The sequence below is a fragment of the Enterobacter sp. EC_64 genome (assembly GCF_019584165.1).
Classification (GTDB): domain Bacteria; phylum Pseudomonadota; class Gammaproteobacteria; order Enterobacterales; family Enterobacteriaceae; genus Enterobacter; species Enterobacter roggenkampii.
Genome location: NZ_VDAS01000017.1, coordinates 1 through 56952 on the forward strand (window position 1 = coordinate 1; position 56952 = coordinate 56952).

Sequence of the window (56952 nt, forward strand, 5' to 3'; positions counted from 1 at the left end):
GTTACGCACCACGCCTTCAGTAGCTGAACAGGAGGGACAGCTGATAGAAACAGAAGCCACTGGAGCACCTCAAAAACACCATCATACACTAAATCAGTAAGTTGGCACCATTACCTGTAAGGTTAAGCCTATTATTATTCAGGATATATTTTGACACGCTTATAAACTTGCATGGAGATATTATAAAAACTCATACTCCCCGGCTCGGAAATAGTAAGCACATCCCCGTGTTTATAAAAAAATTAATTAGGTTGCGTACCGTTTTATTAATTTAATGAGTTGACGTTGTTTAAGTGAGGAGAATATGTTTCTCAACTATTTTGCGCTGGGCGTATTGATTTTTGTATTTCTGGTTCTCTTTTACGGAATCATCGCCATCCATGATATTCCTTATAATATGGCCAAAAAGCGTAACCATCCGCATGCCGATGCCATTCATACGGCAGGCTGGATTAGCCTGTTTACACTCCATGCCATCTGGCCATTCCTGTGGATTTGGGCCACGCTGTACCGCGAAGATCGCGGCTGGGGCATGCAAAACCACATCACAAAGCCTGATGAAGTTCCGGGCATGGATGCGCTGGCCAAACGCGTGGCGGAACTCGAACAAAAGCTGGCTGCAGTACAGCCCACTGCTGATAAGAACACGCTGGAGCGCTAATCATGGATCTGTTGATTATTTTGACCTACGTGGCATTTGCCTGGGCCATTTTTAAAATATTCCGAATTCCGGTCAACCAGTGGACGCTTGCCACCGCAACATTAGGCGGCGTATTTATTGTTGCCGGACTTATTCTGTTAATGAACTATAACCATCCGTATACCTTTACGGCGCAAAAAGCGGTTATTTCTATTCCAATCACGCCGCAGGTGACCGGTGTGGTCAGTGAAGTCACGGATAAAAATAACCAGCTTATTAAAAAAGGCGAAGTGTTATTTAAACTGGATCCTGGCCGCTACCAGGCGCGCGTCGACAGACTTCAGGCCGACCTGGTGACCGCGACGCACAATATCGATAACCTGAAAGCGCAGCTGTCGGAAGCGGTTGCCAATACCACACGCGTCTCCGCTGAGCGCGATCGCCTCTATAAAGATTATCAGCGCTACCTGAAAGGCAGTCAGGCGAAGGTGAATCCTTTCTCTGAAAGCGATATTGATAACGCGCGGCAAAACTATCTGGCACAGGATGCCATGGTGAAAGGCTCCGTGGCTGAGCAGGTGCAGATTCAAAGCCAGTTAGACAGCATGGTGAACGGCGAGCAGTCGCAGATTGCTTCGTTACGTGCCCAGCTTGCCGAAGCCAAATATAACCTGGACCAGACCGTGGTGCGTGCGCCGAGCGATGGTTACATCACCCAGGTGCTGATCCGTCCGGGGACCTATGCCGCCGCGCTGCCTCTGCGTCCGGTAATGGTCTTCATTCCTGAACAGAAGCGTCAGATTGTGGCCCAGTTCCGCCAGAACTCGCTGCTGCGTCTGAAACCGGGCGATGAAGCGGAAGTGGTGTTTAACGCCCTGCCGGGCCAGGTATTCTCCGGGAAGCTCACCGCAATTCTGCCGGTGGTGCCGGGGGGAACCTATCAGGCGCAGGGTGCGCTCCAGTCTCTGACGGTCACGCCGGGCACGGATGGCGTGCAGGCCATCATCGAGCTGAGCCCTGACGCTGAAGTCGATGCCCTGCCGGACGGTATCTATGCCCAGGTGGCGGTCTATTCGGACCACTTCGCCCACGTCTCGGTCATGCGTAAAGTACTGCTGCGTATGACCAGCTGGATGCACTACCTCTACCTCGATCACTAATCCTTCCAGGGCAGGAATGCGACATGCAGACCTGCCCTTTTTTCATCGCTTGATCCATACTGACTTTTTTCCGGCATTAAGGATCAGGCAATGAAACTCATCGGCAGCTACACCAGTCCCTTCGTGCGAAAAATCTCGATTCTCCTGCTGGAGAAGGGGATTGAATTTGAATTCGTGAATGAACAGCCCTACAACGCGGAAAACGGCGTTGCGCAGTACAACCCGCTGGGAAAAGTCCCGGCGCTGGTTACGGACGAGGGCGAGTACTGGTTCGATTCCCCAATAATTGCCGAGTACATTGAGCTGCTGGGCGTTGCCCCGGCTATGCTGCCTGCTGACCCAAAAGCGGCGCTGGCGGTGAAGCAGGTCGAAGCCCTGGCCGACGGTATTATGGATGCGGCATTAACCTCCGTACGGGAACAGGCAAGGCCCGCTGCCCAGCAGTCGGAAACGGAACTGTTACGCCAGCGGGAAAAAATCAGCCGCAGCCTGGACAGGTGTGAACAGCTTATCCGGGAGGGAAAGATCGACACCGACAGCCTGAACCTGGGGACCATCGCCATCGCCTGCGCGATTGGTTATCTCAACTTCCGCCACGTCTCCCCGGGCTGGTGCGTCGACCGTCCGCTGCTGGTGAAGCTTGCAGACACGCTGTTTAGCCGCGAGAGCTTTGCCCGTACCGAACCACCAAAGGCTTGACGCGGGTTATAACACTTCGCCGTCGGAGGCGGTACAATCCCCCCACATGTTAACTCCCTCTCCCGTCGGGAGGGGGGAAGATATTTACTCGCCAGGCGCCTTCATGACTACTCATCATTCGCTCTACAGCCAGATCCCCGCTACCGACCGTCTTCTTCGCGAACCCCGCATTCATGCTGTTGCTGAGCGTTTCGGCCATACCGCGACGGTGGAAATGTTACGCCTGCTTCAGGACGAAGCCCGATGCGCGATTCAGGCAGAAAACGCCTTGCCCGCCTGGTGTAGCGCGTGGGAGCAGGAAGTTGAACAGCGGCTGGATGAGAAGGCGCAAAGCGCATTACGCCCGGTGATAAACCTGACCGGAACCGTGCTGCATACCAATCTGGGGCGCGCGCAGCAGGCGGAAGAGGCCGTTGCCGCGGTCGTGCAGGCCATGCAAGCGCCCGTAACGCTGGAGTACGATCTGGACGGCGCCGGACGCGGGCACCGCGACCGCGCGCTGGCGGAGCTGCTGTGCCAGCTGACCGGCGCGGAAGATGCCTGCATTGTGAATAATAACGCCGCAGCGGTGCTGCTGATGCTGGCGGCCACCGCCAGCGGCAAAGAGGTGGTGGTGTCCCGCGGCGAGCTGGTGGAGATTGGCGGGGCGTTTCGTATTCCTGACGTGATGCGCCAGGCGGGCTGTACGCTGCATGAGGTGGGTACCACTAACCGTACCCATGCGAAAGACTATCGCGCGGCGGTGAATGAAAATACCGCCCTGCTGATGAAGGTCCACACCAGCAATTACCATATTGAAGGCTTCACCAAAACGGTTGAAGAGGCGGAGCTGGCGGCGATTGGGCGCGAATTGAATATACCGGTGATTGCCGATCTCGGCAGCGGCTCGCTGGTGGATCTGAGCCTGTACGGGCTGCCAAAAGAGCCGATGCCGCAAGAGATGATTGCGGCGGGCGTTAGCCTGGTCAGCTTTTCCGGCGACAAACTGCTGGGCGGGCCGCAGGCCGGGATTATCGTCGGCAAGCGCGAGCTGATTGCGCAGCTGCAGCAGCATCCGCTCAAGCGCGCCCTGCGCGCCGATAAAATGACGCTTGCCGCGCTGGAGGCGACGCTGCGGCTCTATCTCCATCCGGAAAAACTGGCTGAGCGCCTGCCCACGCTGCGCCTGTTAAGCCGCGATGCCGCCTCGATTCGAGCCCAGGCCGAATTACTGCTGCCGCGCGTCGCTCCTCACTACCCCGATTTTGACGTTCGCATTGAGTCCTGCCAGTCGCAGATTGGCAGCGGTTCGCTGCCGGTGGACAGGCTGCCGAGTGAGGCGCTGACGTTTACGCCGCGTGACGGGCGCGGTAGCCATCTTGACGCCCTGTCGTCACGCTGGCGTGGCCTGCCGACGCCGGTTATCGGGCGGATTTACGACGGCCGAATGTGGCTGGATCTGCGCTGCCTTGAAGATGAAGAGCGATTTCTGGAGATGTTGTTGAAATGATTATTGCCACCGCCGGTCACGTTGACCACGGAAAAACCACGTTACTGCAGGCGATTACCGGCGTAAACGCCGACCGCCTGCCGGAAGAGAAAAAGCGCGGCATGACCATCGATCTGGGCTATGCCTACTGGCCCCAGCCTGATGGCCGCGTGCTGGGCTTTATTGATGTGCCGGGGCATGAAAAGTTTCTGTCTAACATGCTGGCGGGCGTGGGCGGCATCGATCATGCCCTGCTGGTGGTGGCCTGCGATGACGGCGTGATGGCGCAAACCCGCGAGCACCTGGCGATCCTGCAGCTAACCGGCAACCCGCAGCTGACCGTGGCGCTGACCAAAGCCGATCGCGTGGATGACGCGCGCGTCAGCGAGGTGCGCGAAACGGTCCAGGCGACCCTGCGGGAGTATGGTTTTGCCGACGCATCGCTTTTTGTCACCGTGGCGACAGAAGGGCATGGTATCGACGAACTTCGCCACCATTTGCAGCACCTTTCATCACGCGACCACGCCAGCCATCATCGTTTCCGTCTGGCGATCGACCGGGCGTTTACCGTAAAAGGTGCGGGGCTGGTCGTAACCGGCACCGCGCTGAGCGGTGAAGTCAGCGTGGGAGATACCCTCTGGCTGACGGGCGTGAATAAACCGATGCGCGTGCGCGGACTGCACGCACAAAACCAGCCCGCTGACCGCGCTCATGCCGGGCAGCGTATCGCGCTGAACATTGCCGGGGATGCGGAAAAAGAGCAGCTGAACCGCGGAGACTGGCTGCTGGCCGATGCTCCGCCGGAACCGTCTGAACGCGTGATTGTCTCCCTGCAGACACACATACCGTTGACCCAATGGCAGCCGCTGCATATTCACCACGCGGCCAGCCATATCACCGGGCGCGTGTCGCTGCTGGAAAACGAGCTTGCCGAGCTGGTATTCGATTCGCCGCTCTGGCTGGCAGACAACGATCGTCTGGTACTGCGTGACATTTCTGCAAGGGAAACGCTGGCGGGGGCGCGCGTGGTGGCGCTTAACCCACCTCGACGCGGCAAGCGTAAGCCGGAATATCTGCAGTGGCTGGCCGCGCTGGCGCAGGCCAGAGAGGATAACGCCGCGCTGCGGGTGCATCTCGATCGCGGGGCGGTGAGTCTGCGTGATTTTGCATGGGCACGCCAGCTGAGCGGGGAAGGCTTACGCCAGCTGACCCAGGAGCCGGGCTTTATACAGGCCGGAGACAGCCTGCTCAATGCCCCGGTTGCTGCGCAATGGCAGCGTAAGATACTGAACACGCTTGCGATTTACCACGAACAGCATCAGGACGAGCCAGGCCCGGGCCGTGAGCGTCTGCGACGCATGGCGCTGCCGATGGAAGACGATGCGCTGGTGCTGCTGCTGATCGAAAACATGCGCGAAAGCGGGGTGATTAAAAGCCACCACGGCTGGCTGCACCTGCCGGATCACAAGGCCGGGTTCACCGCAGATCAGGAGGCGATATGGCAAAAAGTAGCCCCGCTGTTTGGCGATGAGCCGTGGTGGGTTCGGGATCTGGCTCGCGAAACGAATACCGAAGAGCAGCTGATGCGGCAGGTGTTGCGCCATGCGGCGCAGCAGGGGCTAATCGTCGCGATCGTGAAAGATCGTTACTACCGTAACGATCGCATTGTGGCGTTTGCCAACCTGATCCGCGAGCTGGATCAGGCGCGCGGCTCGACCTGCGCAGCGGATTTCCGCGATCGGTTGAACGTGGGCCGTAAGCTGGCGATCCAGATCCTGGAGTATTTCAACCGCATCGGCTTTACCCGCCGCCGCGGTAACGATCATCTGTTGCGCGATTCGTTATTATTTCCTGAAACTCCGTGACCTCCGTCGTAAACACCGTTACCGGTTGGCGAGAAAATCGCCAGCCGGAACTACCCTTGTTGTACACCAACAGCAAGGAGACGGACATGACAAACAATCCTCCCTCATCGCGTATCCAGCCCGGCGAGTATGGTTTTCCCCTCAAGCTGAAGCCCCGTTATGACAACTTTATTGGCGGCGACTGGGTCGCGCCCGTCGACGGCGAATACTATTCCAACCTGACCCCGGTTACCGGCCAGCCGCTGTGCGAGATTGCCAGCTCCGGTAAGCGTGATATCGACCTGGCGCTGGATGCGGCCCACAAAGCGAAAGAGAAATGGGCTCACACCTCCGTGCAGGACCGGGCGGCGATCCTGTTCAAAATCGCCGACCGGATGGAGCAAAATCTGGAGCTGCTGGCGACGGCGGAAACCTGGGATAACGGCAAGCCGATCCGGGAAACGATGGCGGCTGACGTGCCGCTGGCTATCGACCACTTCCGCTATTTTGCCTCCTGTATTCGCGCGCAGGAGGGCGGGATCAGCGAAGTTGACAGCGACACCGTGGCGTATCACTTCCACGAACCGCTGGGGGTAGTAGGCCAAATTATTCCGTGGAACTTCCCGCTGCTGATGGCGAGCTGGAAAATGGCGCCCGCGCTGGCGGCCGGAAACTGTATTGTGCTCAAACCGGCGCGTCTGACACCGCTCTCGGTCCTGCTGCTGATGGAAATCGTTGGCGATCTGCTGCCGCCGGGCGTGATTAACGTGGTCAACGGTGCGGGCGGTGAGATAGGGGAATATCTGGCCACCTCAAAACGGATTGCCAAAGTGGCGTTTACCGGGTCGACGGAGGTGGGCCAGCAGATCATGCAGTACGCCACGCAAAACATCATTCCGGTGACCCTCGAGCTGGGCGGGAAATCCCCGAACATCTTCTTCGAGGACGTGATGGAGGAAGAGGATGCCTTCTTCGATAAAGCCCTGGAAGGGTTTGCGCTGTTTGCGTTTAACCAGGGCGAAGTCTGCACCTGCCCAAGCCGCGCGCTGGTGCAGGAATCCATCTACGAGCGCTTTATGGAGCGGGCCATTCGCCGCGTCGAGTCTATCCGCAGCGGTAACCCGCTCGATAATGTCACCCAGATGGGGGCGCAGGTCTCGCATGGACAGCTGGAAACGATCCTCAACTACATCGACATCGGCAAGAAGGAGGGGGCGGATATTCTCACCGGCGGACGCCGTAAGGTGCTCGGAGGGGATCTGCAGGACGGGTATTACCTTGAGCCGACGATCCTGTTCGGGCAGAACACCATGCGCGTTTTCCAGGAGGAAATCTTCGGACCGGTGCTGGCCGTGACCACCTTTAAAACGATGGAGGAGGCGCTGGCGATTGCCAACGACACGCCGTATGGCCTGGGGGCAGGCGTCTGGAGCCGCAACGGTAATCTGGCCTATAAAATGGGCCGCGGCATTCAGGCCGGGCGCGTCTGGACCAACTGCTATCACGCCTACCCGGCGCACGCGGCATTTGGCGGTTATAAGCAGTCGGGCATCGGGCGTGAAACCCACAAGATGATGCTGGAGCATTATCAGCAGACCAAATGTCTGCTGGTCAGCTATTCCGATAAGCCCCTGGGGCTATTCTAATCGCCCAGCTCAGGCCGTCCGTGGGCGGCCTGAGCGATTTGCTGGCGCAGGCAGTTCAGTACGCCATCCAGAACGTATTGCACGCGCCAGGGCTGGTATTCGCGTTTGCGGAAGATGGCGGTCAGGTCGAGCCACCACTCTTCCTGATGCGGGAAGCAGGGGACCAGCATGCCTTTCGTTAATTCTTTTTTCAGGCTCTCTTTTGGCGCAAAAACAATCCCAAGATTATTTCTTGCCAGCTCCAGGGCCGTCTGCGTATTGTCGCAAATATAATTACCGGTCACCCGGTAGTCATGCACGTCATCGCTGCCGTGCACGCGGAAACGCCAGATGTTGGCTTCATCGACCAGCATGGAGTCAATGAGAATACAGGAGTGATTAATTAAATCTTCAGGTCCGGTTAAGGGATGTTTATTTAAATATTCTACGGTTGCGAAGGCCGTAACGGAATATTGTGTCAACACGCTGGCAACCAGGCTTTCGTCTTTCGGCTGAGCATAGGTAATTAAAATGTCGCAGTCATCCGGAAAGGTAACGCCTTCTGAAAATTCATTCCGGTCCAGATTGTAGGTTTTCAGGGAGATGCGGATGTCGCCGATGTCTTCTATCTGATGGATCACGTGTCGCGCGAGGTAGGTCACGATACCTGTTGGGGCATAGATCGTCACTTTTCCGCGCTTTTCATGCTTATAATCAGCAATGAAATTAACAAGCTGGCTGTTCTTATCCAGCGTGGCATTCACGTAGGGGAGTAACGCTTCACCAAACTGGGTCAGGGCCAGCTGCCGCGTGGTGCGCTCAAAAACCTTGAGCCCAACCCGCGTTTCAAAATCAGACAGATATTTACTGACGTTGGCCTGCGCCATACCCAGCAGGGCGGCGGCATCACCAATGCTGTGGGTGGCTGCAATGACGGAGATAATTTTTAATTCGCGTGGTTTTAGCTGTAATGTACTCATTATGCACACCCATCTATATGATTTTATATATAATATTATATAAACCGCAGCGTTGCATTGGCAATTTTGTAACCATTATTATGCGCCTCGCTTGTTTGGCATATATATGGATTACATGGAATGACTATTAAATACAATTTACTGATCGCTGCCACGTTATTTGCATCAACGTCTGCCATGGCCGGTGAATTTTCACTTGGTGCGGGGGCTGTATTTAATGAGTCTCCTTACAAAGGCTATAACGAAAATACGACCGCAGTACCGTTGATTAGCTACGAAGGCGATCGTTTCTACGTTCGTCAGACCACGGGCGGATGGATCCTGTGGAAAGATGCAAAAAATGAATTGAGCCTGACCGCAACGTGGATGCCGCTGCATTTCGACCCTGACGATAACGACGATCATCAGATGAAGCAGCTGGATGAGCGTAAAGCGTCCGCCTTCCTCGGTGGGGCGTACTACCGCCACGAAAGCTGGGGGTCGCTGAAAGTGGCGGTCTCTGGTGATGCCACGGATGAAAGCGGCGGCGTGATCGGCGAAGTATCGTACTTCCGTCCGATCAAAATGGAGCGCCTGACCCTGACGCCTTCCGTAGGTGTGTTCTACACCGACGAAAGCTATAACGACTACTACTACGGCGTATCCGGCAGCGAGTCTCGCCGCTCCGGACTGGATCAATACACCGCCGGCGACAGCTGGACGCCATACGTTGGTCTGGCGGCTAAATATCAGTTAACCCAGAAGCTGTATCTCAACGCCAGCGCGGTCTACACCGTGTTGCCTGACGACGTGAAGAACAGCCCGATGATCGACCGCGACGACAGCTTCGCGCTGATGACCGGCCTGACCTGGCGTTTCTGATGCGGTAAAGCCGGGTGGCGGCGTTGCCTTACCCGGCCTACGATCGTGCCTGCATTTTGATCTGCAATATAACGTATTCCTTTTTCATTTCTCGATGCTTCTTCCTGTTCCGCCAAAACACGGCTGCACTGATGTTCCTTATGCGCTAATGTGATTCGACCCGATAGCAATAGTGTGTATCATGTGTATAATCATGGAAGGATTGGGATGTGAAAAGTGCGGATGTCATTACTGTTCTGATCAGCCATGGCTGGAAATGTGTCAGAACGAAAGGAAGCCATCATCAGTTTCGCCATCCCGAACAGAAAGGGCTGGTTACTGTCCCACATCCCAAGAAGGATATTAAACCGGGCACTCTCGCCCAGATCTGGCGACAGGCGGGTATTAAACACTGATATCAGGAGTAGTTATGTTTTATCCGGCTTACATTCATTCTGACTCCGACGGTAGCGCCAGCGGCTTTTTCCCTGACGTTCCAGGCTGTTTTTTTGCAGGTGATTCCCTGGACGACGCTTTTCAGGATGCGCGTGATGCGCTCACAGCACACTTCGAAGCGCTATTTGAAATGGATAATGCACTGCCTCTTCCGGGTAATGTGGAAGCGCATCTGGAAAGTCGTCCTGAGGATTTCACTGGCGGGCAATGGCTGTTGGTAGATATTAATATGAAACAGTTCGACGGTAGGGCCGAGCGTATCAACATCACGATGCCTCGACGTTTGCTGGTAAAAATTGATTCCTTTGTCAGCGAGCATCCTCAGTTCGGTAATCGAAGCGCATTTCTGGCTGAGGCAGCACGTCGCGTGCTGCCTGGGTAAAGATTAACTATAGAGAGCTGCGGTTGCTTTCAGAATATCGGCAAAGGAATAAATATCATCTACTGTCGCTATGGGGTGGCGCGTTTCGTTTTTTTCTATATCGAAAAGACCGATGTATTTTTGTGAGCGATTAAAATGCAATCGGCAAAGGGGTTTGCGGTTGTTATCGTCTACAAGGATTCCACAATAACTCTTTGTGTCTCTATGGGTAATGCGAGGAGCCTCAAGTACAGTCCGAGTAATTGCTTTTACAATATGAAAACCTTCTAACTCTTCTAAAGTTGTAACAATATCATTTTCATCTTTATGATCATCTTCTTCGAGAGGCTGTGTTTCGATTGGAGGTTCGATGGGGGTTGGAGCAATACCAGTAATAGCTGATTTAAGCCTCTCATTAACTTGATCATTTATGTACTGGCTTGCGGCCTTTTTCGTAAGATTTAGAAAAGATTCTCTTACTTTTTGGGTTAGCATCCCGTCATAAACTCTGGATGCAAAGAATTTAACGAAGTCGTCCTCAGGATTGTTAAGTTGTGAATGTAGTATTCTTTTAATCTGACTGACGTATTTCAATTCTCCAGCAGCATTAATAATTGACTCAAGATCAAATGATGATTTTGTCAATTTTTTTAATTCAGGGACAACATTTTCATCAATATCAAGTAGGTCGACTTCCAAAAATGGTTTCTCATCCATCTTATTAGGTGCATCAAGATCGGTATAAAATCTATATATTTGCCCGTTTGTTAAGATTGATATCCGTGCGTTTGTAACGTGAAAGTATCTAAAAAGCTGCGATGCATGGTTTATATTTAACGGCTCACCAATTTTTTTACATTCAATAAGTATCTGTACATCATTGTTTTTCATTATTGCATAGTCAATTTTCTCGCCCTTTTTAGTGCCTATATCACATACAAATTCGGGTGTGACTTCAGAGGGATCAAAAACATCGTAACCTAAAACATTATGAATAAAAGGCATCACAAACGCAGTTTTTGTTGCTTCTTCGGTATTGATTACTTCAATTTGTTGTCTGATTTTAGTAGATAATGCATTTAATCTTTCTGTAAATTCCATTGGATACCCTTATTTTTCTACTGTGTGTCTTGATGGAATAGCATTAAAATGCATGTCATTCAATGCTAGCCAGAATTAATTAGCAGCAAAAAAATATTTCCGAGGTTTAGATCACAGACTCGTTAAACTGAAAACAGATAAATAAGGCCGATGCTGTCGAGATTATTAAGTATATTATATATATCGTTATGTTTTATTTTTCTTGTTTATGCTTTATTTCCACCAGGTCCACATTGCCTCTTCTCCACGATTTGCCCAACTCCGGTAGGCCTTTTCAAACAAACGTGGCTAACACCCGCCGTCTGGAAACGGCGGTACTGTAAAAAGCATATCAACTCCGGCCGATCACTGCCCGTAGTAGGCATTCGCCCCGTGCTTGCGCAGATAATGCTTGTCGAGCAGCTCCTGCTGCATAACCGGTAGCTGCGGTGCGAGCTGGCGTGAGAACAGGCCCATATAGGCGCACTCTTCCAGCACCACGGCATTGTGAACCGCATCGGCCGCGTCTTTACCCCAGGCGAACGGGCCGTGGGAGTGGACCAGCACCGCCGGGATCTGCATCGGGCTGAGATCGCGCTCCTCGAAAGTTTTGATGATCACTTCACCCGTCTGGTATTCGTATTCCCCGGCAATTTCTGCCGAGGTCATCAGGCGCGTGCAGGGAATGGTTCCGTAGAAATAGTCCGCGTGCGTGGTACCCCAGGCCGGTAAATCCAGCCCCGCCTGGGACCAGATAGTGGCGTGGCGCGAATGGGTATGCACGATGCCGCCAATCTCCGGGTAACGACGATACAGCGCAAGATGGGTAGGCGTGTCTGAAGAGGGTTTTTTATTACCCTCGACGGCCTGACCCGTGGCGATATCCACCACCACCATATCCTCCGCCGTCATCACGTCGTATTCCACACCGGACGGTTTAATGATCATCATGCCGCTTTCGCGGTCAACCGCGCTGACGTTGCCCCAGGTAAAGGTCACCAGCTGGTGGGCGGGCAACGCCAGGTTTGCTGCCAGTACCTCGGCTTTAAGTTCGTCTAGCATGTCATGCCTCCTTCCTGCATACGGGCTTCAATCCAGCGGCGCGCCTGGATAATCTCCAGCACCGGCTCTTTTGCTTTTTCGGTCCACATTTCAATCAGAAATGCGCCGCGATAGTTCAGTTGATGCAGCGTGTTAAACACGCCAACGAAATCGACGCAGCCCTCGCCAAACGGCACGTCGCGGAACTGTCCGGGGCTTTGTGCGGTGACGGGTTGGGTATCTTTCAGGTGAATAGCCGCAATGCGGTCAATGCCCAGCGTCAGCTCGGCGGCGACGTCGTTACCCCATGCGCTCAGGTTGCCGACGTCCGGATAAACGCTGAACCACGGTGAGGCGAGCATGTCGTCCCACTTTTTCCATTTGCTGATGGAGTTCATAAACGCGGTGTCCATGATTTCCACCGCCAGCATCACCTGTGCGGCGGCGGCCTGCTCCACTGCCCACGCCAGCCCGTCGGCAAAGCGCTGCTGCGTCCCCTCGTCATGCGCTTCGTAATAGACGTCATACCCGGCAAGCTGGATGGTGCGAATGCCTAAGTCACGCGCCAGCCTGATGGCTTTGCTCATGATCTCACGGGCGCGTTCGCGTACGGTTTCATCGCGGCTGCCAAACGGGAAGCGACGGTGTGCAGACAAGCACATAGAGGGGATCGCCACGCCGGTTTCCAGCATCGCTTCCACCAGAGAGGCGCGCTGCGTGGTGCTCCAGTGGAGGCGTGATAATCGCTCGTCGGTTTCATCGACAGACATCTCGACAAAATCGAACCCGCAGCTTTTCGCCAGTACCAGCCGCTCGGGCCAGGAGAGATCTTTTGGCAGCGCTTTTTCGTAAATACCTAACGGATGCTGACGCATGGTTACGCTCCCCAGATGTCGCGAATGTGCGAATGGAATGCCTGTGCCACCTGCGGCGGATTGGCGGCGCCTGCCAGCGCGCGTCCGGCAATAAAGGCTTTGACGTTGATTTGCTTAAACAGCGGCAGGTCGGCGGGGGTGATACCGCCGGTAATAGAAAGCTGCAAACCGATATCGGAGAGCGCTTTCATTTTTGCGAGATCCTCCTCACCCCACTGCTGGCCGCTCGCCTGTGCGTCACGTCCGCGGTGATAAATGGCCTGCTTCACGCCGATGCGATGCCATGCGCGAGCATCGTCCAGCGTCCAGTGACCAAAGAGCTCCATCTGGATTTCTCCCCCGCGGCGCAGGGCCACCTCGTGGCCGCGTTCAACGGTGGCCAGCGGGGCGGCGCAGATGATGGTCATCCAGTTTGCACCCGCGCCAAATGCCTGCTCTGCCAGGGTTTCTCCGGCATCGGCCACTTTCCAGTCCGCAACGATGATTTTATCCGGGCACTGCTCGCGCAGGGCGCGCACGGCGTTTAGCCCTTCGGTCAGGCATAAAATGGTGCCCGCTTCGACGATATCAACGTGATCGGCAAGCAACGCGACATCACGCTGCGCGGCCTGAAGAGAGGTATGGTCGAGCGCCAGCTGCAGTAATGGTCGGCTCATAGGTTGTTCTCCTTAACTCGGGCGTGATAGCCCTGTAGTGCTGAAATCAGTAGCTGATAGCGCTGATACTTGCGCTGATAGGCCTCATGGGCGCGCATGTCAGGCTCAATGACACGAATGTCGTGTCGGAGGGCGCATTGCACCGCATGGAAATCGGGATACACGCCGGTGCCGACCAGGGCGGCCAGCGCCGCGCCGGAACAGCCGGTCTCTTCCAATTGCGGCAGTTCAATCGCCAGTCCGCTGACGTCCGCGAGCATTTGCATCCATACGTCCGAATGGGTTGGGCCACCCGTCACGCGCAGGGCATGCACGTGGGTAAAGCGCTCGAGCATGCGGTTGAGGTGGGTCATGTGGCAGAACACCACGCCCTCATAAACCGCCTGCAGCAGGTGCGCGCGTGTGTGTAGCGCCTGCATCCCGTAGAAACCGCTGGTCATCTCCAGCCCGGCGTTGCTGCCATAGAGGAACGGCAGGAAATACACATCGCTTTCGGCTTTCGGCAGGCTGGCGACGGCGTGGTTGATCTCGCTGAACGACATGTCGCCCCACTGCGCGGTGAGCCACTCAAGGTTGCCGGACGAGGTCGGGCTGGCTTCGTGAACGATGTACTGCTGCGGATGCACGTAGCGGCCATAAACGTAGGGGAAGGGTTCGTTGCTGCGAAGCGCACTGGCGATCCCGCTGGTGACGGCCCAGGTGCCCATCACGGCATTAAGCGTGTGCTCGTCCTGTAGTCCGGCGCAGAGCGCGGTGGAAACCACATCAAACAGTCCCCCCACGACGGGCGTGCCCGCCGCGAGACCGGTCAGGGCGGCTGCCTGAGCGGTGATTTCCCCGCAGATTTCTGCTGAACCGACAATCGGCGGTAGGGCGCCGTCAATCTCGCTGATCCCGAGCCAGCGCGTAAGCTGCGGGTCATACTGCCCGGTATTCATGTTGTAGAGATTGGACTCGGAGATGTTGCTCTCTTCACCGCCCTTCATGCCGGTCAGGCACCAGCGCAGATAGTCGTGCGCCATCATCACGCAGCCAATTTGCTGATACCGCTGCGGCTCGTTCTCTTTGACCCAGCGCAGAAGCGAGGCCGGATGCCCGGTCCACAGCGTCTGGCGCGTATGCGGGTAGAGTTTTTCGGGAATGCCGTCCTGCTGCCAGCGCTGCACAATCTCCAGTGCCCGGCGATCGGAGGAGAGGATGGCGTTGCCCAACGGTTGGTCTTGTTTATCGAGCAGAAACAGCCCCTTACCCTGCGCAGAAATGCCGACCCCTTTGATTTGGTTGCCGTCTACGCCTGCATTCTTGAGCAACGCGGCGATGGTGGCGTGGCAGTGCTGCCAGAGCTGATGCATATCCCGCTCGGCGTAGCCCGCTCGCGGGCTGAGCGTGGCAACGGAGCGGCGTTCGATACAAACTTCTTTGCCCTGGCGGGTGTATAAACCGGCTTTTAGATAAGTACCGCCACAATCGATACCCAGCCAGAAGGGCTCTTTTTCACTCATCTTCATCTCGCTTAATTGCCGGGTGGCGCTTCGCTTACCCGGCCTACTGTTCGGTTTTCTCCCTCTCCCCGTGGGAGAGGGCTGTGGTGAGGGCATCAGGCCGCACGCTTATGGGGATTTACCGTGGGATTGGGCTCTGCCCCGGCATCGCATTTCGCCGGCAACAGCAGGGCCAGCAGCGACGCCAGCGCGAGTGAAACGGCCAGGCAGTAGACGCCTGCATCTTTGCTGTACAGGGTGATCAGCACGCCAACGGCATACGGGCCGCAGAAGCCACCGAGGTTACCCAGGGCGTTGATCACGCCGCGCGCGCCACCTGCCATTTCGGCGCTAAACAGTCTTGCCGGTATCGTCCAGAACACCCCCGCGGCGGATTGCAGGAAGAAACCACAGCCCACCAGTGCGGCATAGGCCAGCCAGATGTTTGCTTTCAGGGCAACGGAGAGGAACATGCAGAGCGCGAAGCCAATCAACGGCAGGGAGACAAACAGCTTGCGCTTGCCGGTGCGGTCAGAAAGCGAGGAGAACAGGAACATGCCCGCAATGGCGCCGATGTAGGGCAGGATGGCGAGCATCCCCACCTGACCAATGCTGGTGTGCGTCAGCTCCTTCAGAATGGTCGGCAACCAGAGGGTGTAACCGTAAATCCCGGTCTGATAGAAGAAATTCAGGGCGATCAGCTGCCACATGGTTTTGTCAGACAGCACCGCGCTGAGCGAGGCATTTTTCACCTCTTTTCCGGCGATGGCCTGCTGTTCAGCCGCCAGCGTTTGTACCAGATAGTTTTTCTCGGCCGCTGAGATCCAGCGGGCTTCCTGCGGACGGTCGTACACGGTGAACGCCCACAGCACCAGCACAACGACGGACATCAGACCTTCAATGATGAACAGCCAGCGCCAGTCAAGTGCGGTAATAATCCAGCCCGACAGCGGGGCGGTGATTATCCCGGCGATGGGTACGAACATGATCACAATTGCGTTGGCGCGACCGCGTTCGGCATCCGGGAACCAGTTGCTGATCATGGTGAGCACAACGGGTAGCATCCCGCCTTCCGCCACGCCGAGTAAGAAGCGCAGCACCAGCAGCTGGTACTGATTCGTCACGAGACCCGTGAGCACCGAGATCACCGCCCAGGCGACCAGTGACCAGCCGATAAATTTCTTGCCGCTACCGTGCACCGCAATCTTGCCGCCGGGTACCTGCAGGAACAGATAGCCGATAAAAAATATGCCGCCCGCGAGGCCTGCCATGGTGGCGGTAATACCTAATTCTTCGTCCATACCTCCCGGCATTGCAAACGCGATATTCACGCGGTCCATATATGAAATAATACAGGCGATAAGAATAGGAGGAATGATTCTTAGCCAGCGCTGGCGCGGAATGTCCGCATGTAGAGCATGAGTAGAAATATTCATAGTTAATCTCTCAGTAGGTAACCGGAATAAACTTTTCTTATTGTTATTGTGTTGCTTTATTCATTGCGCTGATACCGTCGCGCAAAATGGCGATGCGATGGCTGACATCAGCATTAGCATTTATTTCCAGTAATTTAATACCGGAGAATTTCAACGTTGCGGCGCTCGCCGCAGTAAAGAGTGCTTTTGCACGTTCAGTGGACATCAAACTGTCGGCACAGAAGGAAGAAAATGGCGCGTGCAGATCCTGCCATTCACCGTACTCGCCGCTGGTGGTCGTACCCGAGAACATCAAGGCCCCCAGTTTCCCGGCATTAAGCGCGGCCTGAACGTGGTCAAGCGGAAGGGTGGTGTTACGGCCTTCGATGGCCGACCGCGCCCAGTTGATGCAGACGCTGATATCCGTGTCTTTCACCACCTCCAGCACCTGCTCTAAGGGCAGGAAGCCTTTACGGGGTGCGACGCCGGTCATGGCATCGCAGTGTTCCAGCACCAGGTCGCAGCCCCAGTCCCAGCTTGTTATTTCACGGACGGAGCGGGAAAACGCGTCGGTGGCTTGTTCGACCGAGGCATTGCCCGCCTGCGGGGCCGCCTGCATCTCAAGAGCAATCACTTTCCCCGGGAAGCGGGTATTCACGGCGTTAATTTTTTTGTGCAAATGTCGGTAAAAGTCCACGCACGCTTTACGCTGCGCGTCGTCAGCCGAGGCCAGGCCAAACGCGCCGTTGATGCCGCGGCGCCGCATGGTTTCCATAACTGCCGTGACCACGATTTGCCAGTCCCCCGGGGTATGGCGGAACAGCCATTCGTCACCAAGGGGGTGAAGATTTTCAAGGCAAGGCTGTTCCAGCCCGCGAATATTCGGCGTGTCGGAAAGTTCCCGCCAGAAGGTTTGTTCTTCTTGTTCCCCTTTCTGGTGAAACGAGGGTGCGCAGGGGTACGCACCAATAATAAAACCGGTGTTGGTCATTTCGCGTTCCTGTATTTATCAGAAAATTAATCTAATTCGCTGATTGCCACTTTCACCACAATCTTACGAATTGTGGTTTCCTTGTTTTTAATACAGGCAGGACGGTGCACATCCTGCGGAAAAAATATGGCATAGCTGCCGGGTATCATTTCGATAAACGACTCATTTTCACTGTTGTGATAAAAAATAATATCGCGCTGTTCCAGCAATGATTCGCTTATTTCGTTATTACCGGTATCAATCGCGATACCGATTTTCTCTTCACCCCAGGCCAGGAATTGGATATCCAGATAGCGGCGATGCACTTCCGGGCGATTCTCGTGCAGATCCTTTGTTGTCAGGTCGAGAACCTGGGCAAAAATGTTGCGACCTTCAATTTCTACTACGCCTGGCTCCAGGGTGGTGAAATCCTTCGTGCGCAGAAAATGAAGGGCTTTTTCAATCGCCCGCGGCAGGCGACACGGATTTGGCTGGGAAATATGTCCGAATATCATGGCCCACTCCTTACAGAGACTGGATTTTCGCCCACACGCTGTCGTCAACCGTGATGCCGTTGCGGCGGTTCTCTTCAAGCAAACGGGTAAATTCATGCCCTGGCAGACGGATGGCGACATTTTCATCCGCGCGTTCGGCGGTGGTGATGAAGTCCATAATGCGCTGCAGTTTGGCATCGCGGGTTGGGCCATCGATCAGGCGATCCACCTCAATGGCGATGAAGATCTGCGATACGCCGTACTCGTCGCTGTTGTCCTGGGTCACTTCCGCGACGGAAGATCCGTTTGAGAGCAGGGTGGCGATCATATCGAGCACGATGGATAAGCCGGACCCTTTCCAGTAGCCCATGGGCAGAATACGGCGGTTTTTCTCGATCACGCCCGGCTCTCTGGTGAGGTGACCTTCGTCGTCAAAGCCGCCATCTACCGGCAACGCGCGCCCGGCCAGGCGGTTCACCTCCAGCATGCCGTAGGAGAACATCGACATCGACATGTCGACCATGGTGATCGGGTTCGACGGAATGGCAACGATCAGCGGGTTTGTGCCGATGCAGCACTCTTTTGATCCCCACGCGGGCATCACGGCAATCGAGTTGGTCCAGCAAATGCCGATATAGCCCTTCTCCGCCGCCTGCCAGCCGTAGCTGCCGCCGCGCATCCAGTGGTTCGCGTTACGCAGTGCCACCAGACCAATGCCGTGATCGGACGCCAGCTCGGTGGCGCGATCCATCATCTTCTTCGCCGTCAGGTTGCCAATGGAGCGCTGCGCATCCCACTGTTCGATGGCGCCTAATGTCATCACCCGTTTGGGCTGGGCGTCAGGAATGATATCCCCTGCATCAAGCTGCTGAATAAAACGCGGGAAACGGTTTACACCATGAGAATAGACGCCGGATTCCGTGGTGCGGGCAAACATCTCGGCGCAGGCGTCTGCGGTTTCCGCTTTCACGCCGCGGTCGAGCAGAACCCGATTGAACGCCGCTTTCAACTCTTCGAAGGTCACTTTCATCCCTGTTCTCCTGTTCTTTTAAGGGCAAGTGTGAGTGCTTTTTTATCGCTAAATTCCACTATGCGAAATCTGATTTCAAATATAGCGATCAAATTTTGTCAGATCAACGACATTCATGTTTTTCAAAATCGATTAAAATCAATTGGTTGTGTTTTTTCTGTTGAGATCGTGAACTGACCCACACTTTGCGCTACCATCAGGGCGCGCTAAACAGGAGCCATGTAATGAGCATGAAAGAGAGCGAAATGACGCAAGAAAAAGAGAGGCCAGCAGGCAGCCAGAGCTTGTTTCGCGGCCTGATGCTGATTGAGATCCTCAGCAACTATCCGAACGGGTGTCCGCTTGCACATTTATCGGAACTGGCGGGGCTGAATAAGAGCACCGTGCACCGCTTGCTGCAGGGGCTACAGTCGTGCGGGTACGTGACCCCGGCACCCGCCGCGGGCAGCTATCGCCTGACAACCAAATTTATCGCCGTCGGGCAAAAGGCGCTGTCGTCGCTGAATATCATTCATGTGGCCGCTCCGCACCTCGAAGCGCTGAACATTGCGACCGGCGAGACGGTGAACTTCTCCAGCCGGGAAGACGACCACGCCATCCTGATTTATAAGCTCGAACCGACAACCGGTATGCTGCGCACGCGCGCCTATATCGGCCAGCATATGCCGCTGTACTGCTCTGCGATGGGCAAGATTTACATGGCGTTTGGCCATCAGGATTACGTGGCAAGCTACTGGGAAAGCCATCAGGAACAGATCCAACCTTTGACGCGCAACACCATCACTGAACTGAGCGCCATGTATGATGAACTGGCGGAAATTCGCGATCGCAGCATGGCGATGGACAAAGAAGAGAACGAGCTGGGCGTCTCCTGTATTGCCGTGCCGGTGTTTGATATTCACGGCCGCGTTCCGTATGCGATCTCTATCTCGCTATCGACGTCGCGCATGAAGCAGGTGGGCGAGAAGAACCTGCTCAAGCCGCTGCGCGAAACGGCAGAGGCTATCTCAAAAGAGCTGGGTTTTAACGTACGCGAGGCGTAACAGATGAACCGATTTATCATGGCGGATGCGGAAAAATGCATCGGGTGCCGCACCTGTGAAGTGGCCTGTGCGGTCGCGCATCAGGATGACTTCACCGCAGAGGCTTTTACCTCTCGCCTGTGGGTGGTGAAGGGGGACGCCTACACTACGGCGGTGGGTTGCCATCAGTGCGAGGACGCCCCCTGTGCCAATGTCTGCCCAACCCATGCCATCAGCCTTACGGCAGGCGCCTGGCTTGTTGAGCAGACGCGCTGTATTGGCTGCAAGAGCTGTATGGTTGCCTGTCCGTTTGGGGCGATGCAGGTACGGCTGGTGGGAAACAGGCCACAAGCGCTGAAATGTGATTTATGTGTGCAGCGCGAAGGCGGACCGGCCTGCGTGGAGGCCTGTCCAACCCACGCGCTGCGCTGCGTTGATCCTGCCAGTATTCGGGCTGAAAGGCTTACTGCATTTTATTGAAATTCCACGTAAACGTCAGACTGTAGCGCCAGTCTCTGTTGCGACTGTCTGTCGGAACATCCCCGACGGGTCTTGCCGCCTCAACCGTGATGCTATAGTGGCGGGTATCGCCTACCATCACGCCAGCCGCCACTGACCCGAGCCGCTGATGAGGCAAGCCGGAGGTGTTAAACCAGGTTTGCGCGGTATCGGCCAGGATGTAGGGCTGGATTGTGGCAAGCCATGTGCTCTCTTTTCGCATCTGGATATAGCGCAGTTCTACCTGCCCGCCATAGCCGTAATCACCGCTTGCTTCACTGTCCTGGTATCCACGGCCAAACCGCTGGGCACCGAAGCTAACGCGTTCGGGTTCTGGCAACGTGTTATTTGACCAGTCCCCCTCCCAGGACGTTGATAGCCGCCACTTGTCGGCAAACAGCCAGGCTGCGTCCAGATAGCTTTTCGTGAGCGTAAAATTAATATCGGGCCTGGGGGCCGAGACGATATCGGCTCCCATCGCATCAATACCCTGACGCACGTTGAGTCGGCCGCTGATGCTGGCGGTTGTGAACTGATGTGCACCGTTGATGCCCACTTCCAGCGCGGGATAACGCGCGTGCTGGTTGACGGAGTCCAGGCTATAGGTTTTGCCCAGCAGTCTGGCCTGCAGGGCATAATCATCCTGGCGGTCGGTGTAATCAAAACCGCTGGTCAGATTAATTTGTGATTTTTGCGTCAGCAGTAGGGGGTAGCCAAACGTCACGCCGCCGTTGTATTGCGTTGTTTTTTGCTTCGAATCGACGCTGATATTATTCGGCAAAGAGAGCAGGGGCGAAAAATCTCGCGGATCTTCACGGTAATAGCTGCCTTTTAGCTGCATGGTCAGCCCTTCATCGTTTAAAAACTGCTGCCAGTTCAGGCCGACATAATTTTTTCGCGTGTTGCTATCTAACGGTACAAGCGTGGCCACGCCAAGCTGATCGCCATAGCTTGTCATGTTGCTGAGCGTGCCGTTCAGCATCATTAAATCTTGCCCTTTACGGGTATCAATCGTCGACGCGATATTCCAGCTCCGCTCCTGGTTGCCGGTGATTTGCATCGCCGCCGCGCCATAGATATTGGTTGGCAGCTGCGCGTTAGCCGTAACCGGAACGTTCGGGGTGCGCGTCATCAGCTGGCTGTAGCGATCGAACGTATCCTGAGACAGCGGTTTTTCCGCCATGATTTTTTCGGACAAACGTTTAAGACGTTCGGCGATGTGCGGGTTATTACTGGTGATGTCGCTATGAGCGACATAGCCTTCAACCAGAACAATTTTAATATTGCCCTGCTGGAAATTATTATCGGGCAGCCAGGCATAAGAGAGTGGAAAACCGTCGGCCTTATAGCGTTCCGTAATATCGTTTACCAGCCCCGTAAGCGTTTTTAGCGGCACGGTTTTTCCAGCGTAAGGCCTGAAGGGCTGAAGTAATTCCTTCAAGGGATAACGCGTGCCGCCAATAAACTGAATGTGATGAATGGTAATAGGCGTTTCAGGCGTCAGCGTTGACTTCGGTTTTTCTATTTTGACGTTCGGCTGTGGCGCGGCCTCAGTCTGTTCGGGGGCAACGTTACGAGAAACTTGCGCCGGGTTATCGGGGTTAATAATAGAGGGCAGAGTATCGGCGCGGGCCATGCTCAGCACAACCAGCCCCGTCAGCGAAAAAAGGAAGTGGTGTTTCATCGCGCTATCCCTGTTCGTCATCCCCGGTTGGGGTAAATGTCGCTGAATAAAGCGCCCCTGAACCAGGGGCGCAGACAGGCAGTAAAAGGATTACTGTTTTGGCGTCAGTAGGCTCGAGGTTAACGTGTTGAGCCCGTTAATCGGGTTTGTCGTAGATGTGTTTTGGGTTGTGCCTGCATTGGCCGTTACACCCGCAGTCAGCGTATTGAGGGTGGTATTGACCGTTGTGCTCAGGCTATTGTTTGTGGCTGTCACATTGGCATCGGCCGTCAGAGATCCTGTGCCGCTGCCTCCGGTGGTTGATGTGGGTTTCACTAGCGTACCGCTATCCGTGACCGTCTGGCCGACATTTTGAACGACCTGACCGACACCGCTAAGCCCGCTATTGCTGCTGCTAATGTTGGTCCCCACGCCGCTGACGGTGCCACCCACCTGAGTCAGCAGACCGTTAACCGGTGTGCCGAGACCCGTTGTGGTGCCTACGGTTTGCGTCACGCCTTGTACTCCGCCCAGCGTCTTGTTAGCCAGGGTCGTGGTATCGGTTGTTACCTGAGTGACAGCAGGGCTGCTTACCGTGTTGGTGAGACCCGTGCCGGTGTTACTGACCAGTTGCCCGGTGCTGTTTACCACGCTGCCCGTCAGGCCGGTTACGCCGCTGACCGGGGTTCCGGAAGTGGAACTCGCCAGGCCCGTGCCTACCGTTGAAACGGTATTGCCGAGGGAGGTGACCGACGTGGTCACGCCTTTAACCGTGGTACCCACACCGTTCGGGTTGTTTGGATCGCCAACGCCAGTCGTGACGCCTGTCCCCACGGTGGACACGGCACTGCCAACACCGCTGACGGTGGTTGAGACGGTTGACGTGACGGGATTATTTGTCGGAAGCTGGCTTCCGAGGCTATCCACAGTGGATCCGACGCTGGTCACGGTTTTACCGGCATCACCCAGTATCGTATTTACGCCTGCGGTAGTGGTTCCTCCACTGCCTCCTGAGCCTGAGCCTGAGCCTGAGCCTGAGCCTGAACCTGAACCTGATCCCGACCCTGAACCAGAACCCGTTCCGCCGCCAGCGCCTGTCCCGGTACCTGAACCCGTTCCGGTGCCCGATCCGTTGCTGCCCGAACCGCCATTGCTCGCGGTTGTGCCACTTCCATCATCTGAGCCGCTGCTGCTTCCCGTCGCAGGGTTATTTTTGGCCGTTGAGTGAGATCCGCCACCGCTTCCACTACAGGCAGAAAGAGAGAACGCGAGCAGTACCGCAACAGCAATAGCGCTGATGCGACTAACATTATTAGGTAGCATATGAATACTCCACGCAAAAGAACGCCGAGCGGCGTATTAGTGAGTATATGCAGTATTTTTAAATATGCATGAAAGCGACTCAGGAAGGTATTTTGCTGCGTTGAAGAGGGTTATTTAAAATAACAATAAGTTAGCAAATTTAATTTTTACTTAATTATTGAGAGGGTAGTTAGCGAGCCTAAATTAAAGGAATATTCCTAAGAAAACTCAATGGGAATGATAAATGAAGCGCTACAGGATATATCCTTAATATAAGATTCAGATCACGGAAAAATAAGGCTCTTCATTTGAAGAGCCTTATTTTTTAACAATTGCCTTCTTGCCAGGCTTTTTCGATCTCTTCGGCGAGAATTTTAACACCCGCTTCGATTTTTTCCGGGTCGGGGACGTAGTTCATGCGCATGCACTGATGGGTATGCGGCCATGGCTTATCCAGACCGGGGAAGAAATAATCGCCCGGCACCATCAGTACGCCGCGCTTTTTCAGGCGCTGGTAAAGCAGTTCGGTGGTGATAGGTAAATCCTTAAACCACAGCCACAGGAAAATGGCCCCTTCCGGTTTGTGGATAAGGCAGCGTTCTTCCGGCAAATAGCGACGAAGCGTCGCGATCGTCTCCTGAACGCGCTGGTAGTAGAACGGCTTGATAACGTCATTCGACAGACGCAGCAGGTCCTTGCGTTTGATCATCTCGCACATCATCGCCGGGCCAATGCCGCCCGGTGAAAGGCTGATAATGCCGTTCATATTGGTGATGGCGGTGATGATTTTCTCATTGGCAATGATGATGCCGCAGCGGCTGCCCGGCAGACCCAGCTTAGAGAGGCTCATGCACAGGACAATGTTCGGGTTCCACAGCGGACGTGCTTCGCTGAAGATGATGCCCGGGAACGGCACGCCGTAGGCGTTATCGATCACCAGCGGAATACCGTGCTGATTGGCCAGCGCATCAAGCTTCATCAGTTCGTCATCGGTGATCACGTTGCCCGTTGGGTTAGTCGGGCGCGATACGCAGATCATGCCCGTCTCTTCGCCAATATGCAGGTGTTCAAAATCGACGTGATATTTGAACTGGCCTTCCGGCAGCAGCTCGATGTTCGGGCGCGCAGAGACGAACAGATCCTCTTCCAGGCCGGAATCGGCATAGCCGATATACTCCGGCGCCAGCGGGAACAGCACTTTTTTGGTGGTGCCGTCTGCGCGACGTCCTGCGAACAGGTTAAACAAGTAGAAAAACGCGCTCTGGCTGCCGTTTGTCAGTGCAATATTCTGTGGTTCGATATCCCAGCCCAGCTCGTCACGCAGCATTTCGGCGAGGAGTGCCAGCAGCTCGGTTTTCCCCTGCGGGCCGTCGTAATTGCAAAGCGCATCGGTTGCTTTGCCGCTTTCCAGCATCTGAGCGAGCAGGGTCTGGAAATAGGTATTCATCTCCGGGATTTGAGCCGGGTTTCCGCCGCCGAGCATGATTGCGCCCGGTGTGCGCAGCCCGTCGTTGAGGTCCTCCATCAGGCGAGTAATGCCTGAATGGCGGGTAAATTTGTCGCCGAAAAGTGAAAACGTCATAGCAGGTGATCTGTCGAGCTTATTTTGAAAGTGGGTAACCATAACGCTAGCACCGTGTTGGTGCAAATCGGGTGGTGTGGTCGGATTTGTGGTTTTATAGGGCGGGAGTGGATTTGTGTAGTGAATAGTTCTGGAGCTTCTCCCCTCTCCCCATGGGGAGAGGGTTAGGGTGAGGGGTATGATCTACTGATTACCCGCCCAGACGACCATCACCTTATCGCCATCATGTTCACGTACGAATCCATACCCCTCTTTCAGCGACAGCGTGGTTTGCTTGCCTTTACCAATCGCCGGGTGGCGGGCGCGGAACTGACCCAGCGTTTGCCAGTGGGCGACGGTTAAGGCTTGCTTGCCCGTGACGTCCTGCCAGTTCATATCCGAGCGGGTGCCCTGCAGCGGGTCGGAGCCTGTCGGCCCGAACGGACGCTCGGACTCATCCCCGTAATAGATTTGCACGCTGCCCGGTGCCAGCAGGAGCAGCTCTGCCGCGCGCTGGCCCCCTTCGCGGAACAGACGCGTATCGTGTGATGAGAGGTAGCTCAGCACATTGAAGCTTTGCAGCTTCTCCGCCATCTGCTGCCAGGTGAGATCCATATCGGCCAGGCAATTTACCGCTTTCGCCGCCTGCTCCTGATAATCAAAGTTGATCATCGCGTCGAAGCCGTGGCGGTAATAATCGCTCTGCATCACTCCGTGACCCCAGGATTCGCCGGTCATCCAGAACGGTGCGTTGTCGAGCTTTTTGTCCGGGTGAGCGCCTTTCCAGGCGGCCAGCGCCTGGCTTGCCTGGTCTTTCAGCTGCTGCCAGGCCGCAAGCTCAACGTGCTTCGCGGTATCCACGCGGAAACCGTCGATGCCGTAGTCACGTACCCACTGGCTGAGCCAGTGGGTCAGGTAATCGCGCGGGGTATAGCCCGGAATGGCTTTCGCGTGGGTATCGGGTTTGTGTTGGTAGAAATTGGGTAGCCCGGAAGGGGCGGTGGATTCCGTTTTCAGGTCGGGCAGGAACGCCAGCGACATCGTTAAATCGTCGAAGCCGGGGTTGTCGTAATCACCGATGTCGGTGCGGATCCACTTTTTACCCCACCATTTTTCCCATGCGGCTTTGTCGCTGAAGTTGATGTAGTCATTGAAGCTATGCCAGGTCTGGCCTGCGCCAGGCTTCCAGTCCGTCCAGTGGTCTCCCAGCGTCTTTTTCAGCTCATCACCCTGCAGGTACAGGGCGCCGAACTGATACGCCTGCATGTCCGCAAGCGTCGCGTAGCCCGTGTGGTTCATGACGATATCAAACAGGATGCGAATGCCGCGCTTATGCGCTTCATCAACAAGCTGACGCAGGTCATCCCCGGTGCCCATGTTGGCGTCGAGCGTTGTCCAGTCCTGGGTGTAGTAGCCGTGGTAGGCATAATGCGGGAAATCACCTTTGGTGCCGCCGCCTACCCAGCCGTGGATCTGCTCAAGCGGGGAGCTTATCCAGAGCGCATTCACCCCCAGCTGCTGCAGGTAATCGAGTTTGCTGGTCAGTCCCTTGAGATCCCCGCCGTGGAATGTACCAATCTCCTGCATGCCGTCTTTGTGGCGGCCATAGCTGTTGTCGTTGCTCGGATCACCATTCACATAGCGGTCAGTCAGTACAAAATAGACGGTGGCGTTTTGCCAGCTAAACGGCGCAGGCTTGTCGGTTTCGGCGCGCTCAAGCAGCAGCAGGCCGTTACTGTTGGCGGCTGGCTGCAGGGTGATTTTTCCACCTTGTACGGTCACCGTCTGTTTACTGTAGAAATCGCGCACGACGGAGCCTTCCGGGAAGGTATGGCTGACGTCCAGCGTCAGCGGTTTACCGTCCCACTTCGGGCACTGGCGGATAACGTTGGCCACCGGCTGTTCTGTCGCGCTCTGAACCGCCAGCAGCAGGGTGGGCGTGCCGGAGCGGGTATCAATCCGCATCTGGTATTCACCGTCGCGGAAAAGGCGCCACTGCGGCGGTGTACCGTCACAGGGCTTGAGCGACAGCATCTCATTGAGTTTTATCGCGCCTGTGGGCTGCCAGCACGTCTTGTCAAAACTGAGCGTAAGAGGACGCGTACCCTTCGCAAGCTTTGCCTGGCTGGTGAAAATCCCGGTGCCCTCGGCGCGAAATGCGCCAAACCCCGGCGATGACCAGTCGGCATGCGCCAGTGCGGGTAACATCAGAAAGGCTATTGCGGTGCGTTTCATTCCTGGTTCCTGTCGCGGATTTTTTGACCAGCATGCCAGCAGGCGGGCGGGAAAAACTCATCCCCTGTCGCTTTCTGCCAGGAGGATGCGTGAGGATGAGTGATCTTGCGCAAAATTAGGCAGTTATCTGCGATAACGCACACATTTTTCCGGAAATGATGTTTTTATGAGCAAGTTTCAGGTGACATAGTTTCGGAATTGGACTATTTCTATACGTGCTCTTGAAGTCTATTTTTGATATGATTTGAGATTCCGCTCTCAAATTTGTGAAAAAAATAAGGTGTTGGGATGATTACATCCGACCAGGAGACCTAATGATATCGACTCCCATTCGACGATATGGGGCTGCGATACTCATGTTACTCACCACGGCATTTTCGGGTGGGGTGCTTGCGAAGACGCACACGGATACAACGAGTAAGAAAGCCCACGTAATAAAGACGACAAGTAGTAAGGTTAGCAGTAAACAAGAGTATTCTCGCAATAGTGCAAAGAGTAGTTCACTTCCTGATTTGCGAAAATACCCTTCCGGAACACCAAGGAAAAAAGCGTTTCTCCGGACGGTAATGCCTTACATCACGAGTCAAAATGCCGCGATTACTGCGGATCGTAACTGGCTGATTTCCAAACAGTACGATAGCCGCTGGTCGCCATCCGAGCGCGCGCGTCTGAAAGATATCACGAAGCGCTATAAGCTGAGCTGGAACGGTAACACGCGTCGTGTGCCGTGGAATGCTCTCCTTGAGCGTGTGGATATCATCCCGGGCAGCATGGTTGCGACCATGGCTGCAGCCGAAAGCGGCTGGGGAACGTCTAAGCTTGCGCGTAACAACAACAACCTTTTCGGCATGAAATGCGTGAAAGGCCGTTGTACGAATGCGCCTGGCAAGGTGAAAGGCTATTCGCAGTTTGAATCCGTGAAGGATTCCGTGAACGCTTATGTGGTGAATCTGAACACGCACCCGGCCTACTCATCGTTCCGTAAATCACGCGCTCAGCTGCGTAAAGCGGACCAGGAAGTGACGGCCAGTACGATGATCCACAAGCTGAAAGGGTATTCGACGAAGGGACAGAGCTATAACAACTATCTCTTCGCCATGTACCAGGATAACCAGCGCTTAATCGCCGCTCATATGTAATCTCAAAAAAACGCCTTCCACTGGAAGGCGTTTTCTTTTCTATATCAGCACCTCGCTGTGGCGATCCCGGTACTCTTTGGGCGTGGTGTCATACTCTTTGCGAAACACCGAGTAGAAATATTGCAGCGACGGGTAACCGCACATCTGCGAGATTTCGTTGATCGACAGCGACGTGGAGATGAGCAGGCTGCGTGCTTTCTCCAGCTTTTCGGCATGGATGACGGCATGAATGGTTTCGCCCACCTCTTCTTTAAAACGCTTCTCCAGATTCGAACGCGAAATGCCTACCGAATCCAGCACCTGATCGACCTTAATCCCTTTGCAGGCGTGGTTGCGAATATAGTGCATGGCCTGAATGACGGCCGGGTCGCTTAAGGAGCGATAATCGGTCGAGCGACGTTCCACGACGCGAACAGGAGGCACCAGCAGGCGCTGAAGCGGCAGAGATTCTTTATCCAGCAGGCGGTGCAGCAGCTTCGCCGCCTGATAGCCCATTTGACGCGTGCCCTGAGCCACGGAAGAGAGCGCCACGCGGGACAGATAGCGGGTAAGCTCTTCGTTATCAATGCCAATCACGCACAGCTTTTCGGGCACCGGAATGTGTAAGTGTTCGCAGACCTGCAGCACGTGGCGGGCGCGGGCGTCCGTTACGGCAATAATCCCGGTTTGCGGCGGCAGCGTTTGCAGCCAGTCAGCGAGACGGTTTTGCGCGTGCTGCCAGTTTTCCGGGGCGGTTTCCAGCCCCTGATAGACCACGCCGCGATACTTCTCCTGCGCGACCAGCTGGCAAAATGCGTGTTCACGCTCAACGGCCCAGCGCTTGCCGCTGGTGGCGGGTAAACCATAAAACGCGAAGCGGTGGACGCCTTTCTCTTTTAAATGGAGAAACGCGGCTTCGACCAGGGCATGGTTATCGGTGGCAATATAGTGAACCGGCGGATAGTGTTCGGGCGAGTGGTAGGAGCCGCCGACGCCCACGATCGGCACGTCGACGTCGGTCAGCAGCTGTTCAATGACGGGGTCGTCATAGTCGGCGATGACGCCATCGCCCAGCCAGTCTTTAATGTTCTCCAGACGGGTGCGGAAATCTTCTTCAATAAAAATATCCCATTCGGATTGCGACGCCTGCAAATATTCACCCACGCCTTCTACCACCTGACGGTCATAGGCTTTGTTGGCATTGAATAACAACGTAATGCGGTGACGCTTTTCAAACATGGCTCACTTCCCAATTAAGTCACAATACCGTTATCAGGCCCGTCGCTTGGTGGCCGAGTCCATCCAGACTGCCAGTAAAAGAATGGCTCCCTTGACGATATACTGCCAAAACGTCGGGACGTCCATCATACTCATCCCGTTATCCAACGACGCCATGATAAATGCCCCCATCACCGCGCCCGCGACGCTGCCGATACCCCCTGCGAGGCTGGTACCGCCAATAACGCAGGCGGCGATAGCATCCAGCTCGGCGATGTTGCCCGCGGAGGGTGAACCCGCCCCCAGACGTGAGCTGAGGATCAGCCCGGCGATGGCGACCATCAGGCCGTTAATGGCGAAGACCGCGAGTTTGGTGCGTTCGACGTTAATCCCCGACAAACGGGCAGCCTCAAGGTTGCCGCCGATGGCATAAATACGGCGGCCAAACGCGGTGCGCGTCGCCATAAACATGCCGCCCAGCAGTAAAAGCGCCAGCAGCAGGACGGGGGTCGGGACACCGCGATAGTCATTCAGAAGCCAGATGGCGCCCAGCACAATGACCGCCGTCAGCGCCTGACGTCCCACCACCGAGGTTGATGCTGGCAACGCCAGCCCCAGCGCCTGACGGCGCATGCGTCCACGCCACTGCCACGCGACAAACGCCAGCAGCCCCGCCACGCCGATGGTAAAGCCCACGCCATCCGGGAGATAGCTTTGACCAATCTGCGACATGGCCGCGCTGGTCGGGGAGACGGTGGTACCGTTGGTGATGCCGATTAAGATCCCGCGGAAGGCCAGCATCCCCGCCAGGGTGACAATGAACGACGGCACTTTACGGTAGGCTACCCACCAGCCGTTCCAGGCCCCCAGAACCAGACCCAGCACCAGCGTGACCGCCACGGTCAGCGGCAGCGGCCAGCCGAGCCAGACGTCAAAAATGGCCGCCACGCCGCCGAGGAGCCCCATCATTGAACCGACCGACAGATCGATTTCCGCGGAGATAATCACGAACACCATGCCCACGGCCAGAATGCCGGTGATAGCGGTCTGGCGGAGCAGGTTGGAGACGTTACGCGCGCTCAGGTACGAGCCATCCGTCATCCAGGTAAAGAAGAGCATGATGACGATAATGGCCGCGATCATCACGAACACCTGCAGGTTCAGCGCTTTTAGCCCTGCGAACGCACCGGGCGTCGGAACGGCGACTTTGATATCAGACGGATTGCTTTTCGACATGACGTTCGCTCCTTAAAGCGGCTTCCATCACCTGCTCCTGCGTCAGGTTCTGGTTAATCAGGTTGGCTTTCAGTTTTCCCTCGTGCATAACCAGCACACGGTCGCTCAGGCCGAGCACTTCGGGTAACTCAGACGAAATAACAATGACGGCAATCCCTTGCTGTACAAGCTGATTAATCAGTTTGTAGATTTCATATTTGGCGCCGATATCAATCCCGCGCGTCGGCTCATCAAGGATTAATATGCGTGGATTGAGCAGCAGGCAGCGCGCCAGAATCGCCTTCTGCTGGTTGCCGCCGCTCAGGCGGCCAATGGCCAGTTCCGGTGAGGAGGTTTTGACCTTCAGACGGGCAAGCGACTGGAGGATGCACTGCTGCTCGGCGGCATCGTCCAGGCTGCTCAGCGCGCCGGAGAAGCGATCGAGTGCCGCAAGCGTAATGTTTTTCCCCACTGCCATGACCGGCACGATGCCGTCCTTTTTGCGGTCTTCCGGCACCATAGCAATGCCGTGGGCAATCGCCTGCTGGCAGTTGTCGATTTTCACCGGCTGGCCGTCGATATAAATCGTGCCCTCCCAGCGCCCCGGCCATACGCCAAACAGACACTGTACGGCCTCCGTGCGCCCGGCACCGACTAACCCGGCAATACCGAGAATTTCGCCGCTGTGCAGAGAAAACGAGACGTTATTGACGCGCTTGATGTGGCGGTTAACGGGGTGCCACGCGGTCAGGTTTTCCACGCGCAGCACTTCATCACCTTTGGTGTGAGGCTCATTCGGGTAGAGCGCCGTCAGCTCGCGCCCCACCATCATGGTGATGATGTCATCTTCGCTCATGCCCGCGGCTTCACGCGTGCCGATGTGTTGCCCATCGCGGATCACGCAGATGGTGTCCGAAATGGCTTTAACCTCGTTCAGCTTGTGCGAAATGTAGATACAGGCGATGCCGTGGTTTTGCAGATCGCGGATGATATTGAGCAGAACCGCGGTTTCCTGTTCGGTGAGCGAGGCCGTTGGCTCATCGAGGATCAGCAGCCTGACCTGCTTATTGAGCGCTTTAGCGATTTCAACCAGCTGCTGTTGCCCCAGGCCCAGGTCGCCCACGCGGGTATCCGGTGAAATGTGGAGGCTCACCTGCGCCAGCAGCTTTTCACAGCGGAGCGTCATGGTGTCGTAATCCAGCACGCCGTGGCGGGAGATTTCGGCTCCGAGGAAAATGTTCTCCAGCACGGTGAGATGCTTCACCAGCGCCAGTTCCTGGTGGATGATGGCGATACCTTTGCGTTCGGTATCGCGAATGTGAGTTGCCTGGATCACTTCGCCGGCAAAAACGATTTCGCCTTCGTAGCTGCCGTGCGGGTAGATCCCACACAGCACTTTCATCAGCGTTGACTTGCCTGAACCGTTCTCGCCACACAGCGAAACCACTTCGCCGGGATTTAGCCGGAGACTGACGTTGTCGACGGCTTTCACCGTGCCGAAGCGCTTGGTGATGCTTTTCATTTCAAGTAAATAAGGCATAACTGCTCCACATAACCCGAGGAAAGAACAGTGCAACGTGATGCGCCCCCGCAGAGCAGGGGCCGCGCCGGATTACAGTTCGCTCTTCTTGTGGAAACCGTCTTTAATGACGGTGGCGTCAATGTTCTCTTTATTGACTTCAATAGGGGTGAGCAGGCGAGCCGGAACGTCTTTCAGCCCGTTATTCAGCGTGGCGTCTGCTTTTGGTTGCTTACCGTTGCCCAGTTCCACGGCGATTTCCGCCGCCGTATTGGCCAACTCGGTAATCGGTTTGTAGACCGTCATGGTTTGGGTGCCGGCGATAATACGTTTTACGCCAGCCAGATCGGCATCTTGCCCTGAAATGGCGACTTTACCCGCCAGCCCCTGGGCGCTCAGGGCCTGAATCGCACCGCCTGCGGTGGCATCGTTGGAGGCCACAACCGCGTCAATTTTGTTGTTGTTGGCCGTCAGCGCGTTTTCCATAATCTTCAGGGCGTTTTCGGGTAACCATCCGTCGGCCCACTGATCGCCAACCACTTTTATTTTCCCGTTGTCGATGTACGGCTTAAGGACCTTCATTTGCCCTTCGCGGAACAGCTTGGCGTTGTTATCTACCGGCGAACCGCCCATCAGGAAATAATTGCCCTGAGGCACTTTGTCGATCAGGCTTTGTGCCTGTAATTCGCCGACTTTTTCATTGTCGAACGAAATATAATAATCAATGTCCGCATTATTAATCATGCGATCATAGGCCAGCACTTTTATGCCTTCTTGTTTGGCTTCTTTCACTACGTTACTTAATACCTGGCCGTTATAGGGGATAATGACCAGCACATCGACGCCGCGGTTAATCATATTCTCGATCTGCGACATTTGCGTTTCTTCGTTGCCGTTAGCTGACTGAACAAACACGTTTGCACCGAGTGATTCCGCTTTTTTCACAAAAATATCGCGATCTTTTTGCCAGCGCTCCAGACGCAGGTCGTCAATCGCCATGCCAATTTTGACCTCCTTGGCATGCCCTGCAAAGCTTGCAAGGAGGAGCGTAGTGCAGAGCGTTAGGGTCAGGTTCTTTATCTTCATAATTATTAGGCCTTTTTGTAGGGGTATGTGTTGCTGAGATAAAAGAAACATTCACTGCTGGGACGCAGCAAATTTTTAACGCGGAAAGGCAGGCTGGCAATTACAGATTTTTATCTTCTCATTATGATATTTGGTTTATTTCTGAATTTATGACCGCGATCGGATTTTAAAATACGTAACGTCTTAATTACATTTGATTCTGGAATCCGCGCCGAAAAATAGTTTGCCTGCGCATTATTTTGCGAGCCAGCGCACAGTTGTGCATTCTCTCAATAGCAGTGTGAAATAACGTAATTGAGCAACCCAAAATGTCTATTCACTATTACTCCTGTATCAACGACTCGCCGCATACCCTGATTATGGAGCTCAATATGCAAGCTTATTTCGACCAACTCGATCGTGTTCGTTACGAAGGCCCGAAAACGACCAATCCTTTAGCATTTCGTCACTACAACCCGGATGAGCTGGTGCTGGGTAAGCGCATGGAAGATCATCTGCGCTTTGCCGCCTGTTACTGGCATACCTTCTGCTGGAACGGCGCCGATATGTTCGGCGTGGGCTCCTTTGACCGCCCGTGGCAGCAGCCGGGTGAGGCCATCGAGCTGGCAAAGCGCAAAGCCGATGTGGCGTTTGAGTTCTTCCACAAGCTGAACGTGCCGTACTACTGCTTCCATGACGTCGACGTGTCGCCGGAAGGCGCATCGCTGAAAGAGTATCTGAACAACTTTGCGCAGATGGTGGATGTGCTGGCGGCAAAACAGCAGCAAAGCGGCGTGAAGCTGCTGTGGGGCACGGCAAACTGCTTCACTAACCCACGCTATGGCGCAGGTGCGGCAACCAACCCGGATCCGGAAGTGTTTAGCTGGGCGGCCACGCAGGTGGTGACGGCAATGAATGCCACGCATCAGCTGGGCGGCGAAAACTATGTCCTGTGGGGAGGCCGTGAAGGCTATGAAACCCTGCTCAACACCGACCTGCGTCAGGAGCGCGAGCAGATTGGCCGCTTTATGCAGATGGTTGTCGACCACAAGCACAAAATCGGCTTCCGCGGCACGCTGTTGATTGAGCCGAAGCCGCAGGAGCCGACGAAGCACCAGTATGACTACGACGTGGCGACGGTGTATGGCTTCCTGAAGCAGTTCGGTCTGGAAAAAGAGATCAAAGTGAACATTGAAGCCAACCACGCCACGCTGGCGGGCCACTCTTTCCACCACGAGATCGCGTCGGCGATTGCGCTGGGCATCTTCGGCTCTGTCGATGCGAACCGTGGCGACCCGCAGCTGGGCTGGGACACCGATCAGTTCCCGAACAGCGTTGAAGAGAATGCGCTGGTGATGTATGAGATCGTCAAAGCGGGCGGCTTCACTACCGGCGGCCTGAACTTTGACGCCAAGGTGCGTCGCCAGAGCACCGACAAATACGATCTGTTCTACGGCCACATTGGCGCGATGGACACCATGGCGCTGGCGCTGAAGGTGGCGGCACGTATGATTGAAGACGGCGAGCTCGATAATCGCGTGGCGAAGCGCTACAGCGGCTGGAACAGTGAGCTGGGCCAGCAAATTTTGAAAGGTCAGTTATCGCTTGCGGAGATCGCGAAGTACGCTGAACACCATCAGCTGGCGCCGCAGCACCAGAGCGGGCACCAGGAGCTGCTGGAAAATCTGGTCAACCACTACCTGTTCGATAAATAACGGCATCCAGCTTGTAGGCCCGGTAAGCGCAGCGCCACCGGGCATTTTCACTTAAGGAATCCACTATATGTATATCGGGATCGATCTGGGCACATCGGGTGTGAAAGCCATCCTGTTAAGCGAGCAGGGCGACGTGTTAGCAACGCAGACTGAAAAGCTGCAGGTTTCACGTCCGCATCCGCTGTGGTCGGAACAGGACCCGGAGCAGTGGTGGCAGGCAACGGATCGTGCAATCAAGGCGTTAGGTGAACAGCATTCTCTGCGTGACGTGAAAGCGCTGGGGATTGCCGGGCAAATGCACGGTGCAACCTTGCTGGACAGCGAGCATCGCGTGTTGCGACCCGCCATTCTCTGGAACGATGGCCGCTGTGCAGAAGAGTGTGCGCTTCTTGAGGAACGCGTACCCACTTCCCGCGCGATCACTGGCAACCTGATGATGCCCGGCTTTACTGCGCCTAAGCTTCTGTGGGTACAGCGCCACGAGCCGGAGATTTTCCGGCAGGTGGCGAAAGTCCTGCTGCCGAAAGACTATCTGCGCTTTCGCATGACGGGCGATTTTGCCTCCGACATGTCTGATGCCGCCGGCACGATGTGGCTCGACGTGGCGAAACGCGACTGGAGCGAGGCGATGCTGGATGCCTGCCATTTGACCCGTGAACACATGCCCGCCCTGTTCGAAGGTAGCGAGGTAACAGGCATGTTGCTGCCGGACGTTGCGGAACGCTGGAATATGTCTGCCGTGCCGGTGGTTGCCGGGGGCGGTGACAATGCCGCAGGGGCCGTGGGCGTCGGCATGGTTGAGGCAGGTCAAGCGATGCTGTCGCTGGGAACCTCTGGCGTCTATTTTGCCGTCAGCGACGGCTATCGCAGCAATCCCGAAAGCGCGGTGCACAGTTTCTGTCATGCGCTGCCTGGAAAATGGCATTTGATGTCGGTGATGCTGAGTGCAGCGTCGTGCCTGGACTGGGCGGCGAAGCTGACCGGGATGGCCGATGTTCCTGCGTTGATTGCCGCAGCACAGCAGGCGGATGAAAATGCCGGTACCGTCTGGTTTTTACCGTATCTGTCCGGCGAGCGTACGCCACACAACAACCCTGAAGCGAAAGGGGTGTTCTTTGGCTTAACCCATCAGCATGGTCCGGCAGAACTGGCGCGTGCGGTTCTCGAAGGCGTCGGATATGCGCTGGCTGACGGAATGGACGTGGTTCACGACTGCGGCCTGAAACCCGCAAGCGTCACCCTGATTGGCGGCGGTGCGCGAAGCCCTTACTGGCGACAAATGCTGTCGGACATCAGCGGCTTGCAGCTGGATTTCCGCACCGGTGGCGATGTTGGCCCCGCGCTCGGCGCCGCGCGTCTGGCGCAGATTGCTATGAACCCGGAAAAACCGCTTTCACAACTGCTGCCGCAGCTTACGCTTGAACAGGCGCATTTGCCTGACGCGGCGCGCCATGCGCGGTACGCGGAAAGGCGCGACGTGTTCCGCAAAATCTACCAGCAGCTGCTGCCGCTGATGACGTAAATTCGCTTGTCCGGGAGAGGCACGAGGATGTCCTTTTTTGGTCTGTGCGTGCCTTCCTTTCCTTGCCAGTATGGTGTCACACCCACTGGCGAGGAGAACCATCATGTCACGCATTGCACTCATCAACATTGATACTCAGCAGTCCTTCCATCACCGCAATTACTGGCAGGAGGATGACATTCCCGCTTTTCAGCAGGCGATGCTGGGGCTGATTGAAGGCTGCCAGGCGCGCGGTATTCCGGTCGTTGATATTTTTCATGTGGATGAAGACGGCCCATTTACGCTGGAAAGCGGCTATGTCAAACCGATGGCCTTTTTGCGTCATCAGCCGGATGTGGTTTTCCAGAAACACGTCCATAATGCCTTCACGGATACCGGGCTCGATCGCTGGCTGCGCGAGCGTGATATCAATAGTGTGATTATCTGCGGCATTCGCACGGAGCAATGCTGTGAAACCACCGCCCGGGTGGCATCCGATCTGGGTTATGCTGTGACCTTTGTGAGCGAGGCAACGCTGACGTTCCCCATGACGTACAGGGGCATTACCCTTAGCGCAGCGGACATTCGCCACCGTACCGAAACGGTACTGTCCGGGCGTTTTGCCGACATTAAAACGGTAGCGGAGACGCTGGAGTCACTGTAATGCCCATCGACGTCTGGTTCGTGATGTTGCCCGGGGTGCTGTCATTAGATATGACGGGCCCGGCAGAAACCTTTGTGCTGGCTGGCGACGCGTTTCGTCTGCATTACATTGGCCCGCAACCTGACGTGCCGACGTCGATAGGCCTGACGATGAGCGGCATTCAGCCGCTGCCGGAACGTCTTCCAGAGGGGAGCCTGCTGGTATTGCCCGGAGTGAGCGACTCCCGCTCTCAGTTTTCGACGCCGCAGGCGTTACGGATACAGCACTGGCTGATGCGCCTGCAGCCGATTATTCAGCGCCGGGATATCACGGTGATGTGCGTCTGTTCTGGCGCGCTGCTGGCGGCGAAATCGGGCCTGCTGAATAACAAACAGTGCACAACTCACCATGAGGTTATCAGCCGTTTACGCACCGCGGCCCCTACGGCGACGATTAAAGAAAACCGCATCTTTGTGCAGGACGAGAACATCTGGACCAGCGCGGGGATCACGTCGGGCATCGACCTGGCGCTGCATATGATTAACCGCCTGTGCGGCCCCGAAAAGGCGCTGAATGTGGCGCGCGAGATGGTGGTCTGGTTCCGCCGTTCTGGTGACGATCCCCAGCTCTCCCCGTGGCTACGCTACCGCAATCATCTTCATCCGGCGATTCATCGGGCGCAGGATGCGCTCACCGCCGAGCCGCAAAAAGCGTGGAACTTGCCTGATATCGCCGCGCTGGTGCACGTCAGCCCGCGCCATCTCACCCGGCTTTTCCAGACACATTTAGGGATTAGCGTCCGCGATTATCTGGAGCAGCTGCGTCTGGCGGTGGCGGAACAGTGGCTATTGCAGGGGCGCGGCGTGGAGCAGGCTTCCCTGGCGGCAGGGTTTTCCTCCCCGCGCCAGTACCATCGCGCCCGGCAGCGAAGCGTTAGCTGACGAAGCGGCGAACGTCTATTTTTTGCAGCAGCATCGACAGCAGCAGGCTGATCGCCAGGGTCGCGGCAAAAATCCAGATGATATCCAGCACCGGCCAGGTTTTTAGTTCAACCCCTCTTGTCCGAAGCGCGTGGATCACCAGCGCGTGAAAACCGTAAATCCCGAGAGAGTGTCGTGAAATGACGCTCAGTACGGGAAGGGGACGCGCATTCAGGGTGTTTTTAACGAGCGTGAGCAGCGATACGGCACAGATAAAGACCATCGGGCCGCAGTACAGATACCAGGTATCGGCAAAATTACCGCGCCACTGCAGCTCATGCAGCGTCCCGCGTGAAATCACCGCCACGCCGGCGATAAACAGTGCCCCGCAGAGCCAGTTCAGACCGCGTTTTTGCGTGTCCATCATCCCGATGGCGCGCCCCAGCATGCCGTAAAGCACGTAATAGAAGGTATCGCCGTTGATATAGAGGTTCACCGGCAGCCACTCAAATCCGTCGATTTTCTGCGAGACCGTATTCGGGTTGGCGACAATGCCAATCACCACCATCAGGGCCAGAAGCATTTTCCCGCTAACGTTTTTCACCTGAATGAGCGGAGAGACCAGATAGATCACGATAATGGCGAAGAAGAACCACAGGTGGTAGAACACCGGCTTTTGCAGCAAATATTTGAGGGATAACCCGGCGTTAATGGAGGTGAACAGGGTGATATAGAGCAGGGCAACGGCGCTGTAGAACCCCAGGCAGGCCGCGATGCGGATGAAGTGTCGCGGCTGCGCGCTGCGTTCACCAAAAAAGAGAAAGCCGGAAATCATGAAGAACAGCGGCACGCTGACGCGCGACGCAGAGTTGAGAATATTGGCGATATCCCAGTTAACGGGGCTGATGCTGTGGGCGTTCGTGACGTACCAGGTCGTCGTGTGGATCATGACCACCATCAGACACGCTATTCCTCGCAGGTTATCAATCCAGTTAATTTTTGACGGCATCAGTTCCTCGTATTCCCTGTAAAGTGAATGTGACTCCCATTGTCCAAAAGTCTTCGTTTGGAAAATTCTGAGTTTTATTCGCAGGCTTGCCGGGAGACCGCGAGATTCGCAGAATGGCTGACCATAATCTATAAACGTGTTGATACTAAAAATAACAGCCACTGACCAGGACGGTAATAAAAATGATGATGAAGCGTGTGGCATCACTCATTCTGCTTTTCATGCTGGCAGGATGCAGTGCGCCACAAGAATCACCAGTGCAAAAAGCCCAGCAGGGCAAAATGAGCCCGGAACGTTCACTGAATATGGAGTCACTCTGCAAGGACCAGGCCGCACGCCGCTATAACTCGGACGTGCAGAAAATCAACGTCACCGGGTTTGAGCGCTTTCAGGGCAGCTATGAGCTCAAGGGCTATACGGCGCGTAAAGAAGGCTTTGTCTGCTCGTTTGATGCGGACGGCCAGTTTTTACACCTCTCCATGCGCTAGCCTGCTCGCATAATCAACAGCCAGACGCCGTCAGCGCCCTGGCGTGAATGCTTATTTCCCAATTTTCCCTAAACAACCCCGTTTCGTACTGTATATCTTGCAGCCAGCGGGTATACTGGTCCCTTCCATTTAAAACCACACGTATCCAGCACGAAATACTATGCAAAAGTTTGATACCAAGACCTTCCAGGGCCTGATCCTGACCTTACAGGATTACTGGGCTCGTCAGGGCTGTACCATTGTTCAACCTTTGGACATGGAAGTCGGCGCCGGCACTTCACACCCGATGACCAGCCTGCGCGCGTTGGGGCCAGAGCCAATGGCGACCGCGTATGTGCAGCCTTCCCGTCGTCCGACCGATGGTCGTTACGGTGAGAACCCGAACCGTCTGCAGCATTACTATCAGTTCCAGGTGGTGATTAAGCCATCACCCGACAACATTCAGGAACTGTACCTCGGGTCGCTGAAAGAGCTGGGTATGGATCCGACCATCCACGATATCCGTTTCGTGGAAGATAACTGGGAAAACCCAACGCTGGGTGCCTGGGGTCTGGGTTGGGAAGTGTGGCTGAACGGCATGGAAGTGACCCAGTTCACTTACTTCCAGCAGGTTGGCGGTCTGGAATGTAAGCCGATCACCGGTGAGATCACCTACGGTCTGGAACGTCTGGCGATGTACATTCAGGGCGTAGACAGCGTTTACGACCTGGTCTGGAGCGACGGCCCGCTGGGTAAAACCACCTACGGCGACGTGTTCCATCAGAACGAAGTGGAACAATCCACCTATAACTTCGAATACGCGGACGTGGACTTCCTGTTCACCTGCTTCGAGCAGTATGAGAAAGAAGCGCAGCAGCTGCTGGCGCTGGAGACTCCGCTGCCGCTGCCTGCCTACGAGCGTATTCTGAAGGCCGCCCACAGCTTCAACCTGCTGGACGCCCGCAAAGCGATCTCCGTGACTGAACGTCAGCGCTACATTCTGCGTATTCGTACCCTGACCAAAGCCGTTGCAGAAGCTTACTATGCGTCCCGTGAAGCCCTTGGCTTCCCGATGTGCAACCGAAATAAATAAGAGGCGGCCATGTCTGAGAAAACTTTCCTGGTGGAAATTGGCACCGAAGAGCTGCCACCAAAAGCCCTGCGCAGCCTGGCTGAATCTTTTGCTGCGAACGTGACTGCCGAGCTGGATAACGCTGGCCTGGCGCACGGTAAAATTGAGTGGTTTGCTGCTCCGCGTCGTCTGGCGCTGAAAGTGGCAAACCTGGCGGCGTCTCAGCCGGATCGCGAAGTCGAAAAACGTGGCCCGGCGATTGCCCAGGCGTTTGACGCGGAAGGCAAGCCGAGCAAAGCGGCGGAAGGCTGGGCGCGTGGCTGCGGCATCACCGTCGATCAGGCCGAGCGTCTGACCACCGATAAAGGTGAATGGCTGCTGTATCGTGCCCATGTGAAAGGCGAAAGCGCGGAAGCGCTGCTGCCGGACATGATTGCCACGTCTCTGGCGAAGCTGCCCATTCCTAAGCTGATGCGCTGGGGCGCGTCCGACGTGCACTTCGTGCGTCCGGTTCACACCGTGACCCTGCTGCTGGGCGACACCGTTATTCCGGCGACCATTTTGGGCGTGGCGTCCGATCGCGTGATTCGCGGCCACCGCTTTATGGGCGAGCCTGAGTTCACCATCGACAATGCCGACCAGTATCCGCAAATCCTGCTGGAGCGCGGCAAGGTCATTGCTGACTATGAACAGCGTAAAGCCAAAATCAAAGCGGACGCGGAAGACGCGGCGCGTAAGATTGGCGGTAAAGCCGATCTGAGCGACAGCCTGCTGGAAGAAGTGACCTCGCTGGTGGAATGGCCGGTTGTGCTGACCGCGAAGTTCGAAGAGAAATTCCTGGCCGTTCCGGCTGAAGCGCTGGTGTACACCATGAAGGGTGACCAGAAGTACTTCCCGGTCTATGCCAACGACGGCAAGCTGCTGCCAAACTTCATTTTCGTGGCGAACATCGAATCGAAAGATCCGAGCCAGATTATCTCCGGTAACGAGAAGGTCGTGCGCCCACGTCTGGCGGATGCCGAGTTCTTCTTCAACACCGACCGTAAAAAGCGTCTGGAAGATCATCTTCCACGCCTGCAGACCGTACTGTTCCAGCAGCAGCTGGGTACGCTGCGCGACAAGACCGACCGTATTGCGGAGCTGTCCGGCTGGATCGCTCGTGAAATCGGTGCCGACGTTAACCACGCGACGCGTGCGGGCCTGCTCTCCAAGTGTGACCTGATGACCAACATGGTGTTCGAGTTTACCGACACCCAGGGCGTGATGGGCATGCACTACGCGCGTCACGATGGCGAAGCGGAAGACGTGGCGGTTGCCCTGAACGAGCAGTATCAGCCTCGCTTTGCGGGTGACGAACTGCCGTCCAACCCGGTAGCTTGTGCTGTCGCAATTGCCGATAAGATGGACACCCTGGCGGGTATCTTCGGTATCGGTCAGCATCCGAAAGGCGACAAAGACCCGTTTGCGCTGCGTCGTGCTGCGCTCGGCGTGCTGCGTATCATCGTTGAGAAGAACCTGAACCTGGATCTGCAGACCCTGACCGAAGAAGCGGTGCGTCTGTACGGCGACAAGCTGACCAACGCCAACGTGGTGGATGACGTGATCGACTTTATGCTCGGTCGTTTCCGCGCCTGGTATCAGGATGAAGGTTACACCGTCGACACCATTCAGGCGGTGCTGGCGCGTCGTCCGACCCGTCCGGCTGATTTCGATGCGCGTATGAAGGCGGTTTCCCACTTCCGTACGCTGGAAGCGGCATCTGCTCTGGCGGCGGCCAACAAGCGTGTCTCCAACATCCTGGCGAAGTCCGACGAGACGCTGAACGAGCGCGTAAACGCCGCGACGCTGAAAGAGCCGGAAGAGATCGCCCTGGCGATGCAGGTTGTGGTGCTGCGCGACAAGCTCGAGCCGGTCTTCGCGGAAGGTCGCTACCAGGAAGCGCTGGTGGAGCTGGCCGAGCTGCGTGACGTCATCGACGCCTTCTTCGAGAAAGTGATGGTAAACGTAGAAGATAAAGAGCTGCGTATTAACCGTCTCTCTATGCTCGAGAAACTGCGTGAGCTGTTCCTGCGCGTGGCGGATATTTCGCTGTTGCAGTAATGCGCCCGTTGTGACAAATGCTAAAAACCCGCTTCGGCGGGTTTTTTTATAGTGTGTTGCTGAAAATTTAACCTTGAAATGGTCAATCCATTCCCGCTATCCTTATCCCCGTTAACTTTCTCGCGCTGGAGTGCCCCCCAAAAATGAACAAACACGACTGATGAATTTCGATCCTTGCTAAACGCCATCGCGTCGGCAGGGGATGTTTTGATTTCATTCAGGAGTGCTTATGGCTCATTTTGCGCAGTCCCCTTCTTTTATTTTGCATCAGGTCACCTGTCAGTTTCCGACGGGCGATACCCTTTTTGGTCCGCTGAATCTCACGCTGGAACCCTCCCTCTGCGCGCTGGTTGGCCGCAACGGCAGCGGAAAAACGCGTCTGCTGCGTCTGCTGGCGGGGCTGGACGAACCGGCTACCGGTCATATCGAACGCTTTGGCTCGCATTTCTATGTGGCGCAGCAGCACGTCATTTCTTCGCAGACGACGCTGGCTGAACTTCTCGGATATGACGCGATTTTTGCGGCGCGTAAGCGCATCGACAGCGGCGATTACCAGCCCGACGATCTGGCGTTGCTCGACGGTTACTGGGATATAGCCGAACGTCTGAGCGAAGCGTTTATCAATGCGACGCTCCCACCGTTTGAGCCTGATAAGCCCGCCATAGAACTCAGCGGCGGCGAGCGCATCCGCGCCCTGCTGTGCGGGGCGTTTACGGCGGGCGCGGACTTTCTTCTGCTGGACGAACCGACTAACCATCTGGATCGACAAGGCCGGGCGTGGTTCTACGACCAGTTGAGTCGGTATCAGGGCGGCGTGCTGGTGGCCTCGCATGACCGCGAACTTCTGGAGCAGGTGCCGCGTATTCTTGAGCTGAGCGCCTCGGGTCTGCGCAGCTACGGCGGAAATTATGCGGATTATCAAGCCCAGCGCGATGCCGAACAGCAGGCTGCCCGCGCGGCGCTGGAACATGCGGCAACCGAGCGCAAACGCACCCGCGCGCGCATGCAAAAAGAGCATGATGACAGCCAGCGGCGGTCGGCAAAGACGTTACGCACCGTCGATACCCTGAATATCGCATCGTTCGAGCGGGTCAAATATAAAGGCGCGGCAAAGGAACGTATCGGCACCTGGAAAAAACAGCACAGCGAGCAAAACGAAGCGCTGAACGCCGCGGTTAACAAGGCGCGTGAACGCGTTGAAGACGATAATCCGGTGATGTTCACTTTACCGGGGAGTCAGATCCCGGAGGTGAAGCAGGTGCTGGTGCTGGAGGATCTGGTGCTGCAGCATGTGCCTGTTCCTCCGCTCAACTGGCGTATGGACGGACCGATGCGCGTGGCGTTAAAGGGACCGAACGGCTGCGGGAAGTCGACGCTGTTAAAAACCCTCCTCGGCGAGGTTGCCCCCCGTTCGGGTAGCTGTAAAGTGTCCGTCAGCTGCGCTTATCTCGACCAGCATCTCTCCCGTCTCGATCTCTCGCAGTCGGTCATGACGCATCTCAATTTGAGTCATACCCCTCTGGAAGAGGGGGTATTGCGAACCCGTTTAGCGCAGCTTCAACTGGGGGCTGACAAAGTGATGCTCCCATTGGCGGCGCTCAGCGGCGGTGAGCGTCTTAAGGCTGCCCTGGCCTGCGTGCTGTGGCGCGCGGAAGCCACGCAGCTTCTGCTGCTGGATGAACCGACCAACCATCTGGATCTGGCTTCAGTCCAGGCCATTGAAGCGGCGCTGGCCGGTTTCCCTGGGGCACTGCTGGTGGTATCACACGATGAGGCGTTTTTAAGCGGCTTAACGTTAACGCATGAGCTGGTGTGGGAAGAGGCGGGGTGGCGTTGTGATAGCCTGTAAAACACAAGCCCCCGCAAAGGCGGGGGCATTCAATCTTCACTACGCGATCTGCTTGCTGAGTGCAGGGTTGGCCTGAATCAGGCGCATCAGCCGTAACTCGGTTGGGGTGGGTTTCTCACGTTTTGACTCCCACTCCTGCACCATAGCCACGCTGACACCCATCGCTCTGGCGAATTCTTCGGTTTTCAGTCCTGTCCCTTTGCGCAATTGCTCATATTCTGTAAAGGGATTGGATTTTTGTTGCAGGGTAATCGTCTGCGGTACATCTTTAAAAATGATCTGTTCCAGGCTGCTCAGCAGCTCAAACTCAGGATCTTTATATTCCATTGAGGACTCCTCTTAAATCTCACATCGTGATCAAGAACATCAGAGAGCCAGTTAAGAATAGTCCCTAATACCAACCCAGGATCGTCACGGGTGTGATTAATCGTGCGGTAACGATCGCTGTATCCGATTCAGCAATATGGAGAGTTATGCTAATTCCCTGATTAGTCATATGTCGGCTTCGCCAGGTATTTTTTTGTAAATGGTAAGAAATAAATCGGCAATAGCCGTTTTGCATGAAAAGAGTATCTTGCAAGGCTGACCTGGACTATCCTTGTCAGCGTCGGGCACGCGTGTGCCGGTGTGCGCTTTTTTGGGTGAAAGGAGTAATAAAATGGCGACAGGAAAGTCCTGCTCTCGCTGGTTTGCGCCTATTGCGGCGTTGTTGATGGTTGTTAGCCTGAGTGGGTGTTTTGATAAAGAAGGCGATCAGCGCAAAGCGTTTATCGATTTTCTGCAGAATACAGTGATGCGCAGCGGCGAGCGGTTGCCAACGCTGACTGCGGATCAGAAAAAACAGTTTGGCCCCTTTGTGTCCGATTACGCCATTCTTTATGGTTATTCACAGCAGGTGAGCCAGGCGATGGATTCCGGTATCCGCCCGGTAGTGGATAGCGTGAACGCCATCCGCGTTCCACAGGATTATATGACGCAGCGTGAACCGCTGCGCCAGTCCAACGGTGCGCTTGGCGTGCTGAGCCAGCAGCTGCAGAATGCGAAAATGCAGGCTGACGCGTCACGTTCTGCGCTGAAGCAGGGCGACGATCTCAAACCGGTCTTCGACAAAGTGTATGAGAAAGTGGTGACCAAACCGTCAGAAGCACTGCAGCCGTTGATTCCGGCCGCGCAAATCTTCACGCAGCAGCTGGTCCAGGTGGGTGACTTTATTGCCCAGCAGAATACGCAGGTAAGCTTTGTTGCCAACGGTATTCAGTTCCCGACCTCCCAGCAGGCAAGCCAGTACAATACGCTGATTGGGCCGCTGGCCTCCCAGCATCAGGCCTTCAGCCAGGCCTGGAGTGCCGCAGTCGCTGCCACAGAATAAACCGAAAAAACCCCGCTTCTGGCGGGGTTTTTTTATGCGTTGCGAAAATAACGCTTGTCATTCCTCTACCACATCGGTATAACTATTCCCGTCGGTTTGTTACACAGACCTAAAGCAGTTTAGTAAAGCAGTCCAGATTGTTATCCATAGATACCCTTCGTAGTGACCCTTCCTTCATCGCTTAAAAATCTGTAACGCAATCCATCAAGCCGGAAGGCACAATATATTTGTTAATAAGGTAATTTCTATGTCTGCTAAAATGACTGGTCTGGTAAAATGGTTCAACGCTGATAAAGGTTTCGGCTTCATCACTCCTGACGATGGCTCTAAAGACGTGTTCGTACACTTCTCTGCTATCCAGAACGATGGCTACAAATCTCTGGACGAAGGTCAGAAAGTGTCCTTCACCATCGAAAGCGGCGCTAAAGGCCCAGCAGCTGGTAACGTTGTAAGCCTGTAAGCTTCCAACCCAGTAGCAAAGAATTTAAAAACCCGCCTTCTGGCGGGTTTTTTCGTTTCTACCGTTGCACCTGCGGGTTCACGCAGTTTCTCTCCACCTTTCCGCTAAGGGCGGCAATAAGGTTATCGACCGCGGTGGCCGCCATGTTGTAGCGCGTCTCATGGGTGGCTGAGCCGATGTGGGGCAGGGCAACCACGTTAGGCATTGTCAGCAGCGGGGAGTCCACCGGCAGCGGCTCCTGCTCAAACACGTCCAGACCTGCTGCATGGATCTCACCGTTTTTCAGAGCCTCAATCAGCGCCTTCTCATCCACCACCGGGCCACGACCCGCGTTGATGAAAATGGCAGATGCCTTCATTTTTTCAAACGCCTCTTTACCGATCAGATGACGGGTTTCATCCGTCAGCGGCAGCACCAGGCAGACAAAATCGGCTTCCTGCAGCAGGGCATCCAGCTCGCAGTAACGGGCGTTGAAGCGTTCTTCGGCTTCCCTGTGATGGCGACGCGCGTTATACAGAATCGGCATGTTAAAACCAAAATGGGCGCGCTGCGCCAGCGCCAGCCCGATACGCCCCATACCGACAATGCCCAGCGTTTTGCCGTGAACATCCACGCCGAACCAGTCCGGACCAATGCTTTTTGTCCATTCGCCCGCTTTGACGCGCTCAGCCACTTCCACCACGCGACGGGCCGTGGTGAGCATGAGCGCCATCAGCGTATCGGCCACGGTTTCCGTCAGGGCATGCGGCGTATGCATCAGCAGGATCTTGCGGGCGTTAAGCGCATCCACGTCGAAGTTGTCGTAACCCACGGAAACGGTTGAGGTAGCACGCAGCTTCGGCATTTTCTCCAGCAGGGCGACATCCACTTTTTCGCTTGAACCCAGCAGGCCTTCGGCGCTGGCGAATGCGTCGGCGTGCTGTGCCACGGTTTCCGGGCGCAGGTTCTTCACCTGCGTGACGGTGAAGTGCTCTTCAAGGCGTTTCTGCAGATCTTCCGGCAGGGTTTTATACAAAATGACGGACGGCTTCATGCTAATCTCCGTTGATTTTTTAAGGATTCAGGCGTGGCGAGCGCCGACAGGGTGTTGTTGATTATTAGCAGGCTTAACAATCAGAGTAAGCCATACCGAGGCGAAAAGCGCCACCCCCATAAAGATGTACGATGCGGATGGGCTGCCGGTGGCACCGTTCAGGTAACCGACGAACCAGGAGCCGCAGAACGAACCCAGCGCACCCATACTGTTAATCAGCGCCATCGCACCCCCCGCCACGTTACGCGGCAGCATCTCGGGGATGATGGCAAAGAACGGTCCGTAAGGGGCGTACATGGCCGCACCGGCAACCACCAGCAGCGTATAAGAGACCCAGAAGTGGTTTGCGCCCACGGCCCAGGAGCCAATAAAGGCGAAGGCAGCAATCAGCAGCAGCGGCCAGACAAACAGCTTGCGGTTCTGCAGCTTGTCCGACGCCCAGGAAACGACGATCATCGCGATGGTTGCCGCCAGATACGGTACGGATGACAGCCAGCCTACTTCGACCATGCCGAGGTTTTCACCGCCGCTGCGGATAATGGACGGCAGCCACAGCACAAAGCCGTACACGCCAATGCTCCAGGTAAAGTACTGCGCGCAGAGCAGGATCACGTTACGCGAGCGGAAGGCTTCACCATAGTTACGCACCGCCTTCAGGCCTTGCTGTTCTTTGTCCAGCTGCGCCTGCAGCGCCGCTTTTTCGTCTTCGGAAAGCCATTTCGCCTGGGCTGGTTTATCTTTCACCAGTACCCACCAGCAGAAGGCCCAGATAATTGCCGGTACCCCTTCAATGATAAACATCTCGCGCCAGCCGAAGGACTGGATCAGGTAGCCGGACACCACCGACATCCACAGTACCGTGACCGGGTTACCGAGGATCAGGAAGGTATTCGCGCGCGAGCGCTCAGATTTGGTAAACCAGTTGCTGATGTAGATCAGCATCGCGGGCATAACCGCCGCCTCAACGACGCCGAGGATAAAGCGAATGGCGGCCAGGGCAGGAATATTGTTCACCATGCCGGTCAGCGACGCGCAGGCGCCCCACAGGATCAGACAGATGAAGATCAGCTTACGCACGCTGCGGCGTTCCGCATAGATCGCGCCGGGGATCTGGAAGAAGAAGTAGCCCAGGAAGAAAAGGGCACCCAGCAGGGAGGAGATCCCTTTGGTGATCCCGAGGTCCTCGGTGATCCCTGCGGCGGACGCGAAGCTGAAGTTGGCACGGTCAAGGTACGCCAGGCTGTACGTGATAAACACGATTGGCATGATGTACCACCAGCGTTTTACTGCATTGGTCGAACTGTTCATAGGCTTGCCTCTGTTGTTGAGGTTGTTACCGCCGTTGTCTGTAGGGTACACGGTGGCTTAATTATCTGGTGCGGCTTGCTGCCTCACCCTGGCCCTCTCCCACAGGGAGAGGGAATTTAAACGCCGAGCTGTGCTCGCGTTGGTAATCCTTCGCTGTCGCCCTGCACCTGAATGGCCAGCGAGCCAATCTTGTTGCCTCGCGCGACGGCCTGCGGCAGCGTTTTACCTTCCAGCAGGGCGCTAATCACGCCCACGGCAAAGCCGTCACCTGCGCCGACGGTGTCGACGACGTTCTCGACCTTCACTGCCGCGACCGCGCCCTGCTCGCCGTTGGCCGTTTTAAACCACGCGCCATCGGCACCGGTCTTCAGCACCACCGCTTTTACCCCTTTATTCAGGTAGAAGTCGGCGATGCCTTCCGGCGTGCTTTCGCCGGTCAGAATCATCCCTTCTTTCAGGCCTGGCAGAACCCAGTCCGCCCGGAACGCCAGACGGTTCAGTTTCTCCACCATTTCCGCTTCGCTTTTCCACAGCACCGGACGCAGGTTGGGGTCGAACGATAGGGTTTTCCCCTGAGCTTTCATGGTGGTCGCGGCATGATCCAGCAGCTCATACGAGCTGGCAGAGAGTGCCGCGGCTACGCCGCTCAGGTGCAGATGACGTGCGGAGGCAAAGTAATCGGCGTGGTAATCCGCGACAGAAAGGTGGCTTGCAGCCGAGCCTTTGCGGAAATACTCCACGATGGGATCGGTTCCATTTTCGACCTTGGATTTAAGCTGAAAGCCGGTAGGGAAGCGTCCGTCGAGGGTGACCCCTGCAGCATCAATCCCCTCTTTTTTCAGCGAATCGAGAACGAAATGGCCAAAGCTGTCATCCCCCACGCGGCTGACCCAGCCCACGTTCAGGCCGAGACGCGCCAGGCCGGTCGCGACGTTGAGTTCAGCGCCTGCGACGCGTTTGATAAAGTGCTCCACCGCACTCAGCTCGCCCGTTTCGGTGGCGACAAACATGGCCATGGCCTCGCCGATCGTGATGACATCCAGCGTCTTGTGCATGGTTTACTCCTCGCGCAGCAGGTTGACGTAATGGCGGGTAACGGCGGTTAAATCCGCCCCTTCCAGCGGGAATTCGATACCGCGCGGGGCATCGGCAGGCAGCTGGCCGAGCAGATCCAGCCAGCGCGCATCGGCGCGGTCCGGTGCGACGGCGCGGAAGTTATCTTTATGCGGCACGGCGGCTTTCACGTGGATATAGCTCACCGCAGGGGCCAGGTGACGCGCGGCCTCTTCAGGGGAGTCGCCCACCCACAGCCAGTTCCCCATATCGAAGGTCAGCGTGACGGGGAGCGCCATTTCCCGACAGGCGGCCTGGAAGCGCTGCATGGGCGCGAGCTGTCCGCAGTCGGTCTGATCGTTCTCCACGACCAGCGCCATGCCGCTGGTATTCAGCAGCGTACGCAGGGCGTCCAGAGGTTGCGCGTCGCGGAAATGGCCCAGGGAAACCTTCAGCCAAAGTGCGTTCAGGGTGTTGCCTTCAGAAAGATAGCGGGGCAGGTCCGGGTTGAGGGTGCCGTCGGGCATAAACAGGGCGGCGGGTGCGGAGTAGCACGCCAGCAGGCCCAGCAGCTCAATGGATTCGCCCAGCGCGGGCAGCGCCAGCAGCTCTTCGCTGTTGAACAGTTCCCGGCGGATCTCCACGCCGTCTGCCCCCGCGCCTGCAATAACGGGAAGCATTGCCCGTTGACCACCCGCCTGTCGCACCTGTTCCGCACCGTACGCGGCGGTGACCACCATAATTTTCCTGCCCATCTTCGGACTCCATCGCAACATATCAATACTATTACGCTAGATGGAACCGGTTCCAAAGAAAAGGTCAGGATGTTGAATTTATGATCGCTATCACAAGGGAAATTTAACGCGCGGTGGAGCCACGAACGATCAGCTCGCCGGAGAAGACCTGCTCGCGAACGGCATCGCTGGTGCCTTCAATACGACGAACGACTTGTTCAACAGCAGCATAGCCAATCTGCCAGGTGGGCTGTTTGAGGGTAGTAATGCCGACGCCAGCCAGCTCCGCCCACTCCAGTTCATCAAACCCCAGCAGACCGATGTCGCTGCCCCAGTGCAGGCCAATGCGCTTGAGCGAGCGGGCAACCTGCAGCGTCAGCGCCCCGTTGGCGGAGATAACCGCTTTGCGCATCCCACGATGGCGCGTATGGAACTGACGCAGGGTATTGTCGAGCTGCCCGGCTTCGTGAAGCGGCGTTTCGGCATTTTCGGCGATCACGCCGGGATAACGCTCCAGCGTGGCGCGAAATGCGCTCAGGCGTTCACGTCGGGTGTTGACCATCCCCAGCGGTTCACTCAGAAACAGAATGGCCTCGAAGCCCTGTTCAATCAGATGTTCGGTGGCGGTCGTGGCGGCCTGGGTGTTATCCAGCCCGACCACGTCGCAGGCAAACTCCGGGATTTTACGGTCGATGAGGACCATGGGCAGGGAGGATTGCTGCAGGCGATTTAAGCCTTCTTCACGCATGCCTACCGCGTTGACCACAATCCCTTCCACCTGATAGCTGCGCAGCAGGTCCAGATAATGCAGCTCCTGGTCGACTTCGTTGTTGGTATTACAGACCAGCGGCGTGAAACCCTTCTCGCGACAGGCGGCTTCGATACCGCTGAGCACGTTCACGGAGTAGGGGTTGGTGATATCGGCGATGATCAGCCCGATAAGGCGGGTGCGGCCGCGTTTGAGCCCGCGCGCCATGAGGCTGGGACGGTAGTCGAGATCGGCAATAGCCTGTTCAATACGCGCCAGCAACGCATCGGATAGCAGGTGTTTCTCGCCGTTAAGGTAGCGCGAAATGCTGGTTTTGCCGGTTTTGGCGGCTTTCGCCACGTCGCTGATGGTGGCCCGGGCTGGTTTGCTCATCGCTGATTTCCCTGAATTTAGTGAGAATACCTTAGCGGGAAAATCGGACGAATCAAGTAATTTGCCCGGTGGCGCTGCGCTTACCGGAGGTTGCGGCCTGATGCCCTCACCCCAACCATCTCCCACGGGAGAGGGCGCAAACACTAAAAACGGCAACGGGGTTGCCGTTTTGCTATTACCTACTGAATTGGGCTTAACGTAATCTCTACGCGGCGGTTCTGCGCTTTGCCTTCCGCCGTGCTGTTGCTGGCGATAGGGTTGGCAGGGCCCATGCCGCTGGTGCGGATGCGGTTTGCTTCAACGCCCTGGGTAATCAGCGAGCTGGCCACGGAATCGGCGCGCTGCTGGGACAGACGCATGTTCAGATCCTGGCTGCCGGTGCTGTCGGTGTAGCCAATCACGTTCACGGCGGTCTTGTTGTACTCTTTCAGCACCATCGCCACGCCGGTAAGGGTGTTCGCACCCGCGGGTTTCAGCGTTGCGCTGCTGCTGTCGAAGGTGACGTTGTTCGGCATGTTCAGGATGATGTTATCGCCGCTGCGCGTCACGCTCACGCCGGTTCCCTTCATTTTGTCGCGCAGTTTTGCTTCCTGCACGTCCATGTAATAACCGACGCCGCCGCCCAGGGCCGCGCCCGCCGCTGCGCCAATCAGCGCGCCTTTGCCGCGGTCTTTCTTGGAGGAGGAGAGCGCCCCAACGCCTGCGCCGACCAGCGAGCCGATACCCGCGCCAATGCCGGATTTACCCGCTTCGCGCTCACCGGTGTAAGGGTTGGTTGTGCAGCCAGAAACAGCCAGTGCACCGCTCACCAGAGCGGCAATAACGAGTACGCGTTTTTTCATCTTCTTTCCTTAATCCTTTTTATTCTTTGCCACGGCGAACGTGGCAGTTGATTATGACGTCCAGATACGGAGAAAATTCCGGGTATAACTCTGAAATTTGTGACAAACCATAAACGGTCTCAGCAAGAAGGCCGTAAAACCTGCACGCAACCAGGAGCGCACGCTTGAGCACCTCAACGAAAACCATTCTGACCGCCGCCCACTGGGGGCCAATGCTGGTCGAAACCGATGGCGAAAATGTTCTGTCGTCTCGCGGAGCATTGCCAACACAACATCCCAACTCTTTACAGACCGTCGTTCGCGATCAGGTGCACAGCAAAACACGCGTGCGCTGGCCGATGGTGCGTAAAGGTTTTCTCGCCTCACCTGACAAGCCGCAGGGCATTCGCGGTCAGGATGAGTTTGTTCGCGTGAGCTGGGATGACGCGCTGGCGCTGATCCACACCCAGCACAAGCGCATTCGCGACAGTTACGGTCCGTCGTCCATTTTCGCCGGGTCCTACGGCTGGCGCTCTAACGGGGTGCTGCACAAGGCGTCGACGCTGCTGCAGCGCTATATGAGCCTGGCGGGCGGCTATACCGGTCATCTGGGGGATTACTCCACCGGTGCAGCGCAGGCGATCATGCCGTATGTCGTGGGCGGGAACGAGGTGTACCAGCAGCAGACCAGCTGGCCGCTGGTGCTGGAACATACCGACGTGGTGGTGCTGTGGAGCGCTAACCCTCTTAACACGCTGAAAATTGCCTGGAATGCCAGCGACGAGCAGGGCATTGGCTATTTCGACGCGCTGCGCAAAAGCGGCAAGCGCATCATCTGCATTGACCCGATGCGCTCTGAAACCCTGGATTTCTTCGGCGACAGCGCCGAGTGGATTGCCCCACATATGGGCACCGACGTGGCAATGATGCTGGGTATCGCCCATACCCTGGTGGAAAACGGCTGGCACGATGTCGAATTCCTGACGCGCTGTACCACCGGCTTCGATAAATTCGCCGACTATCTGACGGGTAAAACGGATGGCGTGGCCAAAACGGCAGAGTGGGCGGCTGACATTTGCGGTGTTTCTGCGGATAAACTCCGCGAACTGGCGGCGTTATTCCATAAAAACACCACGATGTTGATGTCCGGCTGGGGGATGCAGCGCCAGCAGTTTGGCGAGCAAAAACACTGGATGCTGGTGACCCTCGCCGCGATGCTGGGGCAGATCGGTACGCCGGGCGGCGGTTTTGGTCTCTCCTATCACTTTGCCAACGGCGGTAACCCCACGCGTAAAGCGGCGGTGCTGGCGTCTCTGCAAGGTTCGGTGCAGGGGGGCGTGGACGCCGTGGATAAAATCCCGGTGGCGCGTATTGTTGAAGCCCTGGAAAATCCGGGCGGTTTTTATCAGCACAATGGTCTCGACCGCCACTTCCCGGATATTAAATTTGTCTGGTGGGCGGGCGGGTCGAACTTCACGCACCATCAGGATACCAACCGCCTGATCCGCGCCTGGCAGAAGCCGGAGCTGGTGGTGATTTCAGAGTGCTTCTGGACCGCCTCGGCGAAACACGCTGATATCGTGCTCCCGGCGACCACCTCGTTTGAGCGTAACGATCTCACCATGACCGGCGACTACAGCAACCAGCATATGGTCCCGATGAAGCGCGTGGTGGCCCCGCGCGATGAGGCGCGTGATGATTTCGACGTGTTTGCTGAACTGAGCGAGCGGTGGGAAGCGGGCGGTCGCGCGCGTTTTACCGAAGGAAAAACCGATCTCGAATGGCTGGAAGCCTTCTACCAGATTGCCGGACAGCGCGGCGCGGCGCAGGGCGTGACGCTCCCGCCATTTACTGAGTTCTGGGAGGCGAACCAGATCGTCGAAATGCCGGAGAGCGAACAGAACGCGAAGTTTGTTCGTTTTGCCGATTTCCGCCGCGATCCGGAGAACCACCCGCTGAAAACCGAGAGCGGCAAGATCGTGATCTACAGCGAGCGCATCGCCAGCTTTGGCTATGCTGACTGCCCGCCGCATCCTACGTGGCTTGAGCCGGACGAATGGCACGGCAACGCCCGGCCGGATCAGCTGCAGGTATTATCTGCCCATCCCGCGCACCGTCTGCACAGCCAGCTTAACTATACCTCCCTGCGCGAGCAGTATGCGGTCGCCGGGCGAGAGCCCATCACGCTGAATACCCTTGATGCGCAAGCGCGCGGGATTGCGGACGGCGACGTGGTGCGCGTCTGGAACGCGCGTGGACAAGTGCTGGCAGGGGCGGTGGTGAGCGACGGGATTAAGCCGGGCGTGATCTGCATTCATCAGGGCGCATGGCCTGACCTTGAGCTCGCCGAAGGCGGTATCTGTAAAAACGGGGCGGTTAACGTGCTGACCAAAGATCTCCCCAGCTCGAAGCTGGGGAATGGTTGCGCAGGGAACACGGCGCTGGCCTGGGTCGAGAAATATACGGGTCCCGAGCTTACCTTAACGGCGTTTGATCCGCCTGCCAGCTCATGATCCACGTCGGGTGTTGGGTGTCATCCTGCCAGGCGCTGTCTTCAATGCGAAAGCCCTGAGCATGGTAGAAATTCACCGCCCGGACATTTTTCTGATACACCTCCAGGGTTAAGTGCGGGAAGCGCTGTTGAACATGGTTCAGCAGCGCGCGCCCGATGCCTTTCCCGATGCATGACGGCGCCACAAACAGGGCGCCGACAAACTGAGACTGCATCACGCTGATAAATCCGCAAGGTTCGCCGTCCTGCTCCCAGACCCAGGTTTCAGCGGACGGCAGATAAACGTCCCGCACCATGGCCTCATTCTCTTTCCAGTAATTCGGCGCGATGAACGGATGCGCTTCCGTGGTACTTTCCAGCCACAGGCTCAGCAGCGGCGCGGTATTTTCATTTTGCCATTTGCGGATCATGATGGCCTCCCGGATGACAGAAGCAGCCGGTAACGTGGTCGTTGACCAGGCCACAGGCCTGCATAAAGGCGTAGCAGATGGTGGAGCCGACAAACTTAAAGCCGCGTTTTTTCAGGGCCTTCGAGAGCGCATCCGAGGCCGGAGTGGCGGCCGGAATTTCCGCGAGCGTGGTCGCCTCCGTGACTTGCGGATCGTTATTCACAAACGTCCAGACAAAATCTGAAAATGATTCGCCGTTTTGTTCCATCGCCAGATAAGCGCGTGCGTTACCGATGATGGCCCGGATCTTGCCGCGATGGCGGATGATGCCGGCATCCTGCACCAGTCGCTCGACGTCCTCATCGGTCATCGCGGCGACGGCGACGGGGTCGAACTGGTGGAAAGCGCTGCGGTAATTTTCGCGTTTTTTCAGTACCGTAATCCATGATAATCCCGCCTGCTGGCCCTCCAGGCAGATCATCTCAAAGAGCTTTTTGCCATCCCTTTCCGGCACGCCCCATTCCCGATCGTGATAGTCGATATAAAGCTGATCCTGGCTTACCCAACCGCAACGTTCCATCCGTCATCTCCCTTATTGATACTGATTTCGCAAAAATTTCGTTCTGACTGGCTTGACGTGTTTACTATAAAGACAATAGTTAATACAGGGCCATATGCTCTCTAAGCTCTTCCTGAATAACGACAAATATCGCCGAATTCGGCTCTCTCTGGGGTCGCGTTGAAGATGATAAAAAAAATCAGTGGTCGCCATGCTGTGTCTGGCCTGGTGGGGATTTCAGCCTGCCTGTTTTTTTGTAATACAGCGTCTGCCTGGCAACAGGAATATATCGTTTCAGACGCCCAAAATAATACGGCGGAACGCTATACATGGGACGCGGATCACCAACCGCGCTATGAGGATATTCTCGCGGAGCGTATTCAGTCTTCGCAAAATGCGCCGGGTCTTGCTCTGAATATACCGTCTGGCAGCACGACAGAGGGGACGATGAGCGTAGGCTGGAATTTTCCCGTTTCAGCGCGAATTACCACCGGCCCGGTGGTGGCGTGGCGGTACGACGGCACGGCTCCCATGATGATCAACGAGTTTGGTGATAGCGCGTCGACACAGTCAGTTACGGACCCGCTCTGGCATGCCAGCGTCAGCACGCTGGGGTGGCGCGTTAACACCCAGTACGGCGATCTCCGGCCCTGGGCGCAGATCAGCTATAACCAACAGTTTGGTGAAAACCAGTGGAAATCGCAGTTTGGTATGCCACAAACGCCAGCTCCTGCCCAAAACGGCAGCTGGATGGATGTTACCGTGG

The 56952-nt window shown here is 56.1% G+C and carries 54 protein-coding genes (1 of these 54 only partly in view); 24 read left to right on the plus strand and 30 right to left on the minus strand.

What is annotated here, in order from left to right; all coding sequences use genetic code 11:
• Nucleotides 1-60, minus strand: a 60-nt coding sequence (locus tag FHC52_RS23040) for an IS1 family transposase (protein WP_131646547.1), incomplete at its 3' end; no start/stop codon positions are given.
• A gap of 244 nt (nt 61-304) precedes the next feature.
• Between FHC52_RS23040 and FHC52_RS14650 the strand changes: the two genes are divergently transcribed.
• The 6 genes from FHC52_RS14650 (at nt 305) to aldB (ending at nt 7457) form a co-directional block, all read left to right on the plus strand.
• Nucleotides 305-661 (plus strand): DUF3302 domain-containing protein, encoded by a 357-nt coding sequence (locus tag FHC52_RS14650; RefSeq protein ID WP_008502729.1) that lies wholly within the window; start codon nt 305-307, stop codon nt 659-661.
• Nucleotides 662-663: 2 nt separating this feature from the next.
• Nucleotides 664-1800 (plus strand): HlyD family secretion protein, encoded by a 1137-nt coding sequence (locus tag FHC52_RS14655; protein ID WP_021242439.1) that lies wholly within the window; start codon nt 664-666, stop codon nt 1798-1800.
• 90 nt (nt 1801-1890) lie between these two features.
• A complete protein-coding gene (locus FHC52_RS14660) occupies nt 1891-2499 on the plus strand; it encodes a glutathione S-transferase (RefSeq protein WP_008502731.1) in 609 nt (202 codons plus the stop codon).
• 103 nt (nt 2500-2602) lie between these two features.
• Nucleotides 2603-3988 (plus strand): L-seryl-tRNA(Sec) selenium transferase, encoded by a 1386-nt coding sequence (selA, locus tag FHC52_RS14665; protein WP_094944698.1) that lies wholly within the window; start codon nt 2603-2605, stop codon nt 3986-3988.
• Nucleotides 3985-5832, plus strand: coding sequence for a selenocysteine-specific translation elongation factor (selB, locus tag FHC52_RS14670; RefSeq protein WP_126288164.1), 1848 nt, complete (start codon nt 3985-3987; stop codon nt 5830-5832). The genes selA and selB overlap by 4 nt, the downstream gene beginning before the upstream one ends.
• Nucleotides 5833-5918: 86 nt before the next feature.
• A complete protein-coding gene (aldB, locus tag FHC52_RS14675) occupies nt 5919-7457 on the plus strand; it encodes an aldehyde dehydrogenase AldB (RefSeq protein ID WP_023345218.1) in 1539 nt (512 codons plus the stop codon).
• On the opposite strand, the gene FHC52_RS14680 is transcribed toward aldB, so the two are convergent.
• Nucleotides 7454-8416: a LysR family transcriptional regulator gene (locus FHC52_RS14680; RefSeq protein WP_008502735.1), complete on the minus strand. Its 963-nt coding sequence runs from the start codon at nt 8414-8416 to the stop codon at nt 7454-7456. The two genes, aldB and FHC52_RS14680, sit on opposite strands and share 4 nt — an antisense overlap.
• A 120-nt stretch (nt 8417-8536) precedes the next feature.
• Here FHC52_RS14680 and FHC52_RS14685 point away from each other — a divergent pair, with 120 nt between their 5' ends.
• From FHC52_RS14685 to FHC52_RS14695, 3 genes are all read left to right on the plus strand, one after another.
• The gene (locus FHC52_RS14685) at nt 8537-9277 is read left to right on the plus strand and encodes a MipA/OmpV family protein (protein WP_126288161.1); all 741 of its coding nucleotides are present in this window, start codon (nt 8537-8539) and stop codon (nt 9275-9277) included.
• Nucleotides 9278-9486: 209 nt separating this feature from the next.
• Entirely contained in the window at nt 9487-9672 is a 186-nt protein-coding gene (locus tag FHC52_RS14690) for a type II toxin-antitoxin system HicA family toxin (protein ID WP_071993467.1), read from the plus strand.
• A 14-nt stretch (nt 9673-9686) separates the two neighbouring features.
• A complete protein-coding gene (locus tag FHC52_RS14695; protein WP_032675741.1) occupies nt 9687-10094 on the plus strand; it encodes a type II toxin-antitoxin system HicB family antitoxin in 408 nt (135 codons plus the stop codon).
• A 3-nt stretch (nt 10095-10097) separates the two neighbouring features.
• Here FHC52_RS14695 and FHC52_RS14700 read toward each other — a convergent pair whose 3' ends face one another.
• The 9 genes from FHC52_RS14700 to yiaK form a co-directional block, all read right to left on the minus strand.
• Nucleotides 10098-11174 carry a type I restriction endonuclease gene (locus tag FHC52_RS14700; RefSeq protein ID WP_032654523.1) on the minus strand — a complete coding sequence of 359 codons (1077 nt, stop codon included), beginning with the start codon at nt 11172-11174 and terminating at the stop codon, nt 10098-10100.
• A gap of 345 nt (nt 11175-11519) precedes the next feature.
• On the minus strand, nt 11520-12215 hold the full coding sequence (gene araD / locus FHC52_RS14705; RefSeq protein ID WP_032675742.1) for an L-ribulose-5-phosphate 4-epimerase: 696 nt from the start codon (nt 12213-12215) through the stop codon (nt 11520-11522).
• A complete protein-coding gene (locus FHC52_RS14710) occupies nt 12209-13069 on the minus strand; it encodes an L-ribulose-5-phosphate 3-epimerase (RefSeq protein ID WP_126288160.1) in 861 nt (286 codons plus the stop codon). Before FHC52_RS14710 ends, araD begins: the two co-directional genes overlap by 7 nt.
• 2 nt (nt 13070-13071) lie before the next feature.
• Nucleotides 13072-13725, minus strand: a complete 654-nt coding sequence (gene ulaD / locus FHC52_RS14715) for a 3-keto-L-gulonate-6-phosphate decarboxylase UlaD (protein ID WP_032654530.1) — start codon at nt 13723-13725, stop codon at nt 13072-13074.
• Nucleotides 13722-15227: an FGGY-family carbohydrate kinase gene (locus tag FHC52_RS14720; protein ID WP_126288158.1), complete on the minus strand. Its 1506-nt coding sequence runs from the start codon at nt 15225-15227 to the stop codon at nt 13722-13724. Before FHC52_RS14720 ends, ulaD begins: the two co-directional genes overlap by 4 nt.
• Before the next feature lie 95 nt (nt 15228-15322).
• A complete protein-coding gene (locus FHC52_RS14725) occupies nt 15323-16642 on the minus strand; it encodes an MFS transporter (RefSeq protein ID WP_021242448.1) in 1320 nt (439 codons plus the stop codon).
• A 43-nt stretch (nt 16643-16685) separates the two neighbouring features.
• Nucleotides 16686-17612, minus strand: coding sequence for a DUF4862 family protein (locus FHC52_RS14730; protein ID WP_023294827.1), 927 nt, complete (start codon nt 17610-17612; stop codon nt 16686-16688).
• 26 nt (nt 17613-17638) lie between these two features.
• The gene (locus FHC52_RS14735; RefSeq protein ID WP_126288156.1) at nt 17639-18106 is read right to left on the minus strand and encodes a YhcH/YjgK/YiaL family protein; all 468 of its coding nucleotides are present in this window, start codon (nt 18104-18106) and stop codon (nt 17639-17641) included.
• A 10-nt stretch (nt 18107-18116) separates the two neighbouring features.
• On the minus strand, nt 18117-19115 hold the full coding sequence (yiaK, locus tag FHC52_RS14740) for a 3-dehydro-L-gulonate 2-dehydrogenase (protein ID WP_021242451.1): 999 nt from the start codon (nt 19113-19115) through the stop codon (nt 18117-18119).
• A gap of 224 nt (nt 19116-19339) precedes the next feature.
• Between yiaK and yiaJ the strand changes: the two genes are divergently transcribed.
• Both yiaJ and FHC52_RS14750 read left to right on the plus strand, forming a co-directional pair.
• A complete protein-coding gene (gene yiaJ / locus FHC52_RS14745) occupies nt 19340-20158 on the plus strand; it encodes an IclR family transcriptional regulator YiaJ (protein WP_021242452.1) in 819 nt (272 codons plus the stop codon).
• Between the two features lie 3 nt (nt 20159-20161).
• Nucleotides 20162-20617: a 4Fe-4S dicluster domain-containing protein gene (locus FHC52_RS14750; RefSeq protein ID WP_044597353.1), complete on the plus strand. Its 456-nt coding sequence runs from the start codon at nt 20162-20164 to the stop codon at nt 20615-20617.
• On the opposite strand, the gene FHC52_RS14755 is transcribed toward FHC52_RS14750, so the two are convergent.
• The 5 genes from FHC52_RS14755 to FHC52_RS14775 form a co-directional block, all read right to left on the minus strand.
• Entirely contained in the window at nt 20601-22319 is a 1719-nt protein-coding gene (locus FHC52_RS14755) for a ShlB/FhaC/HecB family hemolysin secretion/activation protein (protein WP_126288154.1), read from the minus strand. The two genes, FHC52_RS14750 and FHC52_RS14755, sit on opposite strands and share 17 nt — an antisense overlap.
• A gap of 90 nt (nt 22320-22409) precedes the next feature.
• The gene (locus FHC52_RS14760) at nt 22410-23246 is read right to left on the minus strand and encodes a collagen-like triple helix repeat-containing protein (protein WP_223861891.1); all 837 of its coding nucleotides are present in this window, start codon (nt 23244-23246) and stop codon (nt 22410-22412) included.
• A 29-nt stretch (nt 23247-23275) separates the two neighbouring features.
• Nucleotides 23276-23608 carry a hypothetical protein gene (locus tag FHC52_RS14765; protein WP_161958637.1) on the minus strand — a complete coding sequence of 111 codons (333 nt, stop codon included), beginning with the start codon at nt 23606-23608 and terminating at the stop codon, nt 23276-23278.
• A 317-nt stretch (nt 23609-23925) separates the two neighbouring features.
• Nucleotides 23926-25182, minus strand: a complete 1257-nt coding sequence (gene avtA, locus FHC52_RS14770; protein WP_008502740.1) for a valine--pyruvate transaminase — start codon at nt 25180-25182, stop codon at nt 23926-23928.
• A gap of 183 nt (nt 25183-25365) precedes the next feature.
• Complete coding sequence (locus FHC52_RS14775; protein WP_126288152.1) at nt 25366-27396, minus strand: alpha-amylase; 2031 nt, start codon at nt 27394-27396, stop codon at nt 25366-25368.
• Between the two features lie 314 nt (nt 27397-27710).
• On the opposite strand from FHC52_RS14775, the gene FHC52_RS14780 reads away from it, so the two are divergent.
• On the plus strand, nt 27711-28535 hold the full coding sequence (locus FHC52_RS14780) for a protein bax (protein WP_021242459.1): 825 nt from the start codon (nt 27711-27713) through the stop codon (nt 28533-28535).
• A gap of 39 nt (nt 28536-28574) precedes the next feature.
• Here the strand turns inward: FHC52_RS14780 and xylR are convergent, their stop codons facing one another.
• The 4 genes from xylR to xylF form a co-directional block, all read right to left on the minus strand.
• A complete protein-coding gene (gene xylR / locus FHC52_RS14785) occupies nt 28575-29753 on the minus strand; it encodes a D-xylose utilization transcriptional activator XylR (protein ID WP_021242460.1) in 1179 nt (392 codons plus the stop codon).
• A gap of 33 nt (nt 29754-29786) precedes the next feature.
• The gene (gene xylH / locus FHC52_RS14790) at nt 29787-30968 is read right to left on the minus strand and encodes a xylose ABC transporter permease XylH (RefSeq protein ID WP_220420128.1); all 1182 of its coding nucleotides are present in this window, start codon (nt 30966-30968) and stop codon (nt 29787-29789) included.
• Nucleotides 30946-32487: a xylose ABC transporter ATP-binding protein gene (locus FHC52_RS14795; RefSeq protein ID WP_008502745.1), complete on the minus strand. Its 1542-nt coding sequence runs from the start codon at nt 32485-32487 to the stop codon at nt 30946-30948. Before FHC52_RS14795 ends, xylH begins: the two co-directional genes overlap by 23 nt.
• Before the next feature lie 72 nt (nt 32488-32559).
• A complete protein-coding gene (gene xylF / locus FHC52_RS14800) occupies nt 32560-33552 on the minus strand; it encodes a D-xylose ABC transporter substrate-binding protein (RefSeq protein WP_008502746.1) in 993 nt (330 codons plus the stop codon).
• 371 nt (nt 33553-33923) lie between these two features.
• On the opposite strand from xylF, the gene xylA reads away from it, so the two are divergent.
• From xylA to FHC52_RS14820, 4 genes are all read left to right on the plus strand, one after another.
• Nucleotides 33924-35246, plus strand: a complete 1323-nt coding sequence (xylA, locus tag FHC52_RS14805; RefSeq protein WP_126288255.1) for a xylose isomerase — start codon at nt 33924-33926, stop codon at nt 35244-35246.
• Between the two features lie 67 nt (nt 35247-35313).
• Nucleotides 35314-36768 (plus strand): xylulokinase, encoded by a 1455-nt coding sequence (gene xylB, locus FHC52_RS14810; protein ID WP_126288150.1) that lies wholly within the window; start codon nt 35314-35316, stop codon nt 36766-36768.
• Nucleotides 36769-36871: 103 nt separating this feature from the next.
• Nucleotides 36872-37411 (plus strand): isochorismatase family protein, encoded by a 540-nt coding sequence (locus tag FHC52_RS14815; protein WP_023326455.1) that lies wholly within the window; start codon nt 36872-36874, stop codon nt 37409-37411.
• Entirely contained in the window at nt 37411-38331 is a 921-nt protein-coding gene (locus tag FHC52_RS14820) for a GlxA family transcriptional regulator (protein ID WP_126288148.1), read from the plus strand. The genes FHC52_RS14815 and FHC52_RS14820 overlap by 1 nt, the downstream gene beginning before the upstream one ends.
• On the opposite strand, the gene FHC52_RS14825 is transcribed toward FHC52_RS14820, so the two are convergent.
• The gene (locus FHC52_RS14825; RefSeq protein ID WP_008502751.1) at nt 38324-39319 is read right to left on the minus strand and encodes an acyltransferase; all 996 of its coding nucleotides are present in this window, start codon (nt 39317-39319) and stop codon (nt 38324-38326) included. The two genes, FHC52_RS14820 and FHC52_RS14825, sit on opposite strands and share 8 nt — an antisense overlap.
• 182 nt (nt 39320-39501) lie before the next feature.
• Here FHC52_RS14825 and FHC52_RS14830 point away from each other — a divergent pair, with 182 nt between their 5' ends.
• The 4 genes from FHC52_RS14830 (at nt 39502) to FHC52_RS14845 (ending at nt 44807) form a co-directional block, all read left to right on the plus strand.
• A complete protein-coding gene (locus FHC52_RS14830) occupies nt 39502-39807 on the plus strand; it encodes a YsaB family lipoprotein (protein WP_008502752.1) in 306 nt (101 codons plus the stop codon).
• A gap of 160 nt (nt 39808-39967) precedes the next feature.
• Nucleotides 39968-40879 carry a glycine--tRNA ligase subunit alpha gene (glyQ, locus tag FHC52_RS14835; RefSeq protein ID WP_003860141.1) on the plus strand — a complete coding sequence of 304 codons (912 nt, stop codon included), beginning with the start codon at nt 39968-39970 and terminating at the stop codon, nt 40877-40879.
• Between the two features lie 9 nt (nt 40880-40888).
• Nucleotides 40889-42958, plus strand: a complete 2070-nt coding sequence (gene glyS / locus FHC52_RS14840) for a glycine--tRNA ligase subunit beta (protein ID WP_008502753.1) — start codon at nt 40889-40891, stop codon at nt 42956-42958.
• A 229-nt stretch (nt 42959-43187) separates the two neighbouring features.
• Nucleotides 43188-44807 (plus strand): ABC-F family ATP-binding cassette domain-containing protein, encoded by a 1620-nt coding sequence (locus FHC52_RS14845; protein WP_126288146.1) that lies wholly within the window; start codon nt 43188-43190, stop codon nt 44805-44807.
• Between the two features lie 39 nt (nt 44808-44846).
• Here FHC52_RS14845 and FHC52_RS14850 read toward each other — a convergent pair whose 3' ends face one another.
• Nucleotides 44847-45134: an HTH-type transcriptional regulator gene (locus FHC52_RS14850; RefSeq protein WP_008502755.1), complete on the minus strand. Its 288-nt coding sequence runs from the start codon at nt 45132-45134 to the stop codon at nt 44847-44849.
• Between the two features lie 331 nt (nt 45135-45465).
• Between FHC52_RS14850 and FHC52_RS14855 the strand changes: the two genes are divergently transcribed.
• Together FHC52_RS14855 and cspA are read left to right on the plus strand one after the other, a co-directional pair.
• The gene (locus tag FHC52_RS14855; RefSeq protein ID WP_008502756.1) at nt 45466-46176 is read left to right on the plus strand and encodes a DUF3053 domain-containing protein; all 711 of its coding nucleotides are present in this window, start codon (nt 45466-45468) and stop codon (nt 46174-46176) included.
• 247 nt (nt 46177-46423) lie between these two features.
• Nucleotides 46424-46636, plus strand: coding sequence for an RNA chaperone/antiterminator CspA (gene cspA, locus FHC52_RS14860; RefSeq protein WP_003860775.1), 213 nt, complete (start codon nt 46424-46426; stop codon nt 46634-46636).
• 58 nt (nt 46637-46694) lie between these two features.
• On the opposite strand, the gene ghrB is transcribed toward cspA, so the two are convergent.
• From ghrB to FHC52_RS14890, 6 genes are all read right to left on the minus strand, one after another.
• Entirely contained in the window at nt 46695-47669 is a 975-nt protein-coding gene (gene ghrB / locus FHC52_RS14865) for a glyoxylate/hydroxypyruvate reductase GhrB (RefSeq protein ID WP_126288145.1), read from the minus strand.
• Between the two features lie 27 nt (nt 47670-47696).
• Nucleotides 47697-48977: an MFS transporter gene (locus tag FHC52_RS14870; RefSeq protein WP_063435967.1), complete on the minus strand. Its 1281-nt coding sequence runs from the start codon at nt 48975-48977 to the stop codon at nt 47697-47699.
• A 116-nt stretch (nt 48978-49093) separates the two neighbouring features.
• Entirely contained in the window at nt 49094-50032 is a 939-nt protein-coding gene (locus FHC52_RS14875) for a sugar kinase (RefSeq protein ID WP_023294842.1), read from the minus strand.
• Nucleotides 50033-50035: 3 nt separating this feature from the next.
• On the minus strand, nt 50036-50785 hold the full coding sequence (locus FHC52_RS14880; protein ID WP_045414909.1) for a sugar phosphate isomerase/epimerase: 750 nt from the start codon (nt 50783-50785) through the stop codon (nt 50036-50038).
• A 103-nt stretch (nt 50786-50888) separates the two neighbouring features.
• Nucleotides 50889-51905 (minus strand): LacI family DNA-binding transcriptional regulator, encoded by a 1017-nt coding sequence (locus tag FHC52_RS14885; protein WP_008502761.1) that lies wholly within the window; start codon nt 51903-51905, stop codon nt 50889-50891.
• Nucleotides 51906-52084: 179 nt separating this feature from the next.
• Nucleotides 52085-52747 carry an OmpA family lipoprotein gene (locus tag FHC52_RS14890; protein ID WP_008502762.1) on the minus strand — a complete coding sequence of 221 codons (663 nt, stop codon included), beginning with the start codon at nt 52745-52747 and terminating at the stop codon, nt 52085-52087.
• A gap of 212 nt (nt 52748-52959) precedes the next feature.
• On the opposite strand from FHC52_RS14890, the gene FHC52_RS14895 reads away from it, so the two are divergent.
• A complete protein-coding gene (locus tag FHC52_RS14895) occupies nt 52960-55239 on the plus strand; it encodes a molybdopterin guanine dinucleotide-containing S/N-oxide reductase (protein WP_241658722.1) in 2280 nt (759 codons plus the stop codon).
• On the opposite strand, the gene FHC52_RS14900 is transcribed toward FHC52_RS14895, so the two are convergent.
• Both FHC52_RS14900 and tag read right to left on the minus strand, forming a co-directional pair.
• Nucleotides 55202-55648: an N-acetyltransferase gene (locus FHC52_RS14900; protein ID WP_008502764.1), complete on the minus strand. Its 447-nt coding sequence runs from the start codon at nt 55646-55648 to the stop codon at nt 55202-55204. The genes FHC52_RS14895 and FHC52_RS14900 overlap by 38 nt on opposite strands.
• Nucleotides 55626-56207, minus strand: a complete 582-nt coding sequence (tag, locus tag FHC52_RS14905) for a DNA-3-methyladenine glycosylase I (RefSeq protein WP_126288139.1) — start codon at nt 56205-56207, stop codon at nt 55626-55628. Before tag ends, FHC52_RS14900 begins: the two co-directional genes overlap by 23 nt.
• A gap of 165 nt (nt 56208-56372) precedes the next feature.
• Here tag and FHC52_RS14910 point away from each other — a divergent pair, with 165 nt between their 5' ends.
• Nucleotides 56373-56952 carry the 5' portion of an autotransporter domain-containing protein gene (locus FHC52_RS14910; RefSeq protein WP_087449764.1) on the plus strand. The gene runs 116 nt beyond the window's last position, so the window shows 580 of its 696 coding nt (coding positions 1-580); the start codon lies at nt 56373-56375; its stop codon lies beyond the right edge, outside the window.

Coding starts and splice junctions, on each gene's coding strand:
- yiaK (WP_021242451.1), bottom strand. CDS start 19,115: ATGAAAGTGACCTTCGAAGAGTTGAAAGCGGCGTTCAATCGGGTTCTG.
- FHC52_RS14875 (WP_023294842.1), bottom strand. CDS start 50,032: ATGCACAAGACGCTGGATGTCATCACGATCGGCGAGGCCATGGCCATG.
- aldB (WP_023345218.1), top strand. CDS start 5,919: ATGACAAACAATCCTCCCTCATCGCGTATCCAGCCCGGCGAGTATGGT.
- FHC52_RS14815 (WP_023326455.1), top strand. CDS start 36,872: ATGTCACGCATTGCACTCATCAACATTGATACTCAGCAGTCCTTCCAT.
- FHC52_RS14725 (WP_021242448.1), bottom strand. CDS start 16,642: ATGAATATTTCTACTCATGCTCTACATGCGGACATTCCGCGCCAGCGC.
- FHC52_RS14890 (WP_008502762.1), bottom strand. CDS start 52,747: ATGAAAAAACGCGTACTCGTTATTGCCGCTCTGGTGAGCGGTGCACTG.
- FHC52_RS14700 (WP_032654523.1), bottom strand. CDS start 11,174: ATGGAATTTACAGAAAGATTAAATGCATTATCTACTAAAATCAGACAA.
- FHC52_RS14695 (WP_032675741.1), top strand. CDS start 9,687: ATGTTTTATCCGGCTTACATTCATTCTGACTCCGACGGTAGCGCCAGC.
- FHC52_RS14655 (WP_021242439.1), top strand. CDS start 664: ATGGATCTGTTGATTATTTTGACCTACGTGGCATTTGCCTGGGCCATT.
- xylA (WP_126288255.1), top strand. CDS start 33,924: ATGCAAGCTTATTTCGACCAACTCGATCGTGTTCGTTACGAAGGCCCG.
- FHC52_RS14870 (WP_063435967.1), bottom strand. CDS start 48,977: ATGAACAGTTCGACCAATGCAGTAAAACGCTGGTGGTACATCATGCCA.
- xylR (WP_021242460.1), bottom strand. CDS start 29,753: ATGTTTGAAAAGCGTCACCGCATTACGTTGTTATTCAATGCCAACAAA.
- glyQ (WP_003860141.1), top strand. CDS start 39,968: ATGCAAAAGTTTGATACCAAGACCTTCCAGGGCCTGATCCTGACCTTA.
- FHC52_RS14855 (WP_008502756.1), top strand. CDS start 45,466: ATGGCGACAGGAAAGTCCTGCTCTCGCTGGTTTGCGCCTATTGCGGCG.
- FHC52_RS14775 (WP_126288152.1), bottom strand. CDS start 27,396: ATGAAACGCACCGCAATAGCCTTTCTGATGTTACCCGCACTGGCGCAT.
- FHC52_RS14845 (WP_126288146.1), top strand. CDS start 43,188: ATGGCTCATTTTGCGCAGTCCCCTTCTTTTATTTTGCATCAGGTCACC.
- FHC52_RS14650 (WP_008502729.1), top strand. CDS start 305: ATGTTTCTCAACTATTTTGCGCTGGGCGTATTGATTTTTGTATTTCTG.
- FHC52_RS14880 (WP_045414909.1), bottom strand. CDS start 50,785: ATGGGCAGGAAAATTATGGTGGTCACCGCCGCGTACGGTGCGGAACAG.
- FHC52_RS14900 (WP_008502764.1), bottom strand. CDS start 55,648: ATGATCCGCAAATGGCAAAATGAAAATACCGCGCCGCTGCTGAGCCTG.
- ghrB (WP_126288145.1), bottom strand. CDS start 47,669: ATGAAGCCGTCCGTCATTTTGTATAAAACCCTGCCGGAAGATCTGCAG.
- selA (WP_094944698.1), top strand. CDS start 2,603: ATGACTACTCATCATTCGCTCTACAGCCAGATCCCCGCTACCGACCGT.
- FHC52_RS14710 (WP_126288160.1), bottom strand. CDS start 13,069: ATGCGTCAGCATCCGTTAGGTATTTACGAAAAAGCGCTGCCAAAAGAT.
- FHC52_RS14820 (WP_126288148.1), top strand. CDS start 37,411: ATGCCCATCGACGTCTGGTTCGTGATGTTGCCCGGGGTGCTGTCATTA.
- ulaD (WP_032654530.1), bottom strand. CDS start 13,725: ATGAGCCGACCATTACTGCAGCTGGCGCTCGACCATACCTCTCTTCAG.
- FHC52_RS14755 (WP_126288154.1), bottom strand. CDS start 22,319: ATGAAACACCACTTCCTTTTTTCGCTGACGGGGCTGGTTGTGCTGAGC.
- xylF (WP_008502746.1), bottom strand. CDS start 33,552: ATGAAGATAAAGAACCTGACCCTAACGCTCTGCACTACGCTCCTCCTT.
- FHC52_RS14895 (WP_241658722.1), top strand. CDS start 52,960: ATGCTGGTCGAAACCGATGGCGAAAATGTTCTGTCGTCTCGCGGAGCA.
- FHC52_RS14750 (WP_044597353.1), top strand. CDS start 20,162: ATGAACCGATTTATCATGGCGGATGCGGAAAAATGCATCGGGTGCCGC.
- avtA (WP_008502740.1), bottom strand. CDS start 25,182: ATGACGTTTTCACTTTTCGGCGACAAATTTACCCGCCATTCAGGCATT.
- FHC52_RS14660 (WP_008502731.1), top strand. CDS start 1,891: ATGAAACTCATCGGCAGCTACACCAGTCCCTTCGTGCGAAAAATCTCG.
- FHC52_RS14680 (WP_008502735.1), bottom strand. CDS start 8,416: ATGAGTACATTACAGCTAAAACCACGCGAATTAAAAATTATCTCCGTC.
- FHC52_RS14735 (WP_126288156.1), bottom strand. CDS start 18,106: ATGATATTCGGACATATTTCCCAGCCAAATCCGTGTCGCCTGCCGCGG.
- xylB (WP_126288150.1), top strand. CDS start 35,314: ATGTATATCGGGATCGATCTGGGCACATCGGGTGTGAAAGCCATCCTG.
- FHC52_RS14780 (WP_021242459.1), top strand. CDS start 27,711: ATGATATCGACTCCCATTCGACGATATGGGGCTGCGATACTCATGTTA.
- FHC52_RS14830 (WP_008502752.1), top strand. CDS start 39,502: ATGATGATGAAGCGTGTGGCATCACTCATTCTGCTTTTCATGCTGGCA.
- FHC52_RS14825 (WP_008502751.1), bottom strand. CDS start 39,319: ATGCCGTCAAAAATTAACTGGATTGATAACCTGCGAGGAATAGCGTGT.
- cspA (WP_003860775.1), top strand. CDS start 46,424: ATGTCTGCTAAAATGACTGGTCTGGTAAAATGGTTCAACGCTGATAAA.
- FHC52_RS14720 (WP_126288158.1), bottom strand. CDS start 15,227: ATGAGTGAAAAAGAGCCCTTCTGGCTGGGTATCGATTGTGGCGGTACT.
- yiaJ (WP_021242452.1), top strand. CDS start 19,340: ATGAGCATGAAAGAGAGCGAAATGACGCAAGAAAAAGAGAGGCCAGCA.
- selB (WP_126288164.1), top strand. CDS start 3,985: ATGATTATTGCCACCGCCGGTCACGTTGACCACGGAAAAACCACGTTA.
- glyS (WP_008502753.1), top strand. CDS start 40,889: ATGTCTGAGAAAACTTTCCTGGTGGAAATTGGCACCGAAGAGCTGCCA.
- FHC52_RS14730 (WP_023294827.1), bottom strand. CDS start 17,612: ATGACCAACACCGGTTTTATTATTGGTGCGTACCCCTGCGCACCCTCG.
- FHC52_RS14765 (WP_161958637.1), bottom strand. CDS start 23,608: ATGTTAGTCGCATCAGCGCTATTGCTGTTGCGGTACTGCTCGCGTTCT.
- FHC52_RS14795 (WP_008502745.1), bottom strand. CDS start 32,487: ATGCCTTATTTACTTGAAATGAAAAGCATCACCAAGCGCTTCGGCACG.
- FHC52_RS14850 (WP_008502755.1), bottom strand. CDS start 45,134: ATGGAATATAAAGATCCTGAGTTTGAGCTGCTGAGCAGCCTGGAACAG.
- FHC52_RS14885 (WP_008502761.1), bottom strand. CDS start 51,905: ATGAGCAAACCAGCCCGGGCCACCATCAGCGACGTGGCGAAAGCCGCC.
- FHC52_RS14685 (WP_126288161.1), top strand. CDS start 8,537: ATGACTATTAAATACAATTTACTGATCGCTGCCACGTTATTTGCATCA.
- tag (WP_126288139.1), bottom strand. CDS start 56,207: ATGGAACGTTGCGGTTGGGTAAGCCAGGATCAGCTTTATATCGACTAT.
- araD (WP_032675742.1), bottom strand. CDS start 12,215: ATGCTAGACGAACTTAAAGCCGAGGTACTGGCAGCAAACCTGGCGTTG.
- xylH (WP_220420128.1), bottom strand. CDS start 30,968: ATGTCGAAAAGCAATCCGTCTGATATCAAAGTCGCCGTTCCGACGCCC.